Origin of the sequence: Oceanimonas smirnovii ATCC BAA-899, assembly GCF_000381965.1 — a bacterium.
GTDB classification, from domain to species: Bacteria; Pseudomonadota; Gammaproteobacteria; order Enterobacterales; family Aeromonadaceae; genus Oceanimonas; species Oceanimonas smirnovii.
In genome coordinates, this window is the sequence record NZ_KB908466.1 from 57,672 (window position 1) to 102,446 (window position 44,775).

Annotated in this window: 48 protein-coding genes and 1 other RNA gene (1 of these 49 cut by a window edge); 21 read left to right on the plus strand and 28 right to left on the minus strand. The window is 57.4% G+C overall.

All coding sequences use genetic code 11. The annotated features are described in order from the left end of the window. On the plus strand, nucleotides 1-321 hold the end of the coding sequence (gene acnA, locus G364_RS0112920) for an aconitate hydratase AcnA (RefSeq protein ID WP_019935567.1). The gene continues 2,373 nt to the left of window position 1, outside the view; 321 of the gene's 2,694 nt are visible here — the last part of the coding sequence; its start codon lies off the left edge, out of view; its stop codon occupies nucleotides 319-321. A 76-nt stretch (nucleotides 322-397) separates the two neighbouring features. Here the strand turns inward: acnA and G364_RS0112925 are convergent, their stop codons facing one another. Further along, nucleotides 398-1,171: a TOBE domain-containing protein gene (locus G364_RS0112925; RefSeq protein WP_019935568.1), complete on the minus strand. Its 774-nt coding sequence runs from the start codon at nucleotides 1,169-1,171 to the stop codon at nucleotides 398-400. Nucleotides 1,172-1,297: 126 nt separating this feature from the next. On the opposite strand from G364_RS0112925, the gene modA reads away from it, so the two are divergent. Genes modA through modC form a run of 3 tightly spaced genes read left to right on the plus strand, consistent with a single transcriptional unit; the run spans nucleotide 1,298 to nucleotide 3,793 of the window. Then, nucleotides 1,298-2,053: a molybdate ABC transporter substrate-binding protein gene (modA, locus tag G364_RS0112930; RefSeq protein WP_019935569.1), complete on the plus strand. Its 756-nt coding sequence runs from the start codon at nucleotides 1,298-1,300 to the stop codon at nucleotides 2,051-2,053. 1 nt (nucleotide 2,054) lies between these two features. Next, nucleotides 2,055-2,735: a molybdate ABC transporter permease subunit gene (gene modB, locus G364_RS0112935; protein WP_019935570.1), complete on the plus strand. Its 681-nt coding sequence runs from the start codon at nucleotides 2,055-2,057 to the stop codon at nucleotides 2,733-2,735. Further along, nucleotides 2,732-3,793 (plus strand): molybdenum ABC transporter ATP-binding protein, encoded by a 1,062-nt coding sequence (gene modC, locus G364_RS0112940; RefSeq protein ID WP_019935571.1) that lies wholly within the window; start codon nucleotides 2,732-2,734, stop codon nucleotides 3,791-3,793. The genes modB and modC overlap by 4 nt, the downstream gene beginning before the upstream one ends. 2 nt (nucleotides 3,794-3,795) lie before the next feature. Here modC and rpiA read toward each other — a convergent pair whose 3' ends face one another. The 5 genes from rpiA to G364_RS0112960 form a co-directional block, all read right to left on the minus strand. Further along, nucleotides 3,796-4,455: a ribose-5-phosphate isomerase RpiA gene (gene rpiA / locus G364_RS0112945; protein WP_026344903.1), complete on the minus strand. Its 660-nt coding sequence runs from the start codon at nucleotides 4,453-4,455 to the stop codon at nucleotides 3,796-3,798. Between the two features lie 67 nt (nucleotides 4,456-4,522). Beyond that, nucleotides 4,523-5,101 carry a 5-formyltetrahydrofolate cyclo-ligase gene (locus tag G364_RS0112950; protein ID WP_019935573.1) on the minus strand — a complete coding sequence of 193 codons (579 nt, stop codon included), beginning with the start codon at nucleotides 5,099-5,101 and terminating at the stop codon, nucleotides 4,523-4,525. Nucleotides 5,102-5,118: 17 nt separating this feature from the next. After that, complete coding sequence (locus G364_RS0112955; protein ID WP_026344905.1) at nucleotides 5,119-5,349, minus strand: VF530 family protein; 231 nt, start codon at nucleotides 5,347-5,349, stop codon at nucleotides 5,119-5,121. A gap of 57 nt (nucleotides 5,350-5,406) precedes the next feature. Continuing rightward, nucleotides 5,407-5,588, minus strand: a non-coding RNA gene (gene ssrS / locus G364_RS17080) — 6S RNA. Nucleotides 5,589-5,603: 15 nt separating this feature from the next. After that, a complete protein-coding gene (locus tag G364_RS0112960) occupies nucleotides 5,604-5,903 on the minus strand; it encodes a cell division protein ZapA (RefSeq protein ID WP_019935575.1) in 300 nt (99 codons plus the stop codon). Nucleotides 5,904-6,047: 144 nt separating this feature from the next. Between G364_RS0112960 and G364_RS0112965 the strand changes: the two genes are divergently transcribed. The 7 genes from G364_RS0112965 (at nucleotide 6,048) to G364_RS0112995 (ending at nucleotide 14,440) form a co-directional block, all read left to right on the plus strand. Continuing rightward, complete coding sequence (locus G364_RS0112965; RefSeq protein ID WP_019935576.1) at nucleotides 6,048-6,614, plus strand: UPF0149 family protein; 567 nt, start codon at nucleotides 6,048-6,050, stop codon at nucleotides 6,612-6,614. 21 nt (nucleotides 6,615-6,635) lie between these two features. Continuing rightward, on the plus strand, nucleotides 6,636-7,826 hold the full coding sequence (gene ubiH / locus G364_RS0112970; RefSeq protein ID WP_019935577.1) for a 2-octaprenyl-6-methoxyphenyl hydroxylase: 1,191 nt from the start codon (nucleotides 6,636-6,638) through the stop codon (nucleotides 7,824-7,826). 3 nt (nucleotides 7,827-7,829) lie between these two features. Continuing rightward, a complete protein-coding gene (locus tag G364_RS0112975; RefSeq protein WP_019935578.1) occupies nucleotides 7,830-9,044 on the plus strand; it encodes an FAD-dependent monooxygenase in 1,215 nt (404 codons plus the stop codon). A gap of 331 nt (nucleotides 9,045-9,375) precedes the next feature. After that, on the plus strand, nucleotides 9,376-10,479 hold the full coding sequence (gene gcvT, locus G364_RS0112980) for a glycine cleavage system aminomethyltransferase GcvT (RefSeq protein WP_019935579.1): 1,104 nt from the start codon (nucleotides 9,376-9,378) through the stop codon (nucleotides 10,477-10,479). Between the two features lie 20 nt (nucleotides 10,480-10,499). Further along, nucleotides 10,500-10,889: a glycine cleavage system protein GcvH gene (gcvH, locus tag G364_RS0112985; RefSeq protein ID WP_019935580.1), complete on the plus strand. Its 390-nt coding sequence runs from the start codon at nucleotides 10,500-10,502 to the stop codon at nucleotides 10,887-10,889. Between the two features lie 134 nt (nucleotides 10,890-11,023). Next, on the plus strand, nucleotides 11,024-13,906 hold the full coding sequence (gene gcvP, locus G364_RS0112990; protein WP_019935581.1) for an aminomethyl-transferring glycine dehydrogenase: 2,883 nt from the start codon (nucleotides 11,024-11,026) through the stop codon (nucleotides 13,904-13,906). Nucleotides 13,907-14,035: 129 nt separating this feature from the next. Continuing rightward, nucleotides 14,036-14,440, plus strand: a complete 405-nt coding sequence (locus G364_RS0112995) for a host attachment protein (RefSeq protein WP_019935582.1) — start codon at nucleotides 14,036-14,038, stop codon at nucleotides 14,438-14,440. Between the two features lie 53 nt (nucleotides 14,441-14,493). Here the strand turns inward: G364_RS0112995 and G364_RS0113000 are convergent, their stop codons facing one another. Beyond that, entirely contained in the window at nucleotides 14,494-15,066 is a 573-nt protein-coding gene (locus G364_RS0113000; protein ID WP_019935583.1) for a YceI family protein, read from the minus strand. Nucleotides 15,067-15,248: 182 nt separating this feature from the next. Between G364_RS0113000 and G364_RS0113005 the strand changes: the two genes are divergently transcribed. The 3 genes from G364_RS0113005 to G364_RS0113015 are packed head-to-tail and all read left to right on the plus strand — an operon-like array spanning nucleotide 15,249 to nucleotide 16,209. Then, nucleotides 15,249-15,563 carry an ElaB/YgaM/YqjD family protein gene (locus tag G364_RS0113005; protein WP_019935584.1) on the plus strand — a complete coding sequence of 105 codons (315 nt, stop codon included), beginning with the start codon at nucleotides 15,249-15,251 and terminating at the stop codon, nucleotides 15,561-15,563. A gap of 4 nt (nucleotides 15,564-15,567) precedes the next feature. Next, the gene (locus tag G364_RS0113010; RefSeq protein WP_019935585.1) at nucleotides 15,568-15,960 is read left to right on the plus strand and encodes a phage holin family protein; all 393 of its coding nucleotides are present in this window, start codon (nucleotides 15,568-15,570) and stop codon (nucleotides 15,958-15,960) included. 9 nt (nucleotides 15,961-15,969) lie between these two features. Further along, the gene (locus G364_RS0113015) at nucleotides 15,970-16,209 is read left to right on the plus strand and encodes a hypothetical protein (protein WP_019935586.1); all 240 of its coding nucleotides are present in this window, start codon (nucleotides 15,970-15,972) and stop codon (nucleotides 16,207-16,209) included. Here G364_RS0113015 and G364_RS0113020 read toward each other — a convergent pair. Together G364_RS0113020 and G364_RS0113025 are read right to left on the minus strand one after the other, a co-directional pair. Beyond that, entirely contained in the window at nucleotides 16,206-17,054 is an 849-nt protein-coding gene (locus G364_RS0113020; RefSeq protein ID WP_019935587.1) for a DnaA ATPase domain-containing protein, read from the minus strand. The genes G364_RS0113015 and G364_RS0113020 overlap by 4 nt on opposite strands. Next, nucleotides 17,038-17,721, minus strand: coding sequence for a DnaT-like ssDNA-binding domain-containing protein (locus G364_RS0113025; RefSeq protein ID WP_019935588.1), 684 nt, complete (start codon nucleotides 17,719-17,721; stop codon nucleotides 17,038-17,040). The genes G364_RS0113020 and G364_RS0113025 overlap by 17 nt, the downstream gene beginning before the upstream one ends. Nucleotides 17,722-17,847: 126 nt before the next feature. On the opposite strand from G364_RS0113025, the gene G364_RS0113035 reads away from it, so the two are divergent. After that, on the plus strand, nucleotides 17,848-18,828 hold the full coding sequence (locus G364_RS0113035) for a response regulator (RefSeq protein WP_019935589.1): 981 nt from the start codon (nucleotides 17,848-17,850) through the stop codon (nucleotides 18,826-18,828). Here the strand turns inward: G364_RS0113035 and galU are convergent, their stop codons facing one another. The 11 genes from galU to rbsD all read right to left on the minus strand — a co-directional run bounded on the left by galU (nucleotide 18,829) and on the right by rbsD (nucleotide 27,838). Next, a complete protein-coding gene (galU, locus tag G364_RS0113040) occupies nucleotides 18,829-19,731 on the minus strand; it encodes a UTP--glucose-1-phosphate uridylyltransferase GalU (protein WP_019935590.1) in 903 nt (300 codons plus the stop codon). It abuts the gene before it with no gap. Nucleotides 19,732-19,829: 98 nt separating this feature from the next. Further along, nucleotides 19,830-20,123: a ComEA family DNA-binding protein gene (locus G364_RS0113045; protein WP_019935591.1), complete on the minus strand. Its 294-nt coding sequence runs from the start codon at nucleotides 20,121-20,123 to the stop codon at nucleotides 19,830-19,832. A gap of 107 nt (nucleotides 20,124-20,230) precedes the next feature. Further along, on the minus strand, nucleotides 20,231-20,530 hold the full coding sequence (locus G364_RS0113050; RefSeq protein WP_019935592.1) for a YciI family protein: 300 nt from the start codon (nucleotides 20,528-20,530) through the stop codon (nucleotides 20,231-20,233). 21 nt (nucleotides 20,531-20,551) lie between these two features. Beyond that, nucleotides 20,552-21,091, minus strand: coding sequence for a septation protein A (locus tag G364_RS0113055; RefSeq protein WP_019935593.1), 540 nt, complete (start codon nucleotides 21,089-21,091; stop codon nucleotides 20,552-20,554). A gap of 70 nt (nucleotides 21,092-21,161) precedes the next feature. Beyond that, nucleotides 21,162-22,058 carry a DMT family transporter gene (locus G364_RS0113060; RefSeq protein ID WP_040614647.1) on the minus strand — a complete coding sequence of 299 codons (897 nt, stop codon included), beginning with the start codon at nucleotides 22,056-22,058 and terminating at the stop codon, nucleotides 21,162-21,164. Nucleotides 22,059-22,104: 46 nt separating this feature from the next. Then, nucleotides 22,105-23,109 (minus strand): substrate-binding domain-containing protein, encoded by a 1,005-nt coding sequence (locus G364_RS0113065; RefSeq protein WP_019935595.1) that lies wholly within the window; start codon nucleotides 23,107-23,109, stop codon nucleotides 22,105-22,107. Between the two features lie 3 nt (nucleotides 23,110-23,112). Further along, a complete protein-coding gene (gene rbsK, locus G364_RS0113070; protein WP_211212452.1) occupies nucleotides 23,113-24,024 on the minus strand; it encodes a ribokinase in 912 nt (303 codons plus the stop codon). Between the two features lie 13 nt (nucleotides 24,025-24,037). Then, the gene (gene rbsB / locus G364_RS0113075; protein ID WP_019935597.1) at nucleotides 24,038-24,919 is read right to left on the minus strand and encodes a ribose ABC transporter substrate-binding protein RbsB; all 882 of its coding nucleotides are present in this window, start codon (nucleotides 24,917-24,919) and stop codon (nucleotides 24,038-24,040) included. A gap of 26 nt (nucleotides 24,920-24,945) precedes the next feature. After that, nucleotides 24,946-25,911 carry a ribose ABC transporter permease gene (gene rbsC / locus G364_RS0113080; RefSeq protein WP_019935598.1) on the minus strand — a complete coding sequence of 322 codons (966 nt, stop codon included), beginning with the start codon at nucleotides 25,909-25,911 and terminating at the stop codon, nucleotides 24,946-24,948. After that, complete coding sequence (gene rbsA / locus G364_RS0113085) at nucleotides 25,908-27,410, minus strand: ribose ABC transporter ATP-binding protein RbsA (protein WP_019935599.1); 1,503 nt, start codon at nucleotides 27,408-27,410, stop codon at nucleotides 25,908-25,910. The genes rbsC and rbsA overlap by 4 nt, the downstream gene beginning before the upstream one ends. 8 nt (nucleotides 27,411-27,418) lie before the next feature. Further along, the gene (gene rbsD, locus G364_RS0113090) at nucleotides 27,419-27,838 is read right to left on the minus strand and encodes a D-ribose pyranase (protein WP_019935600.1); all 420 of its coding nucleotides are present in this window, start codon (nucleotides 27,836-27,838) and stop codon (nucleotides 27,419-27,421) included. 239 nt (nucleotides 27,839-28,077) lie between these two features. On the opposite strand from rbsD, the gene miaE reads away from it, so the two are divergent. Both miaE and G364_RS0113100 read left to right on the plus strand, forming a co-directional pair. After that, nucleotides 28,078-28,869, plus strand: a complete 792-nt coding sequence (gene miaE, locus G364_RS0113095; RefSeq protein WP_019935601.1) for a tRNA isopentenyl-2-thiomethyl-A-37 hydroxylase MiaE — start codon at nucleotides 28,078-28,080, stop codon at nucleotides 28,867-28,869. Nucleotides 28,870-29,077: 208 nt separating this feature from the next. Beyond that, entirely contained in the window at nucleotides 29,078-30,160 is a 1,083-nt protein-coding gene (locus tag G364_RS0113100; protein WP_019935602.1) for a YkvI family membrane protein, read from the plus strand. A 32-nt stretch (nucleotides 30,161-30,192) separates the two neighbouring features. Here G364_RS0113100 and fabG read toward each other — a convergent pair whose 3' ends face one another. Then, nucleotides 30,193-30,948: a 3-oxoacyl-ACP reductase FabG gene (gene fabG / locus G364_RS0113105; RefSeq protein WP_026344907.1), complete on the minus strand. Its 756-nt coding sequence runs from the start codon at nucleotides 30,946-30,948 to the stop codon at nucleotides 30,193-30,195. 144 nt (nucleotides 30,949-31,092) lie between these two features. On the opposite strand from fabG, the gene G364_RS0113110 reads away from it, so the two are divergent. Continuing rightward, nucleotides 31,093-31,584 (plus strand): nucleoside deaminase, encoded by a 492-nt coding sequence (locus G364_RS0113110; RefSeq protein WP_019935604.1) that lies wholly within the window; start codon nucleotides 31,093-31,095, stop codon nucleotides 31,582-31,584. Between the two features lie 175 nt (nucleotides 31,585-31,759). Here the strand turns inward: G364_RS0113110 and G364_RS0113115 are convergent, their stop codons facing one another. The 7 genes from G364_RS0113115 to G364_RS0113145 form a co-directional block, all read right to left on the minus strand. Further along, nucleotides 31,760-34,888 (minus strand): DEAD/DEAH box helicase, encoded by a 3,129-nt coding sequence (locus G364_RS0113115; RefSeq protein ID WP_019935605.1) that lies wholly within the window; start codon nucleotides 34,886-34,888, stop codon nucleotides 31,760-31,762. Nucleotides 34,889-35,101: 213 nt separating this feature from the next. Then, entirely contained in the window at nucleotides 35,102-35,908 is an 807-nt protein-coding gene (gene trpA / locus G364_RS0113120; protein WP_019935606.1) for a tryptophan synthase subunit alpha, read from the minus strand. Beyond that, a complete protein-coding gene (gene trpB / locus G364_RS0113125) occupies nucleotides 35,905-37,098 on the minus strand; it encodes a tryptophan synthase subunit beta (RefSeq protein WP_019935607.1) in 1,194 nt (397 codons plus the stop codon). The genes trpA and trpB overlap by 4 nt, the downstream gene beginning before the upstream one ends. Then, the gene (gene trpCF, locus G364_RS0113130) at nucleotides 37,095-38,480 is read right to left on the minus strand and encodes a bifunctional indole-3-glycerol-phosphate synthase TrpC/phosphoribosylanthranilate isomerase TrpF (protein ID WP_019935608.1); all 1,386 of its coding nucleotides are present in this window, start codon (nucleotides 38,478-38,480) and stop codon (nucleotides 37,095-37,097) included. Before trpCF ends, trpB begins: the two co-directional genes overlap by 4 nt. Next, the gene (gene trpD, locus G364_RS0113135) at nucleotides 38,474-39,481 is read right to left on the minus strand and encodes an anthranilate phosphoribosyltransferase (RefSeq protein ID WP_019935609.1); all 1,008 of its coding nucleotides are present in this window, start codon (nucleotides 39,479-39,481) and stop codon (nucleotides 38,474-38,476) included. The genes trpCF and trpD overlap by 7 nt, the downstream gene beginning before the upstream one ends. Further along, nucleotides 39,478-40,074 carry an aminodeoxychorismate/anthranilate synthase component II gene (locus G364_RS0113140; protein ID WP_019935610.1) on the minus strand — a complete coding sequence of 199 codons (597 nt, stop codon included), beginning with the start codon at nucleotides 40,072-40,074 and terminating at the stop codon, nucleotides 39,478-39,480. Before G364_RS0113140 ends, trpD begins: the two co-directional genes overlap by 4 nt. Further along, entirely contained in the window at nucleotides 40,071-41,618 is a 1,548-nt protein-coding gene (locus G364_RS0113145; protein WP_019935611.1) for an anthranilate synthase component 1, read from the minus strand. Before G364_RS0113145 ends, G364_RS0113140 begins: the two co-directional genes overlap by 4 nt. Before the next feature lie 383 nt (nucleotides 41,619-42,001). Between G364_RS0113145 and rnm the strand changes: the two genes are divergently transcribed. The 3 genes from rnm to rluB are packed head-to-tail and all read left to right on the plus strand — an operon-like array spanning nucleotide 42,002 to nucleotide 44,410. Further along, nucleotides 42,002-42,826, plus strand: a complete 825-nt coding sequence (rnm, locus tag G364_RS0113150; RefSeq protein ID WP_019935612.1) for an RNase RNM — start codon at nucleotides 42,002-42,004, stop codon at nucleotides 42,824-42,826. 18 nt (nucleotides 42,827-42,844) lie between these two features. Then, on the plus strand, nucleotides 42,845-43,465 hold the full coding sequence (locus G364_RS0113155; protein WP_019935613.1) for an L-threonylcarbamoyladenylate synthase: 621 nt from the start codon (nucleotides 42,845-42,847) through the stop codon (nucleotides 43,463-43,465). Between the two features lie 9 nt (nucleotides 43,466-43,474). Further along, on the plus strand, nucleotides 43,475-44,410 hold the full coding sequence (rluB, locus tag G364_RS16590) for a 23S rRNA pseudouridine(2605) synthase RluB (RefSeq protein WP_040614648.1): 936 nt from the start codon (nucleotides 43,475-43,477) through the stop codon (nucleotides 44,408-44,410). The last annotated feature ends 365 nt before the right edge of the window (nucleotides 44,411-44,775 follow it).

The window sequence follows — 44,775 nt, forward strand, 5'->3', positions numbered from 1 at the left end:
ACCCGGCTGCTGGGGGTACGGGCGGTCATTGCCCGCTCTTATGAGCGGATTCACCGCTCCAACCTGATCGGTATGGGGGTATTGCCGCTGGAGTTTACCGGCAACGACCATGCTGAAAGCCTGGGCCTGACCGGCGAAGAGCAATTGTCCATTCGTGGCCTGAGCCAGCTTGAGCCCGGTTGTACACTGACGGTGGCCATTACCGGTGCCGATGGCAAGGAGCGGGAAATAGAGGCGCTGTGCCGTATCGATACGCAGGACGAAATGACCTACTATCGCCACGGCGGCATACTGCACTATGTGATCCGCAATATGCTGTAGGCCCCAATTTATTGGGGCAATAGTGTCGCGTGTTTGCTGATTTGCCCGGCTGAAGCCGGGCCTACATCAAGTTAGTTCAGTTTTCCAGCGTGGCCAGAATAACCTGATCCGGACTGAAGCAAGCGGTGGCGTGCTCGCCTTCAGCAGGCAATGGCTCGTCAACAGGGCGCAGGGCGCAGATGTCGCCGCCCTGATCCAGAGTGAGTATTACTTCATTAAACCGGTCACCGGCAATCACCTGCTGCACTACACCCGACAGGCTGTTACTGCTGTGCACCGGATCCCTTTCAATGCTGACCCAGGGCGCCTTGATCAGCGCCAGCACCTCCTTGCCCGGCGCCAGCCCCAGACGCTGGCAACTGCGCTCGGTAATATCGGCCAGAATATGTGCACCGCCATTCAGCGTCAGGCTCACTTGATGGCTGAGGTCGTCTCGTCCCACCGACTGCACATAAGCAAAAAACTGGTTGCGGGCACTGGTTTGCAGGCCAAAGCGGGACACCACCGCCAGCAGGCTGTCGAGAGACGCATTTTCATCCTGCAGGGCATCCACCGCCATGCGTTCAATGCGGTTCAGCAGTCCGTAGATTTTCAGAACACGGTTGCCATAATCGGTTAACCGGGCACCACCGCCGCCCTTGCCGCCGGCCCCACTGGTTACCAGAGGCTGATCTGCCAGCTCGTTCATCTCTTTAACCGCATCCCAGGCGGTTTTATAGCTGATGCCAGCCGCTTTGGCCCCTTTGCTGATAGAGCCTTCCCGCTGAATTTCTTCCAGCAGGCGTACTCGTCTTGGAGTAATAAACAGGCGGCCCTGCTGTTGCAGGCTCAGCAATATATCCAGTTCCACGGTGCTCCTCGTGTTGTTCGGCTGACGAGTGGCCATGATACTCCAATACCGTTGTATTTTTGATTATATAGCGATACATTTATATCGCTGTATAACAAATTACATAACCCTGAAGGACCAAACCTTATGTCAACGCTTCGTACCGCATCTGTGCTGATGTGCACCCTGGGCGCGTCCATGCCGGCTCTGGCCGATGAAATCAAGGTAGCGGTGGCCGCCAACTTTCTCGATGCCATTACCACCCTGGGAGAGCAGTTTGAGCAAACGTCCGGTCACAAGGTGTTGATCTCGTCCGGCTCTACCGGCAAGCTGTATGCCCAGATCCAGAACGAAGCGCCCTTTGATGTGTTTTTTGCCGCCGACGACAAGCGTCCCGAGCTGCTGGAGCAGGAGAACGCCATTGTGCCCGGCTCGCGCTTTACCTATGCCATGGGCACCCTGGTGCTGTGGAGCCCCGATGACAAGCTGATCGATAATGATCTGACGGTGCTGAAAAACGGTGATTTCAGGTTTCTGGCGGTGGCCAACCCGGTGACCGCCCCTTATGGACGCGCCGCGCAGCAAGTGCTCACCGGTATGGGGCTGTGGCAAGACTTCAGCAAAAAAATGGTACGGGGCGAAAACATCGGTCAGACCTACCAGTATGTCTACAGCCGCAATGCCGATCTGGGCTTTGTGGCCAAGTCTCAGGTATTCAGCCAGGACGAATATGCCGACGGCTCCTGGTGGGAAGTGCCGGCAGAGCTGTATTCACCCATAGTACAGCAGGCGGTACAGCTGACCGACTCTGCCGCGGCCACCGAGCTGCTGGAGTTTGTGCGTTCCGAACAAGGCCTCAAGGTGATCCACGCCTACGGCTACGGCACCGAAGCGGCCAACTGAGATGCTGGCCCCTCAGGATATGGCAGCGTTGACTCTGACGCTGCGGCTGGCAGGCGTCACTGTGCTGGTGTTGCTGGCGCTGGGCACGCCGCTGGCCTGGTGGCTGAGCCAGACCCAAAGCCGGCTGAAAACCGCCATTGAGGCGGTGGTGGCACTGCCGCTGGTATTGCCGCCCACCGTGCTGGGGTTTTATCTGTTATTGTCACTCGGCCCCCATGGAGTGATTGGCGGTTTGTCCAAAGCCATGGGGGGCAGCAGTCTGGCCTTTACCTTTACCGGCCTGGTGATTGGCTCGGCGTTTTATTCACTGCCCTTTGTGGTGCAGCCGCTGCAGGGGGCTTTTGAGTCGTTGGGGCGGCGACCGCTGGAAGTGGCCGCCACCCTGGGTGCTTCGCCGCTCAATCGGTTTGTGACCGTGGCCATGCCGCTGGCCCGCCGTGGGTTTCTTACCGCCATTGTGCTGGGTTTTGCCCACACATTGGGGGAATTTGGCGTGGTGCTGATGTTGGGGGGCAATATTCCCGGTGCCACTCAGGTGATCTCCATCGCCATTTATGATCACGTTGAAATGCTGCAATACAGCCAGGCGCATTTGCTGTCGGGGCTGCTGCTGGTGCTGTCATTCAGTATTCTGATGGCGGTATATATGCTTAATCGTCGCTTTTCGGTGGTACACCCATGATCAAGGCGCAGTTTCAGCTTATGCGGCCAGGGTTTCGCCTGGATGCCGCCTTTGCACAGCCGGCCACTGGCGTGACTGCGCTGTTTGGCCCTTCTGGCTGCGGCAAAACCACGCTGCTGCGCTGCCTTGCCGGGCTGGAAAAAGCCGAGGGCGAGCTGTGGCTGGGGGAGCAGTGCATACAGCAAGGCAGGCGGTCGGTGCCGGTGCATCAGCGTCGTTTTGGCTATGTGTTTCAGGAGGCCAGCCTGTTTGCCCATCTGTCGGTGCGCAACAATCTGGCTTATGGCTGGCGGCGTTTACCCAAGGGACAGCCGCGACCGGACTTTGATGAAGTGGTGGGCTGGCTGGGACTGGAGCACTTGCTTGACCAGAGTGCCGCCTCGCTTTCTGGCGGTCAGCGTCAGCGGGTGGCCATTGGCCGGGCTTTGCTGACGGCACCGCGCTTGCTGCTGCTCGATGAGCCGCTGTCGGCGCTGGATACGCAGGCCAAGCGGGAGATACTGCCCTGGATTGAAGGTCTGGCAGAGCGCGCCGGTGTGCCGGTATTTTATGTCACTCATGCGCCGGAAGAGGTGGAGCGACTGGCTGACAGGGTGATTTTTATGCAGGACGGACGCACCACCCGCATGGAGTCATTGCAGCAGGCCATGGCACGGCCCGATTCACCGCTGTTTGTGGAGCAGGGCGCGGCCAGCATGATTGACGGCCATCTGAACGACGAGCTGGCCGATGGCCGTACGCCTTTTGTGTTCAACGATCAGACCCTGTGGCTGGTGCATGCACGCAAGCCCGGCGGCAAGGGGGCCAGAGTCAGGGTGCTGGCGTCGGATGTGAGCCTGGCGCTGGTGCCGGTAGCAGGTATTTCTGTGCTGAACCAGTTGCCGGTGACTTTGCGGGCACTGCACAGTGTGCAAGAGGGCAGGGTACTGGCCGACTGTGAGCTGAACGGCGGCCAGCGGCTGCTGGCCGAGGTATCTGCCTGGTCGGCAAATCAGCTGGGCCTGCATCAGGGCATGAGATGTTATGCCCTGATAAAAGCCGTGGCGCTGGTGAACTGATCTTAAGCGCTCTTGCGCACTACGCCGTCGGCGGTGCCGATCAGCAGCACATCGGCACCGCGCTCTGCAAACAGGCCGTTGGTGACCACACCCACAATGCCATTGATGCGGGTTTCGAGTTCACGGGGCGCGGTAATGCGCAGACCATGCACATCCAGAATATGGTTGCCGTTATCGGTTACTACGCCTTGCCGGTAAACCGGGGTGCCCCCGAGGCGGGCGAGTTCCCGGGCCACATATTCCCGGGCCATGGGGATCACTTCCACCGGCAGGGGGAATGTTCCCAGCACGTCCACGGTTTTGGTGCCGTCCACAATGCATACGAACTTGCCGGCCACAGCGGCCACAATTTTTTCCCGGGTCAGGGCCGCACCGCCGCCCTTGATCATGGCCATGGAGCCGTCGATTTCATCGGCACCATCCACATAGACGTCGAGCTCGCTGATGTCGTTGAGATCAAATACCGGAATGCCCAGATCTTTCAGGCGCAGGGTGGAAGCCTCTGAGCTGGAAACGGCACCCTTGATTTGATCCTTGATGGAGCCGAGGGCATCGATAAAGTGATTTACGGTAGAGCCGGTGCCCACACCAACAATGCTGCCCGGGGTTACGAACTCGAGTGCCGCCCAGCCGGCGGCTTTTTTCATTTCGTCTTGTGTCATGGCTGTGCTGTTCTCCTGCATAAGTGGCGCGCATTATAGCAAAGCCGGCCCCGCTTGCATGGGGCTTTTACCAGCGCCAGTGCCGGCCTGGAGTCAGCAGCTCGGGCAGGGGCACGTCCCAGTGGTCGACAGGAATGGCGGGCAACTGCTGGCAGTCGTGGGCCAGGCCCACCGGGCGCGGGCCTGTGCCCTGATGCCAGCCGGCCAGGGTGCGGTCATAAAAACCGCCGCCCATGCCAATGCGGTTGCCGGCAGCGTCAAAGGCCACCAGGGGGGTGTAAATCACATCAAGCTGCTGCTTGGGCAACAGCAGGCGAATATCGAGGCGGGGCTCGGGAATGCCAAAGCGATTGGCGATCAGCTGAGCGTCCGGATCGTAACGCAAAAACATCAGATGCCCGGGGCTGAAGTGATGCAGCACCGGCAGGTACACCTGAGCGCCCTGAGACCAGTACCAGTTGATTAAAGGATGAGGGTCGAGCTCACCGTCATTGGCCAGATACAGCGCCACCTTGCCGGCCTGTGCCAGGTGTGGCGTGGCGGCAACTCTGTCTTTGATGGCATGAGCAGCAGCTTGTTGTTCGGTGCGGCTCAGCCGGCGGCGGGCTTCCCGAATCTGCTGGCGAATATGGTGGCGTTCAGTCACTGGCTCACTCCAATATATCAACGGTTCCAGGGGCTGTTTTTAAGATGAAGATACAGGGTTTCCACCTGAGTGCGGGCCCAGGGCGTGCGGCGCAAAAATTTCAGGCTCGACTTGATGCTGGGATCGTTTTTAAAACAGTTGATATTGACCCGGCGGGCCAGCTCGTCCCAGCCGTATTTTTCTACCAGCTCTGTCAGCAGGCGTTCAAGGGTAATGCCGTGCAGGGGGTTGTTGGGTTGTTGGTTCATGGCCGCGGCCCTGTTGATAAACATAAACAAAAAGACCGGCAAGCCGGTCTTTTTAAATAGGGTCCCAGGGTGCCGTTGCGAGTGTTAGTCCTTGAACCCGTCGGTTCAAGGCGGAACTCCGGTATCCGCCGCAGGCGTCTCGGTCGGGCCGAGCATGCTCAATAGCGAATAACACGGCGTTCCTGTGCTGTTGATATCGGCTCAGGGACACCACTCACTGACGCACACCCCAGGGAAAACAAATTGTACGGACCTCAGCCAACCTTACTGGCCAGTGCCTCTTCAATAGTATGCTGAAGCATCTTGATGCGTTTGTCCATGGCGTCAGCATATTGGTGGTTTTTGTCTTTTTCAAGCTCAAGCTCGTGGCAGACATTCAGTGCCAGCATAATGGCAATTTGTTCATTGGATGCCGGCTTGCCGCTTTCACGGAATTTGCGAATACGCTCGTTGAGCATATCAGCTGCCCGGTGCAGTGAATCTTCCTGCCCGGCAGGACAGGCCACCTTATAAGGGCGCCCGAGAATAACGATGTCGATTGCCGCTGTGGTCATGTGGTCCTCAGGTGGCTTGCAATGAGCAAAATAATGTCCCGCGAATATATAGTGGCACACCAGAACTTTCAAGGGGTTGCTGGTCTGCATCCGGTGACGGTGCTAGGATCTGCATTAATTCTAGTACTTATGGTCGAGTAAACAATGAACAATAGCGCCCGCCTTAATTATGATGCCTTTACCACTCTGCTGGAGCAGCACAATATGGTGGTGACCGCCGCCGAAGTGCATGGCGTCATTTGCGGCCTTATCGGGGGAGGCATGGCACGGGACGATGTGCGCTGGCAACAGCATTTCAACGACCTGCTCAATGACGGCTTCGGCCTGCCCGCCGAGCTGAAAAAAGCCGTTAACCTGCTGTTTAACCGGGTTTATGATGATCTGCTTGATCAAACCCGCTTTGAACTGCTGCTGCCCGACGATGAAGAGCCGCTGGATGATCGCCTTGATGCCATGATGGAATGGGCCGGTGCCTTTCTGGCCGGTTTTGGCGTGGTGCAGCAGGAGCTGAACAAGGCTTCTGCCGAACTGCAGGAAATGATCCAGGATATCAGCAGCATTACTCAGGTATCCGGCGAATTTGAACAGGAAGATGAAGAAAGCGAGGCGGCTTTTGTGGTTCTGTATGAGCACCTCAAGCTGGGCGCTACGCTGGCCTTTGAAGAGTTTGGCAAAGGCAGCCCCAAGCCTGAGCAACCCACACTGCACTGATTTGTTCAATATGGCACACCCATGACTCATTATGATGTAGTAATCAATGGTGCCGGCATGGCCGGTGCTGTGCTGGCGTTAAGCCTGTCCGGGCTGCGCCGGCCCGATGGCCGCCGGCTCGATATTGCAATAGTTGAGGCACAGGTGCCTGACCATGGGCAGCATCCCGGCTTTGATGCCCGCAGCATAGCGCTGGCCTGGCACAGCTGTGAGCAGCTCGACCGGCTGGGGATCTGGCCGGCACTGGCACCCCTTGTTACTCCCATTACTCAGGTTCAGGTCTCCGATCAGGGGCATATTGGCCGGGTTGAAATGAACGCGGCCGAATATGGCGTGCCGGCCCTGGGCAATGTGCTAGAACTTCATCTGGCCGGCCGGGAGCTACATCGCCGTCTGGCAGAGTGCGACAATATACGGCTGTTTTGTCCCGATCAAATTGCAGACATTGAGCAGCAACTGTATCAGGTGATGGTAAAGCTGGACTCGGGCACAACACTGACGGCGGCTTTACTGGTGGCTGCCGATGGCAGCCGCTCTCCCGTCAGCCGGCAGCTTGGGCTGCCCCGTCAGCAGCTGGATTATGGCCAGAGCGCCATTATTACCAATATTGTCACTGCCATACCCCATGCCGGCCGGGCTTTTGAGCGTTTTACGCCTCAGGGGCCGCTGGCGCTGCTGCCCATGAGTGAAGGCCGCAGCTCGCTGGTGTGGTGTGTGACGCCAGCGCGGGCAGAAACATTAATGGCAATGGACGATACCGGCTTTCTGGCAGCACTGCAGCGGGAATTCGGCTACCGGCTGGGCAAAATGCAGCGCTGTGGTGAACGCTTTCGTTATCCGCTGGTGTTGGACCAGGTGTGTAAACCCTGGCATCACAGGGTGGTGTTACTGGGTAATGCGGCACACTTGCTGCATCCTATTGCCGGCCAGGGCTTTAATCTGGGGCTCAGGGATGTGGCAGCACTCACCCGGCACATTCAGGCGGCGCTGCTGGCTGAACAGGATATTGGCAGCCACAAGGTGCTCAGTGGTTATGGCCGCTCGCGGCAGCCGGATCAGAGTGGCATTGTTGGCCTGACCACGGCGCTGGCACTGCTGTTTTCCAATGATAACCCGGCGCTGGCAGCCGGGCGAAATCTGGGGCTGTCGGTAATGGCGGCCTGCGCGCCGCTGAAGAGTCAACTGGCCTGGCGGGCCATGGGCAAGAGGTAAGCAATGCAAGCAGCAGATGTGATTATTATTGGCGGCGGCATGGTGGGGCTGACCCTGGCACTGGCACTGAAGCCCAGCGGCCTGAAAGTGGCCGTGGTGGAAGGCAAGGTACCGGACGATACCTTTAATGAGGTGGCCGACAACCGGGTCAGTGCCATCAACCTGGCCTCTCAGACTTTGCTGGAGCGGCTGAATGCCTGGCCTGCGCACAGCAACCGGCTGGGGCCCTACACCAGCATGGAAGTATGGGAAGCCCAGAGCCGTGGGCGCATAGGCTTTTCTGCCGGGCTGATGCACCAGTCCCACTTGGGTCATATCGTGGAAAACCGCCTGCTGCAGCACCATCTGCTGGAGCAGGCGCGGCAATGTCCGCACATCAGTCTGCACATGCCGGTCCGGGCGGCGAGCGTGTCGGCCAGTGACAGCGGTGCTTTTGTGCTGCTGGATAACGGCACTCCCATTACCGGCCGGCTGCTGGTGGGCGCCGATGGTGCCCGCTCCTGGCTGCGCGGCCAGATGCAGCCGGGCATGGTTGAATGGGACTACGACCACAATGCGCTGGTGGCCACCATCGAAACCGATGAGCCCCATGAGCAGTGTGCCCGTCAGATATTCAGCGGCAATAATATTATCGCCTTTTTGCCCCTGGCCGGTGCGCACCGCTGCTCACTGGTCTGGTCCTGTACGCCGGAACGGGCTCAGGAGCTGCTGGCACTCAGTGACGACGACTTTAACAAGCAACTGGCCACTGCCTTTGATCTGCGCATGGGCCTGTGCCGGGTGCTGGGGCCGCGCATGGCTGTTCCGCTCAGGGCCCGCTACAGCCAGCAGTTCTGTGGTAAACGCTGGGCACTGATTGGCGATGCGGCTCATACCATACATCCGCTGGCAGGGCAGGGAGTAAACCTGGGCCTTCAGGATGCTGCCGCCCTGGCTGATACCCTGATGACCCGCCATGCCGAAGGTCAGGATATTGGCGAGCTGGCGGGGCTGCGTCGTTTTGAACGCTGGCGCAAGGCCGAAGCCACCACCATGCTGGCAGGCATGGAAGGGCTCAAGCGGCTGTTTGGCAGTGAGCTGGGGCCGGTTAAAGGCCTGCGTGCGTTTGGACTTGGGCTGACTGACCGGCTGACTCCGCTCAAGCGCCGGCTGGCCGCTCATGCCCTGGGCGTGGGTGGCTTGCAGCCGGCCTTGTCGCGCCTTCATGAAAATGAATGAGAAAAACTAATGCGATCAGGTTTTGTGATTAGTTTTTTTAAGTGATGCGAAAGAGGCTGAAAAGCCTCTTTTTTTCGCTTGTACTGAAATGAGCGCATATTATCGCAGCATTGTTTAAATTATTGTTAATTTTTGGTTTTAATTGCAGTGTTTGTTGCTTTCTTTACGTTGAAAAAGCTGTCGTGGTACAGCTCACATTTTGCACTGAAAGGTTTACGGATTAGTTTTTTTTAACAGCTGCGCTGTGTTATCCCAACACCGCATGAGTATAATCGAACGGCACTACCGGATTATCGCTCGCTGGCCGGGCTCGCAATATTAAGGAAGCGTCATGACTCAGCAAACAGTTTTGCATCCGCAGCACCTGGAAGCCGGTGCCAAAATGGTGGATTTTCACGGTTGGCATATGCCCATCAACTATGGCTCCCAGCTGGAGGAGCATCACGCCGTGCGTCAGGACGCCGGCATGTTCGATGTGTCGCACATGACCATTGTTGATGTGAAGGGTGCCGGGGCCAAGGCCTTTCTGCAGCGCCTGCTGGCCAACGACATTGCCCGTGTCACTCAGCCGGGCAAGGCCATCTACAGCGGCATGCTGAACGAGCAGGGCGGTGTGATTGACGATCTCATCACCTATTATTTTGCCGAAGACGATTACCGCATGATCGTCAACTCTGCTACCCGCGAAAAAGATCTGGCGTGGATGGCCAAACAATCCGCAGGGTTTGATGTGACCCTCACCGAACGCCCCGAGCTGGCCATGATCGCGGTACAGGGCCCCAACGCCAAGGCCAAAGCCGCTGCCGTATTTACTCCAGAGCAAAACGCTGCCGTGGAAGGCATGAAGCCCTTTTTTGGCGTGCAGTCAGGCGATTTGTTTATTGCCACCACCGGCTACACCGGTGAAGACGGCTATGAAATTGTGGTGCCAGCCGAGCAGGCGGCCGCCCTGTGGAATGCCCTGAAAGACGCCGGTGTGCGCCCTTGCGGCCTGGGTGCCCGTGACACCCTGCGCCTGGAAGCGGGCATGAACCTCTATAGCCAGGACATGGATGAAGACACCTCGCCGCTGGCCGCCAACATGGCCTGGACCATTGCCTGGGAGCCGGCAAATCGTGACTTTATCGGCCGTGCCGCCCTTGAAGCCCAGCGTGAAGCGGGCGATCAGCCCAAGCAGGTAGGACTGGTGATGAAGGCGAAAGGTGTGCTTCGCGCCGGTACCCCGGTACGTTTTACCGATGCCGATGGCAATGAGCAGCAGGGAGTGATCACATCCGGTACCTTCTCACCTACACTGGGCTTCAGCATTGCCCTGGCGCGGGTGCCGCGCTCCATTGGCGACAATGCCGAAGTGGAACTGCGCAAAAAATGGATGCCGGTGTCCGTGGTAAAACCGACTTTTGTACGTTTCGGCAAAGCGGTCGCCGAGTTTTAAGAACCAAGAGGAACAACAAAATGAGCAATATCCCCAGTGAACTGAAATATGCCCGTACTCACGAATGGGTCCGGATTGAAGAAAACGGTGAAGCGGTGATCGGTATTACCGAACATGCGCAGGATCTGTTGGGTGATATGGTGTTTGTTGAGCTGCCCGAAACCGGTCGCACCGTAGATGCCAATGAAGAGTGCTGTGTGGCCGAGTCGGTCAAGGCCGCTTCAGACATCTATGCCCCGGTCAGTGGTGAAATCATTGCGGTAAACGACGATCTGGAAGACAGCCCCGAGCTGGTGAACTCAGACCCTTACGGTGATGGCTGGCTGTTCCGCATCAAGCTGACCGATGAATCCGAACTGGATGAGTTGCTTGATGCCGAAGGCTATGAAAACAGCATCGACGAAGACTAAGTTCATCTGTGCCCCCTGCGGGGGGCATTGCCGTTGACGTGCCATTTCACCGCCAGACTTTAGCCGGCCAGTACCCCCCATTTGCCGGTCGTCTGTTCACCCTCGGGCCAGCCCCGAAGAAGGAAGTAAGAAAAATGACCCAGTCTTTGTTTGAACTTGAGCAGAATAACGCCTTTACCGGCCGTCATATCGGACCTTCCGAGCAGGAAGTGGCTGCCATGCTGGCAGCAGTCGGGGCCGAGAGCCTGGACGACCTGATTAAACAGACGGTACCGGCGAGCATTCTTAATGACCAGCCCCTTGGCATTGGCGCTCCGCGCACTGAGCAGGAAGCCCTTCGCTACCTGAAGTCGCTGGCCAGCCAGAACAAGGTGTGCAAGAGCTATATCGGCATGGGCTATCACGATACCCATGTGCCCCTGGTGATTCAGCGTAATGTGCTGGAAAACCCGGGCTGGTATACCGCCTATACCCCGTATCAGCCGGAGATCGCTCAGGGTCGTCTAGAAGCCCTGCTCAACTTTCAGCAAATGACCCAGGATCTGACCGGTCTGCCCCTGGCCAGCGCCTCGCTGCTGGATGAGGCTACCGCTGCTGCCGAGGCCATGGCCCTGGCCCGCCGCGTCAGCAAGAACAAAAAAGCCAATATTTTCTTTATTGCCGACGACGTGCACCCCCAGACCATCGACGTGGTGCGTGAGCGCGCCGAGCACTACGGCTTTGATATCAAGGTGGCTCCCGCCGAAGCAGTGGTGGAGCACGACGTCTTTGGTGCTCTGTTCCAGTATCCGTCCACCACCGGTCAAATTCGTGATCTCAAGGATTTGATTGCTCAGGTTCAAAGTGGCAAGGGCATTGCCTGTGTGGCCGCCGATATTCTTTCTCTGGTGTTGCTCAAGGCCCCGGGCGAGCTGGGCGCCGACGTGGTACTGGGCAACGCCCAGCGCTTTGGTGTGCCCATGGGCTACGGTGGCCCCCACGCTGCTTTCTTTGCTACCCGCGATGAGCATAAACGCTCCCTGCCGGGCCGCATTATTGGTGTGTCCAAAGACACCCGTGGCAAGCCGGCCCTGCGCATGGCCATGCAGACCCGCGAGCAACACATTCGCCGTGAAAAAGCCAACTCCAACATCTGTACCGCCCAGGTGCTGCTGGCCAACATGTCCAGCTTCTACGCCGTGTATCACGGCCCGGAAGGCCTGAAGCGCATTGCCGACCGGGTTCACCGCCTGACCGACATTCTGGCCCTGGGCCTCAAGAGCAAGGGTGTGGCACTCAAGCACGACACCTGGTTCGACACCCTCACCATTGAGACCGCCGACAAGGACGCCATTATCGCCCGCGCCCTGGCCAAAGGTGCCAACCTGCGCACCGATCTGGCCGGTGCCCTTGGGGTATCCTTGTCCGAAACCACCACCCGGGGTGACGTGGCCGAGCTGTTCGACATCTTCCTCGGTGACGGCCATGGCCTGACCGTGGACGCGCTGGATGCCAAGGCTGCCGCCGGCACCGATTCCATTCCCGCCGGGCTGGTGCGCGACAGCGCCATCCTCAGCCACGAGGTGTTCAACAGCTACCACTCGGAAACCGAGATGCTGCGCTACATCCACAAGCTGGAGATGAAGGATCTGGCCCTGAACTACGGCATGATTTCGCTGGGCTCCTGCACCATGAAGCTGAACGCCACCGCTGAAATGATGCCGGTGAGCTGGCCCGAGTTTGCACAAATTCACCCCTTTGCGCCGCTGGATCAGACTCAGGGCTATCAGGCCATGATTGGCGAGCTGGAAAACTGGCTGGTCAAGGTCACCGGTTACGACGCCGTGTGCATGCAGCCCAATTCCGGTGCGCAGGGGGAATACGCCGGTCTGCTGGCCATTAAAAAGTACCATGAGTCCCGCGGCGACGGTCATCGCGACATCTGTCTGATCCCAAGCTCCGCTCACGGCACCAACCCGGCCTCGGCCCAGATGGCCAACATGAAGGTGGTGGTAGTGGCCTGCGACAAGCAGGGCAACATCGACATGGCCGATCTCAAGGCCAAGGCCGAGGAAGCGGGTGAGAACCTGTCCTGCATCATGGTGACTTATCCGTCCACCCATGGCGTGTATGAAGAGAATATTCGCGAAGTATGCGAAATCGTGCACAGCGTTGGCGGTCAGGTTTATATGGACGGTGCCAACATGAACGCTCAGGTGGGCATTACCTCACCGGGCTTTATCGGCTCCGACGTGTCGCACCTTAACTTGCACAAGACCTTTGCCATTCCTCATGGCGGCGGCGGTCCGGGCATGGGGCCCATTGGCGTAAAAGCGCACCTGGCACCTTTTGTGGCCGGCCACAGTGTGGTGAAAACCGACAAGGAAAGCCGTAACAACGGCGCCGTGTCGGCCGCTCCGTTCGGCTCAGCCAGCATTCTGCCGATCAGCTGGATGTACATTGCCATGCTGGGCGACGAAGGCCTCAAGCGTTCCACCCAGCTGGCCATTCTGAATGCCAACTACCTGATGCGCAGCCTGGCAGAGGATTATCCCATTCTCTACACCGGCCGTAACGACCGGGTAGCCCATGAGTGCATTGTGGATATTCGCCCGCTGAAAGAGTCCAGCGGCATCAGCGAAATGGACGTGGCCAAGCGTCTGAATGACTTTGGCTTCCATGCGCCGACCATGAGCTTTCCGGTAGCGGGTACCCTGATGATTGAACCCACAGAGTCCGAGTCCAAGGCCGAGATCGACCGCTTTATTCACGCCATGAAGCAAATTCGTGCCGAAATGCGCAAGGTAGAAAGTGGCGAGTGGACCCTGGAGGACAACCCGCTGGTGCATGCGCCCCACACTCAGGACGACATCATGGATGCCGAGTGGAACCGCGCCTACAGCCGCGAGCTGGCGGTGTTCCCGTCGAGCGAGGTACGCCGCAGCAAGTTCTGGCCTACCGTCAACCGCATCGACGATGTTTACGGTGACCGCAACCTGTTCTGCAGCTGCCTGCCCACCGAAGCCTACGGCGAGTAACGTAAAAGCCCTGCTGAAAAGCGGGGCTTTTTTGTGGTGCCATTCAGCCCCATGCAAATTGTCAGAAATCGACAATACTTAGACTATTCACCAACTTGTTTGGCCTTTCACCATCAAAGGAGGTTTGCTATGCCATTGCCAGACTGGATTGTGGTTGCCGATGCCGCCAAGGCGGTTGTATACAAGCAGGACTGGGTAGAAAACACAGGAGAGGAAGTGCTGGATCTTGCTCACCCGGAAGCAAGGCTGAAGGCCAGTGATCTGACAACGGATGTTTCAGCCATGCCCGAGAGAACCGAGCCCGGCCACACTGAAAATCAGCGCTTTGCCCGCGATATCATGGCAAGAGTGCGTCATGCCCTGGATCATAATGAAATTGGCGGTTTTTATATGGCGGCCCCGCCCCAGTTTCTTGGCCTGCTGCGTGAGGCCATGGATGACAGGCTGCGCAAGGCACTGCAAAAGGATCTGGATAAAAACCTCAGTGGCGCATCTCACAGCGAGGTGCTGGCAGCCTTTAAAAATGGCAAATAAGCCCGCTGAGTCAATGAAAACCAGCAGCCGCAGTTTATCACTGCGGCTTTTTACTATTGCTTGTTCAGACTCAGCACAAAGTTCACCGGCACGGCGCGGGTAATGGAAGGCAGCCCCGCCAATTCCTGCAGTTTGTCGATGCCTGCTGTCAGGGCAAAGTCCTGCTGATGCACTATGACCGGATCCCAGCTGGATACCAGCAAATCGCCATTGCTTTTGCGACTGACCAATACAGTAACCGGCATGACTTTGTCCTGGCCGTGCAGGCTGAGGGTGGCGCTGGTTTCAACCAGGCTGTCGTTGCTGCTGTTAATGGTATCCAGGTGTTCAGACAAGTCGGCGCTTAACCTCAGCTCGGGATAGGTTCCGGTTTCAAACAAAAACTCACCCAAACGTTCATTACGAATGGGAATACCGGTTTCCACACTGGCCAGATCTATGCTCAGCGTAAACTGGCCATCGTCGGTCAGATTGCCGGATACTCGCTGAAAATGGTTGGGCTCACCCACACTTTCATTTTTAATCGTGACAAAGCTGACCCGGCTGAGCTCGTTGTTCAGCTGCCAGTCGGCCAGCGCCGAGGTGCTGGCAACGCAGAGTGAGGTGAGTAACAGTTTCTTTATCATGGCGTTCTCCTTTATTCATGAATAAAACGAGTATAGAGCAGCAGTCTGCGTGATAAATACGACAGTTCCGTTCGCAACTGTTTATTTAATGCATAGGATCACTGGCCAATGACCATGCAAGGGAATAAGGTAGTAAAGCAAGTGTTGAGTTTTATTCTTATTAAATGAAACAAGGAGGCACTATGGCCGCTAAATATGAAGCAGAACGCGCAGCCCTGATGAAGGATGTAAAACAACTGCTGAAAGACGCAGAGGCCCTTTATCATGCTGCTGCTGATGACGGCACTAAAGAAGGCAAGGCGTTAAAAGAAAAACTGAAATCCCAGCTCGACAAGGCTCAGCAGCAATACGCCGAGATGGAAGACTCGGTGATTGAGCGTACTCGCCAGGCTGCCAGCCAGACCAATGATCTGGTGCACAGCAAACCTTATCATGCCATGGGGGTGGCGGCGGTAGTGGGTCTGCTGCTGGGTGCCCTGCTGTGCCGGGGCCGTTAATTCCATGAGCGGCAAACCACCCCTGAGAGACGTGCTCGATACTATTATTGAACTCTTGTTTGTGCGCTTCAGGCTGGCGCGCATTGAATTCATTGCCCAGAAAGAACGTATGGTGCGCCTGGGTGTGCTGGCGCTGGCCATGGTGGCGCTGTTCTTTATGGCCTTTATCAGCCTGTTGTTTGGCCTGAATGAAGTGCTGTCGCCGGCGGCCAGAATATGGGTGTTCTTCGGGCTGGGGGTGGTCTTGCTGGTGTTAATGGCAGTGGCGTGTGTGGCCATGGTACGCAACCTGGCCGGACAACGCCGCTTTCTGGAGCAGACCCTGAAAGATGTGCAGGAAGACGTGGCCTATCTGCGTGGCCGGCGCGATATGGACGACTGGTCCAACAAAGGCTGAGGAGAACAAATGCACAGAAACCTGCAGGAAGAGCAGCAGATGCTGCAACTCAAGGCCGAAGCACTGCGGCTGAAACTGTTAACCCAGCAGGCCCAGCGCCGTCAGCACAGCCAGGTAGACTGGCTGGCACTGGCCGAGCAGGTGCCTAAAGTAAGCCTGGCCTGGCGACTGGCCAGCAGCCCGAAGCGCTTGCGCAACAAGTTGCTGCTGGGAGCGGGATTACTGGCGCTGGTGTGGTGGCGGCTTTAACTGTGATAGTCACCAATGTCCGGCCGGCGGCTGGGGCCGCGCAGGGCAATGTCTACCGGATGAAATGCCTTAATGGCCTCAAAGCAGAAATCACCCACCGCTCTGTGCAGTGACTGGGGATCATGATTACTGATAATAACAATGCTTTTTGACAGGTTGCGCCGGCGACGCAGCAGGTGCCCAAGAAAACTGGACTGGCTTTCTGCCAGCCGGCTGCGGTTGGCAGCCACTTCATCCAGCACCAGCAAGTCCACTTCTTCCAGGGCGCGGCGATACTGATTGCGGCTGTCCTGATCTTCTATTACGCCAAAAAACAGCCGGTCTACCACTGACGCCCACTGCTGAAAGATCACTGACTTCTGGTGCTTGTGGATCAGCTCATGGGCAATGGCACCGGCCAGGGTGGATTTGCCAGTACCAAAATCGCCATACAGCAAAATACCGGTCCCCCCTTTTTGCTCCCAGTGATCAAACGCATTAATAAAATGGTGGGCGGTTTCAATATGATGAGCCAGCGCCGGATCATTGACGTCCATCTTGTCAAAGGTCCAGTCGGCGTTTAAGTCCGCCTGGGCCAGCAGTTTTTCGGTGCGATGTATTTTGGCTTCCTGCTGCAGCTGCTTTACATCGGCATTGGCCTGCTGCTCATACTGACGGCGTAGTGTTTCGTAGTCGTAGTGGGGCAGTTTGCCGCCGGCCCGCAATTGCTGCAGTTGCTGCAACACATGCTGTACATCACCTTTGGCGGCGGCCGGGCTGGTATCTTTTTGCGGGCGCTGCTGCTGACGACGACGGCGGGCAATATCAGCCATGTCGGCGGCAATTTCTTCAGGTGTTTTCTTCATCATGGCTCTCCTGTTGCTTGTCGCGCAGGCGGCGCGCCTCTTCCATCATTTCCTGTGCCCGTTTGCTGGGGCTGCCATCGGCTTTGGCCGGCGCCGCCGCTTGCTGATAACCGGTTACCGGCGCCGTTGGATCGCGGCGCAGGGCACGGCGATTTTTCAGCTGGCGCACAAAACGCAGCATCCACTGATGCTGATTTTCAAATACTTCCGGCCGGCCCAGCCAGTAGGCAATGAACTCGCCCAATTCGGTTTCATCAAAATGGCTGTCGAGCAGACCACACAAGCGGGCCAGGCTGTCCAGCTGTTCATCGGGCCGCCATTCGGGATACATGGCAAACTGACGGGCAGGCAGGGGAGCCAGCCCTTGCAGATTTTTTAATGCCAGCCTAAAGCGGGCACCATGATAATTCTGCGGATGAGTGCGCTCCGTCAGACTCAGCAGTCCGGCTTGCTGCAGCTCGTCTATCAGGGCGGTCAGTTCAGCGGGAGTAACCCGGTAGCGGTAGTCACCTTTTCCCTGCACAGCCAGTGCCCGGCCCAGCTCAGGGTAATCCAGCGGTTGGGTCAAGTCGGCTCTGGCCTGATATCTGAGGTACAACAGATAAAGGCTGCGGGCGGGGTGCGACAGTTTTGAAGAGGTCAGCGCCTGATATTCTGCGGGAGTCATGGTGCCTGAATGCTGAAATGGTGTGGGCATTATCCAATAAAGTGCCGGCAGAATACAGCCATGCCCTGCTGCCGGGTGAAAATCAGCTAGGCTCAATTTAAGTATGACTATCCTGCGGAACCATCCATGTATATTAGACACTCAAACATTTTGCTAATAGATGACGACAGCCTGTTCCGCCGGCAATTACTGGCATGGCTGGAGTTGTGGGGGGCTCAGGTTCAGGAAACTGACAGTGCTGACGAAGCCCTGCTGCTGGCAGCGAAAAAACCGCCTGATCTGGTGCTGGGTAACCTGATGATGCAAACCGCCCGGTCTGTTGCTGTACTGAGCGTTTTTCGCCGGCAGTTTCCTGCTTTGCCTTTTGTGGTGACATCCAGTGCCAGCAATATGGCCGAGGTGGCAGCGGCATTGCGTGCCGGGGCTGTGGATTACCTGATAAAGCCGGTTAGTGACTGGATTGGTCTTAAACACCGGCTGGCAGCCAGTTTGCTGCCTTCCGGTTATCGCACTCAGCAGGAGCTGGCGGAGTTTCACTCCCACCTGGCTTTTTTCCGGCGTCAGGACATGGCCGCCTCTCGTCTGTTGCGGGATCTGGTCATGTCAGGAGACAGGCAGCTGGGCAGCTGGCGGCTTAGTCTGAAACACAGCACCCCCTGGGTGCTGACCCAGTCGGTGCGACTTGAGCAGGATTTGCTGTTACTGGTGGCCGAGTTTGATCCGCTGCACCCGGATACCCCCATGTTGATGGTGCTGGTGGCGTTTTTGCTGAATGAGCCATTGCGGCGCTTCAGGCAAGGACAAGACAGTCTGTTGAACCATCCTGCGCGTACTCTCGAATATATCAATCAGCAGCTCTATGAAGCCGGACTTAACGCCAGAGTAAGCCTGATGTTGCTGCGGCTGAACGCTGACAACAACATGGTGGAGGTGGCCAATGGTGGCATGACGGGATGCGACTGGCTATGCAGCTGTAATGCCGGGCCTCTGGGGCAAGCCCTGTTCAGAGCCAGCCCCAGGCGGCAACCCTGTCGTTTTCCATTACAGCTGCAGCTTTGCGGCAGCCATGGCGGGCGCATTGAACTGACCGCCAGCCGCGAAGCATGATCAGGGCTTTAGTTGTTTCAGGTAGCGGCTAAAGTCATTACCCAGCTCACTGTGGCGCAGGCCATATTCCACGTTGGCCATCAAATAACCCAGCTTGCTGCCGCAGTCGTGGCTTTTGCCGGTAATATGGTGCGCATCTACCGGCTCCCGCTCCATCAGCATGGCAATGGTATCGGTCAGCTGAACCTCATCGCCTTTGCCCAGCGGGGTTTTTTGCAGCAGTGGCCAGATGCTGGCGGGCAGCACATAGCGGCCCACCACCGATAAATTGGACGGCGCTTCATTCCGGGCCGGCTTTTCCACCATGGCAGTAATGGGAGCAGACTCGCCCTGAGCCAGGCTGTTGTCACCCAGATCTACAATCCCGAACTGGTCCACCAGCTCCTGTGCCACCGGCTCTACCAGGATCTGGCTGTGGCCGGTTTCGGCAAAGGCGCTGATCATGGCGGCCAGGTTGTCTTTGCCCAGGTCACAGGCAGCGTCGTCAATCAGCACATCGGGCAGCAAAATGGCAAAGGGGGCATCGCCTACCAGTGGTCTGGCGCATAAAATCGCGTGTCCCAGACCGCGGGCTTCACCCTGACGCACATGCATAATGGTGACATCGGGCGGACAGATTTTCTGAACTTCATTCAGTAGCTGGCGCTTGACCCGCTTCTCCAGCGTCGCCTCCAGTTCAAAACTGGTATCAAAGTGGTTTTCAATCGAGTTTTTACTGGCATGAGTGACCAGCACAATTTCCTTGATGCCTGCCTGCACGGCCTCATTCACTACATACTGAATAAGCGGCTTGTCGACCACAGGCAGCATTTCTTTGGGAATGGCCTTGGTGGCGGGCAGCATGCGGGTGCCCAGACCGGCAACGGGGATCACGGCTTTACGAATGGAGGCTTGATGTGACATTAAAAAACCAGTGGCTTGTAAAAAGGAGGATTATCATAACCAAAGCTGCCCCGAACGACCATGGGCCAAACGGGGCAGAAGAGGATACAGAGTGCGCATTAATTGCTTAGCAAGTGACGGTTTTTTTCTACCGTTGCCTCACCAATCCCCCTTACCTGCATCAGATCGTCAACGGATTTAAAGGGGCCGTTTTCATTCCGATACTGCACGATGGCATCTGCCTTTGCCGGCCCGACGCCAGACAATTGGGCCAGTTGATCGGCATTGGCAGTATTGATGTTAATGCTGGTAACCACCGCACTTTGTGCTTCTGCGTTTTCCTCGTTGGCAAACGCCGGTGCACCGGTGGCTATCAGCAATGACAGCAAAACAGGGGTAAGCAGTTTTTTCATGCCGTGTCTCCTTCTTTACATTGATATTCAGATAACTCCCGCACTGCAGGGGCATCTAAAGGGTTGGCCAGGAGACCGGTTAAAGCAAATTTTTGATGAAAAATTAATCAGGGAAGCACTTTCTTGAAAGGTTTAACAATCACATTGGCATAGACACCAGCAGCCACGTAAGGATCGGCATCAGCCCAGGTTTGTGCTGCCTCCAGTGAGTCGAACTCGGCAATCACGGTACTGCCGGTAAAGCCGGCATCGGCCGGGTCATCTGCATCGATAGCCGGGTTGGGACCGGCCACCAGCAGGCGGCCTTCGTCTGCCAGTGCCTGCAGGCGGGCCAGGTGGGCGGGGCGGGCTTCCTTGCGCAGGGGCAGGCTGTTGGCGTTATCTTCACTAAAAATTACATACCACATTTTGTTTTTCCTTAATCGGTATTATTTGGTGGATTGTGCCGGTTGCTGGCGATAAAGATAAAGTACGGTGGCCAGAGTAAACAGCAGGGTCATGCCAAGCAGGCCAAACACCTTGAAATTCACCCACCAGGCTTCGGGCAGACTGAACGCCACATACACATTGAGCGCACCACAAAAGGCAAAAAAACCGGCCCAGGCGAGATTTGCCTTGTCCCAGACGGCATCGGGCAGCGTCAGCTCCTTGCCCAGCATCTGCTGAATGAGATTTTTGCCAAAGCCGTAGCGGCTGACCAGCAGGCCCAGGGCAAACAAACCGTTCACTGCCGTAACCTTCCATTTGATAAAGGCATCGTCATGAAAAAACAACGTCATGCCGCCAAAACCCAGCACCAGCACCAGAGTAACAAGGTGCATTTTTTCCAGGGTTTTATGGCGAACCCACTGCACCAGCATCTGCACACAGGTAGCGGCCATCAGAGCACCGGTAGCGGCATAGATATCTACGGTTTTGTACACCACAAAAAAAATGATGAGGGGAATAAACTCGGCAAATTGCTTCATCGTTGTTACCTGTTGGGGCTAGTGTTGCAAGTTTACCCGCCATGCCGGCAGCGGGTAAAGTAAAGGGCGCTCAGCAGGACGTTTCCGGTGTCTGAAACTGCCGCACTTGCTGCCGCTGTTTACGGCGATCAATAGCACTTTTCACTACCATGGCCAGCAGCACAATGGCTCCGCCCAGCAAGCCCAGGTTGCCTGGCCGCTCGCTTAAGAATAGCCACACCAGCAGGGTACCGAACACGGTTTCCAGCAGCATCAGCAGGCTCACTTCCGCCGAGGGCAGATAGAGCGGCCCGCGTTGTATCAGCGTAAAGCCAATGGGCAGTAATATCAGGCACAGTAATATCAGCCAGCCCATGTCAACGGCTCCGGGTAGCATGACCCGGCCGCTCCAGGCAAAGGTCAGTAAAAAGGTGAACAGGCCGCTGAGCGCCAGCATGGGACTCATGTCTGTGCCGGGTTTACTGCGGGCCAGAGTCAGGTTGCCGGCCAGCCCGACGGCGGCCATCAGTGCCAGCAGGTTGCCGGTGGTGGAGCCGGATCCGGCATCGTCCAGCACAATCAGACTGATGCCAAACAGGCAGGCGATAATGGCCAGCCAGGTGTGCAGCGGCAGTCGTTCACCTAAAAATACCCGGCTCAGCAGGGCAGCAATCAGCGGTGAGCTGGCCAGGATCACCAGCACATTGCCGGCCTTGGTAAAATGATTGCCCAGCACAAAGCCCAGGGTACTGAAGGTAAACAGCAAGGCGCAGCCCAGGCCGGTCTTGCCACAGGCCAGATAGGCGCGAAACCAGTGGCGGCGGTAGCGTGCCACTACAATCAGCCAGAAGCCGATGATATTCAGCAGCCCCCGCCACAACACCAGCTGCTCCGGCGGTATATCAATCAGCCGCAGCAGCAGGGCATCGGGAGAGATAATTAACACGCCAAGGGCGGTGAGCAAAAATCCTTTCTGTCGTGCGTCCATCGTTCACCAGTTTAACGGCAAAACCCAGAGGCTAACGCTACGGGGATTAAATGGCCAGTCTGGCAGTACTTTCCCGTGCAACCAGAGCTGGTGCCAGGGGCAGTACCCGTCTGGGCACCTCGGGATGATGAATGCGTTCCAGCAGTGTATCTACCGCCAGTGCACCAAGGGCAGCTTTGGGCTGCTCTATGCTGCTGAGCCGGGGTACCAGAAAGCCGGCCAGTTCAATATTGTCATAACCGATCACCGACATGTGTTCCGGCACCCTGATACCGGCATCGGCCAGCGCCCGCAGGGCACCGGCAGCCATCATGTCGTTGCAGGCAAAAATGGCGCTGGGGCGGTTGGCTTGCTGCAGAATACGTCCCATGGCCTGCTCACCGCCTTCCAGCTCAAAACCACCCTGCTGAACCCAGTCGGGGTTAACAGCCAGGCCGGCTGCGGCCATGGCGGCATAAAAGCCGGCCAGTCGTTCATCACTGGCACGCTGACCGGACGGGCCAGTGATGCAGCCAATGTGGCGATGGCCCAGTGCCAGCAAGTGTTCGGTAGCCAGCCGGCCGCCTTCGTGACCCGAGTCTTTGATTAAGTCGGCATTCAGTTGTGCCGGCCCCCAGTCTGCCATCACCATGGGCATGCCGGCGCGATGTTCAAAGGCGCTCTCATCCGGGCTTGCCTGAGTACACATCACTATTATGCCGTCTACCCGTTTTTGCTGCAGCATATCGAGGCCGGCCTGCAGGCGGCTGACATCACCGCCAGTGTTGCACAGCACCAGACTGTAGCCCAGCTCATAGCAGCGCTGCTCCACACCCTGTACCACTTCGGCGAAAAACGGGTTGGTGCTGGACGTGACCAGCATGCCCAGTGTGCGGGTATGATTGACTTTAAGACTGCGCGCCAGTGCCGAAGGCGTATAGTGCAGCTCATGAATGGCCTGCTGCACCCGCTGCGTGATTTCTGTACTGACAAAACGGGTTTTATTCAGCACGTGGCTGACAGTGGAAGTAGACACCTGTGCCCGTTTGGCCACGTCCTTGATGGTGGCCATTAATTACTGCTCCAGCATGGCGTCGATGTCGGCCTTGTAAGGAATGGAGGTCTGAGCGCCGGGGCGGGTCACGGAAATGGCCGCGGCGGCCTGGGCAAAGCGGACTGCCTCGGGCAGCGGCAGCCGCTGCTGCAGCGCGGCCATCAGGGCACCATTAAAGGTATCGCCGGCGGCAGTGGTATCCACAGCCTTGACGGCAAAACCGGGAATGCGCCGGCCATGGCCCTGCTCACTCAGCCAGACGCCGCGGGCCCCCAGCGTAATCATCACGGTGGCAATGCCCCGGTCGTGCAGCGCCCTGGCGGCGGCCCCGGCACCTGCCTCGTCGCTGACCGCTATGCCAGTGAGGCGCTCGGCTTCGGTTTCGTTGGGGGTAATGATGTCTACCAGGTTCAGCAGCTCGTCAGGCAGTGCCTGAGCGGGGGCAGGGTTAAGAATCACCTGCGCACCCTGGTCGCGGGCGGTTTTGGCTGCGGCCAGATTGGTTTCCAGCGGAATTTCCAGCTGCAACAATAGTTGCCGGCAGTGCAGGGCGCTGCTGTGGCGTTGCAGCTGTGCTGGAGTCAGTCCGGCATTGGCACCGGGAGCCAGGGCAATGGTATTTTCACCATTGTTGTTAACCTGAATAAGGGCAACGCCTGTGTTGACACCCGTTATGGTATCTATGGCCGTTATGTCTATGCCATCCTCAGCAAAGCCCTGTATCAGGCTGGCAGCGAGGGCATCCTCGCCCACACAGGCCACCAGCCGGGTGCGGGCACCCGCTCTGGCGGCAGCAACCGCCTGGTTGGCTCCTTTGCCGCCGGGCACAATGCGATAGTCACTGCCGGTGAGCGTTTCCCCGGGGCGGGGAAACTCGGGCAGGCGGATCACATGATCGATATTAATACTGCCGGTTACGGTTAACGTCATGATATCAGTTCCTGAATTACTTGCTGATCACCTGCAGTGGCACCGGAATATGGTCGGCCACGGTATCGCCTTTCAGTATTTTGTCGGCGGTTTCAATTGCAATGGCACCAATTTCACCAGGCTGCTGAGCAATGGTCGCTGCCAGCCGGCCGCCCTGCACGGCCTTGATGCCGTCTTCGGTGCCGTCAAAGCCTACAATCAGCACGTCTTGCTTGTTGGCGGCCTGCAGCGCACGCAGAGCACCCAAAGCCATTTCGTCATTCTGGGCGAATACCGCCTGTACATTCGGGTTACCGGTCAGCAGGTTTTCCATCACGTTCAGACCTTTGGTGCGGTCAAAGTCGGCAGGCTGGCTGGCCAGCAGCTGAAAGTTGTGCTCGCTGACGGCCTGAGCAAAGCCAGCCCCGCGTTCCCGGGCGGCACTGGTGCCGGCAATGCCTTCCAGCTGAATGATTCTGGCGCTATCGCCGATTTGCCCGGCAATAAAGTCACCGGCCATTTTGCCGCCGGCCACGTTGTCGGAAGCAATATGAGAGACCACATCCCCCCGGTTGGCGGCGCGGTCCAGCGTCAGCACCGGCAGGCTGGCGCGGTTGGCCAGACGAATGGCGTTGGCCACGGCATCGGAGTCGGTGGGGTTGATCAGCAGCACTTTGGCACCGCGCACATTGAGATCTTCCACATTGGCCAGCTCTTTGGCCGGATCGTTCTGGGAGTCGAGCACAATCAGGTTATAACCCAGCTCGGCTGCCTTCTTTTCCGCCCCTTCCTTCATGGTCACAAAAAAGGGATTATTAAGAGTGGAGATCACCAGCGCCAGGGTATCCTGGGCGTAGGCACCGGCGGTCATGGTGGCGCTTACCAGGGCGGCGGACAGCAGTGTGGTCAGTTTTTTCATGATGACGTTCCTTTTCAGTGTGTGAGTTACTTGTTTTTGGTGTCGACCAGTACCGCCAGCAGGATCACCGATGCCTTGGCGATCATCTGATAGTAGGAGGAGACATCAAGCAGGTTCAGCGCATTGTTAAGAAAACCGATAATGAGTGCACCAATCAGGGTGCCCATAATGGCACCCCGGCCACCGGCCAGACTGGTGCCGCCCAGCACCACGGCAGCAATGGCGTCCAGCTCATAGGAGGTGCCGGCAGTAGGCTGAGCCGATGACAGCCGGCTGGTGACGATAATGGCAGCCAGCGCCGACAGCATGCCGCAGATGGCATAAACCCCCATTTTGACTCTGTCCACATTAATGCCCGACAGCCGGGCTGCCGCTTCATTACCGCCTACGGCATAAATATAGCGACCAAAGCGGGTGTGATTAAGCAGGTACCAGGCACCCAGAAACGTGATGGCCATCAGCCATACCGGCACCGGAATACCAAATACATAACCGGTGCCAAACCAGGCAAAGAGATCGCCGGCATCAGTGAAGCCGGTGGAAATGGGGCGGCCGTCGGTATACACCATGGTTATGCCGCGCAACAGGGTCATGGTGACCAGGGTAGCAATAAAAGCCTGAACCCGGCCCTTGGCAACAATGACACCACTTACGCCCCCCAGGGCAAAACCTGCCAGCAGCACGGCCGGCAGCGTCACAAAAACAGGCAGTTCCATGGCCACCATACTGGCAGCAAATGCACCGCACAGGGCCAGCACCGAGCCCACACTGAGATCGATGCCGGCGGTCAGGATGACCAGGGTCATGCCCACGGCAATAATGGCGTTCACCGAGGTCTGGCGCAAAATATTAAGCATATTGTCCAGGGTGAAAAAATGCGGATTGATCAGTGATACCACCCCAATCAGCAGGATCAGGGCAATCAGCGACTTCTGGGCAATCAGCCATTCCTTGCTGAACCAGCGACGGCCGGGGTTGAGAGTGGAGTTCATGCCTTTTCCTCTTGTTGCGTCTGGCCCACGGCGGCGGCCAGCAGTTGTTCCTGAGTGGCCTCGGCGGCCTTGAATTCACCGGTGACACGGCCTTCGTGCATCACCAGAATGCGATCACTGATGCCCAGTACTTCCGGCATGTCGGACGACAGCAGCAAAATGGCCATGCCCTGTTGCTTGAAGCGATTGATAAGCTGATAAATTTCTTTTTTGGCACCCACATCCACTCCTCGGGTGGGTTCGTCCAGGATCAGTACGCGGGGATGGGTCATCAGCCCCTTGGCAATGGCTACTTTTTGCTGGTTACCTCCGGAAAGATGACCAATCAGCTGCTCCCGGCCCGGTGTTTTGATATTGAACAGACCGATAAACTCGTCTACTGCCTCGCGCTCGGCTCCGTGCAGCAGCTGTGGTCCCTTACTGAACTCTCCCAGCGCCGACAGGCTCATATTGGCCAGTACCGACAAACCCAGCACCAGGCCATCGCCCTTGCGGTCTTCGGAAATATAGGCAATACCGGCATTCAGGCCCTGATGGGGCGTGCCGGCCCGATAGGGCTGGCCGGCCAGTTGGGTCCGGCCGCCGGTGCGGGGCACAGCACCATAAAGAATGCGGGCAAGCTCGGTACGGCCGGCACCCATCAGGCCGGAAAAGCCGACAATTTCACCTTCATGCAGCGTAAAACTCACGTCACTGACGCCGGGGCCGCTGAGTTTTTCCACTCGCAGTACTTCCTTGCCGGCCGGCTGCACCAGACGCGGATATTGCTCGTCAAGGCGGCGGCCCACCATCATTTCAATCAAGGTATCTTCATCGATTTCGGCCACCGCTTTTTCACCAATCCATTTGCCGTCACGCAGCACGGTAATGCGATCGCAGATTTCAAAGATTTCAGCCAGCCGGTGAGAGATGTAAACAATGCCACAGCCATCCTGACGCAGCTCTTCAATCACTCGAAACAGAGCGCGGGTTTCCGTGTCGGTGAGAGCGTCAGTTGGCTCGTCCATAATGATGACATCGGCGTTAAACGACAGTGCTTTGGCAATTTCCACCATTTGCTGGGCTCCGATGCTCAGATCGCCAACCCGGGTTTTGGGGGAGTGTTTTATTTGCAGCCGGTCCAGCAGGGCCTGAGCATCGGCATACAGTTTGCGCCAGTTAATTCGACCCAACGCTGCTGTGGGCTCGCGCCCCAGAAAGATATTTTCGGCAATGGTGAGGTGAGGCAGCAGGTTCAGCTCCTGATGAATAATGCCGATGCCTGCTTCCTGAGACTCACGAGGCCCCTTGAAATGACAGTGCTGGCCCCGGTATTCAATGGTGCCGGCGTCGGCCTGATAAATACCGGTCAGCACCTTCATCAGGGTGGACTTGCCGGCGCCGTTTTCTCCCATCAGCGCCATGACCTGACCGGAATAAACATTTAAACCGGCCTGATCCAGTGCCTTGACGCCGGGAAAGGCTTTATCAATGCCGGAAAGGGACAATATCGGATTCATAATTTTCCTCAGAAGGGGACACCGGCGCACAAAATAAGGTTAGCGTAGGGGGTGCACTCGCCGGTGCGAACCACTGCCCGGCTATGGCCGGTGCGCTGCTTGAATTCAGTATGGCTGATGTAGCTCACAGTAATATCGCGACCCTGCGCAGAGGCGGCGGTGGCAATGTGAGCTAACAGACGCTGATGCAACTCGGGGCTGACGGATTTTATTTCTGTGGCCAGCACCACGGCTTCCAGCTGCAGCTCGGTGAGCAGGGCCGTCAGAGTGTCTTCAATACCCGGCAGGCCGGGGCAGATAGCCAGATCAATGCGTGGCACATCGGCAGGCACCGGCAGGCCGGCATCGCCCAGCGTTACTTCATCGGTATGGCCAAGGCTGGCCACCAGGGCAGAGAGCTGACTATTCAGCAGAGTGGTCTTTTTCACGACTGGGCCTTTTCTGGGAAATTATTCGGCGAATCGGTTACGCAAACGATTCGATGGCTGAATTTTAGGTAAAACCCAAAATAATGTTAGGCGAAAAATCATGTTTCGCTAAAAAATGTGATCAAGATCAAATTTTTTTGGCTGTGCCGGAAGACTAAAAAATCCGGTATCGGGCTGCCTTGAGAAAAGTGAATTGGTACACTGCGGGCCGCCGTGTATTGCACTTAACAGGTAACATAGTGAACGCCAGATCAGTTAATGCCGAATACAGCCAGTTACTGGCCCCCATTGATGACTTTCTGCATTGCGCCACCCCCAAAGCCTGGCTGGATGAAGCCCGAAAGCCGGAACGGTTACCGGTGTTGCTGGTGGATCATGCCAACTGTGAAATGAAAGCGGCCATGAGTGCCCACAGCCTGGTGAGACGCTATTGTCTGCCCAGGGAGCAGCGCAAGTTATTGCCTAACCTGGATTTTTATAAGTCACTGGATGCGCTGCCGGAAAAGGGAGAGGTGCTGGGCAAACAAACTCAAACAGCGGATAACCGCCGGGTGTTTGACGAGCTGGCCAAAAACGACCTGCTGGTAAAAATGGTGCGGTTAATTCAGGAAGAACTACACCATTTTGAGCAGGTACTGGAGATAATGGAGTCTCGTCATGTGCCTTACAGTACGCTGTCAGCGTCTCGCTATGCCAGGGGTATGCTGGCGCATGTGCGAACCTTTGAGCCGGCAGCGATTGTAGACCGCCTGATCATAGGCGCTTATATAGAAGCGCGCTCCTGTGAGCGTTTTGCCCGGCTGGCACCTTTTCTGGATGAAGAGCTGAGCCGCTTTTATGTGTCATTGCTGCGCTCTGAAGCTCGCCACTATCAGGACTATCTCACACTGGCCCGGGACTATGCCGGAGCATGCATAGCGGATCGAATCGCCTTTTTTGGCGAGCAGGAAGCGGCGCTGATTCAATCGCCTGATCCCCTGTTTCGTTTTCACAGTGGTGTGCCAGGTTCAAGCGCACAGGGCCGCCGCTGATCGAATGTTAAAGACTATCGTCTGCACACTCTGAATCATGCCGGCAAACCAGTACCTGAATAACGCCTTGTATCCGACCAAGGTTTAATACTGTTGGCAGATGTCTTCTGATAAGGTCGCCCGCTTTGCTGTGCGGCGAAATCATGTTTTACTCTTTTGCCCATTAGTGTTGTTGTATTTTGGTTAAAGAAGGGACAGGCAGACGATCATGTGGAATATCATCAAAATCGCCAGTGCATTTATTGGCATCATTGTGGGAGCAGGGTTTGCTTCCGGGCAGGAAGTGCTGCAGTACTTCACCAGCTTCGGTTACCTGGGAACAGCCGCGGCCGTGGTAGCCACTGCTCTGTTTGCCTATCTTGGCATGATGCTCACCTGGCTGGGCAGCCGCACTCAAACCCGCTCTCATAAAACCGTGGTATATCAGATTAGTGGCCGCTATCTGGGCGTGATTGTGGATGGCGTTATCATCTTTACCCTGTTTGGAGTGGGTGTGGTCATGATTGCCGGTGCCGGCTCCACACTCAATCAGCAATTTGGCTTGTCACCTGTGGTGGGCAGTGTGCTGATGACACTGATGATGGGGGCTACCCTGATGCTGAATGTAAAACGGGTAGTGGGTCTGATTGGCAGCATTACGCCGTTTTTGGTGCTGGCGCTGATCCTTATCTGTATTTACAGCCTGTTTACCATGGAGCGCAGCTTTGAAGAGCTGGCCCCCATTGCCGAAGGCATTGAGTCGACTCTGCCGCACTGGCTGGTGTCGGCGGTGAACTATGTGTCGTTCAATATTGCCGTGGGTGCAGCCATGTCACTGGTTATGGGCGGTGCCGAGCCCAATGCCCGTATCGCCCGCTGGGGCGGTCTGCTGGGGGGAGCCGGTGTGGGCGTGATGATCATGATCAGCCATTTGGCCATGTTCTCGCAAATTGATGTGGTGGCAGGCTATCCGTTACCGCTGCTCAAAATTATAGACGGCATTTCACCCTGGCTGGCCAAGGCCATGGCCTTTGTACTGTTTGGCATGATTTTCAGTACGGGTGCCAGCATGTTCTATGCCTTTGTTGCCCGTTTTGTAGAAATGCGTACGCCGGCGGCAAACCGTTTCAGCATGGTAACCATGGTGGTGGGCTTTGTGGCCAGTTTTGCCGGCTTTACTCAGCTGGTGGCGTTTTTCTATCCGCTAATCGGCTATCTTGGCCTCTTTCTGGTGGGCGCACTTATCTATGCGCCACTGCGACTGAAGCGTGCCGGTGACAAAATATTGCAGCCGGTCTCCGACACCCAATAAGCAGATAAAAGGCCCGGTTTTACCGGGCCTTTTTATTGTATTGCTTCCGGTGACTCGGGGAGTATCTGTCCACCATCCACAATCAGGGTTTGACCGGTAATATACCGAGCTTCTCTTGATGCCAGAAAACAGGCGGCATGGCCAATGTCGTCAGGCGTGCCCAGAGTATGAGAGGGAATGGCCGCCCTCATTTGCGCTAGGTAGTCCTCACCCTGGGCCTGCAGTCCTTCGGTGAGAATATTACCGGGCATCACAGCATTGATGGTAATACCGTCACGGGCACACTCCAGCGCCGCGCTGCGCATAAAACCCAGCTGGCCGGCCTTGCTGGCGGCATAATGACTCCAGCCGGGAAAGCCGGTTACCGGTCCGGTAATGGAAGAGGTGATCACAATGCGGCCGTAGCCCCGGGTACGCATCACCTCCAGTGCTGCCTGCACCATAAAGAAAGTACCCTTGAGGTTGATATTGTGCATTTCATCCCAGTGCTGCTCTGTCATGGTGGCCAGGTCGCACTGAGGAAAGATCCCGGTGTTGGAGCACAGAATATCAAGTTGCCCAAAGTCCCGCTTAACCGCAGCAACAACCTGTTTGCAGCTTTCCTGGTTGGATACATCCAGATAAAAATAATGCGCACCCAGCTTCTTGGCGCTGGTCTTGCCGGCGGCCTCATCAATATCGGCGATCACCACGGTGGCACCAGCGTTGACCAGTACTTGTGCAATCCCCCTGCCTATACCTTTAGCTCCGCCCGTGACCAGGGCGACCTGTCCGGTTAAATCAAACATTTGCTCTCCTTGATTTGTTTGAAACATAAACAGCCATGCAAGCATAAACCGAAAATAAAAGGGGTGAGGCTGATCGACTTTTAAATTTTTAATTTCTTCAGTACCTTGAATAGCAGACTCATAAATTACTGCGAGGAGGTAAGCATGACCATATTCGAACAGGATCTGCGCCATTTGCGTCGTTGTGTGGAGCTGGCCAAAGAGGCCCTGAGTGAAGGTGATATGGCCTTTGGCTCTGTGCTGGTATCCGCCGAGGGGAAAGTACTGGCGGAAGACCGCAATCGCATTCATACCTGTGAGCCCACCTGGCACCCCGAAATTGCCCTGGCCCGCTGGGCTGCGGAAAACCTGAGCGAAACCGAACGAGCCCGCGCTACGCTTTATACCTCAGGGGAGCACTGCCCCATGTGCTCCGCCGCTCATGCCTGGGCAGGTCTTGGGCGCATTGTATTTGCCAGCTCCGCCGGCCAGTTTGCAGCCTGGTGCGAGCAATGGGGCCAGGGTGCCTCACCGGTAAAGGCGCTGACCATTAACGACGTGGCCCCCGACATTCCCGTGGCCGGTCCGGTACCCGAGCTGGCCGAACAAATCCGCGAGCTGCACCGGCAGTATTTTGGGATTGAGAGCAAGGACTGAACACGATCGTAATGCGAAGCAGCAGCGCGGTTGTACTCCGCCGACACGCTTCAAGCACCTCCCTGTGCCGGTCGGCTGCGGCAATCCCCGCTGCTGCTTCGTGATGTGACGGTGTTGCTTGAACAGTGGAGCGGCAGGCTGCCAGCCTGCATCAGCGGCCGTCAGGGCGCTTTTTTTACCCCTTCAATACACTAAATTCCCTGAACAACCGCACCGGCAGCGGGTGCTCCAGTTGCCAGTAAATGTTCATCGGTTTGCTGCCGTGGTAGCGCAAAAAACGTACCGGGCCGCAGGCACGATAGGGTGATTGTTTATTGGTGCGCACAAACAGCTGAAAGCGCCAGCCGTTCTCATTGCTTTCGAGGTAGCGCCTGCCGCCGGGAGTATCCGGGCCGGCGCTGTTCTGGGATTGCCAGTGAAACTCATGCTGGCTAATGGCGTAGTCGTGATAGGCCACGCCTTCATGTTGCGCCGTGCTTTTATCGAGAGTGACAAATAAAAGTTCGGTTTTTAGTTCCCTTAACGCCAGCACGCCGGCCTGAAAAGGTGTGCGCTTCTGCTCGGTTAGAAAGCCAACCGCTGTAAGAATTTCCCGACTTTGGTAGGCGGCATGCAGCTTTAGTGGCGTATGTTCCAGGCCTGGCAGGGGAGAATAGGCATAGCGAGTGCGGGCATCCAGATAATCGCTGAGCTCGGCCAGCTCAGTGCAGGCGGCCGGGGTTTGTGCCAGGCGGTCGAGAAAGGCTTGCGCCGAGCCGGTTTGCTTATGTTCGCCGTCTATCTGATAGGCCAGCATTTGTAGCCGTTGCCGTTCGCTGTTATTGGAGATCGAGTAGCGGGCATTTTGCTCGGCTACCTCTCGGGTCAGCTGCAATTGCTCGGCATCATCGATATGCAGCAGGCTGCCCATACGACGACTGAAATATCGCTCTTGCTCGTCGGGCTCGCCATCCAGCAGTCCTGCATCCCTTTTTAAGTTGGCCCAGCCGCTGTTTTGACCGGAGCGGTAAATATCTTCCAGCTCCAGTTGCTGCTCGTTTAGAAACTCGCTGAGGGTCACTTGCTGATTATTGGTGAGGCTGACATAGGCATGCAGCTCTTGTTGCAGACGACGCCAGTTCTGATTAATGGCCTGGCGTAGGCTGTCAAGAATATGCTCGCGGGCCTGCTTTTGTAGCTGAAGGTGGCAACCGCTGGGCAGACGACCAAAGCCCTTATCAACGCTTTCCACCACTTCTCGGCGAGTGAGCCCGGTAATGGCGCTGTAGAGCAGGTCGAAGCGAAAGCCTTGTTTATGTTGGCCGACAAAATCTAGGATCAGGCAGCTTTCCTTGCCCTCATGCAGTCGCAATCCACGACCGATTTGTTGCTGAAACAGAGTGGCACTTTGAGTCGGGCGCAGCAGCAACAGGGTATCAACAAAGGGCAAATCGACGCCCTCGTTATAGAGATCGACGGTGATCAGGGCATGAATATCGCCGTTCTTGAGCTGTTTGGGTAGTTCGTGTCGCTCTTGTGACGAGCTATTGCCGGTAATTATACGGGCAATAATGCCTGCTCTTTCAAACTGATCCGCCATAAAATCAGCATGGGGAATGCTGACGCAAAACACCAGGGTCTTGCACTGACGTGGGTCATTCACCAGCTGCTGCCAGGCACGAATAACGGCGGCGGCCCGCACATGATTGCCGGTCAGCAGCGTGTTCAGCTCCTTTCGCTCGTTAGCCTGCTGCCAGGGAATGCTGCGGTAGTCGGTATCATCGTCGCAGGCGTAATATTCAAAGGGTGCCAGCAGTTGCAGATCCAATGCCTGCCACAGGCGTAACTGGGCCGCTGGAGAGCCATCGGGCCGATTATCGAAATGGCGCAGAATGTTCTTGCCGTCGGTGCGTTCCGGAGTGGCGGTCAGCCCCAGCAAACAGGCGGGTTTTAAGATGGTTAGCAGTTGTTCAAAGCTGTTGGCTTCAATATGGTGGCATTCGTCAATGATCACCATATGCCAATGGTCTGCCTTGGCCTGTGAAACTAATTTGCGCGCGTTCAGACTTTGAATAGTGGCGAACAGGTGGTTATCTTGCGGCGGTTGATGCTCACTGGTAAAGAGATCGCCAAATTCTGGCTCGCGTAACACCAGCCGAAAGGTGCGCATGGCCTGTATCAGTAGTTCCTTGCGGTGTGCGACAAACAACAATCGGGGCAGGCCACCTTGCTGGCGGGCCAGATTACGATAATCAAAGGCCGCCATCACGGTTTTGCCGGTGCCGGTGGCCGCCACCAGCAAATTACGCATGCGGCCATGGGCTCGCTCGTTGGCCAGCTGCTCCAGAATATCCTGCTGAAAGGGCTTGGGCTCAATATCGAAAAAGGTAGGGGTGGCAATAAAATCCCGACCCGACTCGCGCTTGATGGCTCTGGCGAGCTCTTGGCGGTGGGTGTGATCATTCGGGTTATAAGGCTGAAACTCTCCATCATTCCAAAGGGTTTCAAAATGGGCCTGGGCCCGTTGATACAGCTGATTTTGGCCCTTTTCGGTGAATTTTACGGTCCACTCCAGGCCGCCCATCAGCGCGGAGCTGGATAAATTGGCACTGCCGACATAGGCGGAGCCAAAGCCGCTGTGGCGCTCAAAAATCCAGGCTTTGGCATGCAGGCGAGTACGTCGGCCATCCAGGGATACACGCACGGCGCAGTTGGGCAGTTGAGCCAGCATATCCAATGCTTTTTGTTCTGTGGCACCAATGTAAGTGGTGGTGATAATGCGCACTCTGGCCTGGCTTTGACCCTGAGCATTGGTACTGGTGATGTGTTTGAGTACATCTATGATTTTGCGTACACCGGAGACGGTAATAAAGCTCATCAAAATATCGACGCCGTTGCACGAAGCCAGCTCGGCTTGTAACTCGTGAAACAGGGCGGGAGAGTCTTTACCGGCGGTAAATAACCAGGGCTGGGATAACCCAATGACCGGCATGTCTGGGACCTTGGTGGAATACAGAGCCCTTACTACTTGAGGTGGGGTGGCAAGCAGCTCAGCTTCGTCGTTTTTTTCAAGCCGGCGGCGGGAATAGCGCAGAATATCATTAACCAGGTGGGCTTGTGCCTCGATCTTGTCTTTGCCTTTGATACCGGCCAGCAATTGAGAAAGCTGCTCCGCCAGCGCATCAGCCAGCCGCTCATGACTGAACTCCGGATTGAGTTCCTCGGCATGAATGGTTAATCCGGCTTGTGCTAATGCCTCGGCTGTGTCGGTAAAGTCCTGAGTGGTAAGCAGATCATATAGCCCTTGCAGCAATGGCGTTGTCATCCCGTGTCCTTGTTATTTTTGATTTTTATCGGACCAGGTTAGCACGTTGGGAATGATGAGGAGAGTGGATAAATGTTTGCTTTGTGGCTGAATTTGTTGGGATTCGCTTCGCTCATCACAACCTTCGAGCGGGATTAAAAAACGGCGCCAAGAGTGAACTCTGGCACCGTTTTTATGGCCCCCCTGCCTTCGCGGGGGTGACGGAAGCGTGGCTTACTTCCTGGTCGCGGCCTTCATCTCTTTTACAAAGGCGGTAAGGGCGTCTGTCATGGCCTGGGGCTGGTCCAGGTGCTGCTCAATGATCTTCACCACGGCGGAGCCGGAGATGGCACCGGCAGCACCGGCGGCAATGGCGTCGCGCACCTGCTCGGGGCTGGAGATCCCAAAGCCGAGCAGCGACGGCGGCGCGTCGTACTTGGCCAGGGTGGCCAACAGGGTGTTCACCGGCGCGCCGGCCCTGGTTTCGGTGCCGGTGACACCGGCGCGGCTCAGCAGATAGGTATAGCCGGAGCCAGCCTGTGCAATCGCCTTGAGAGTAGCTTCACTGCCGTTGGGCGGGGCGATATAAATACTTTCAATACCGGCCTTGTCGGCGGCAGCCTTGAAGGGGCCGGCCATTTCCAGTGGCACGTCGGCCACCAGCACAGAGTCTACCCCGGCGTCGGCGGCGCGGGAGTAGAAGCTGTCCATGCCCGGTGCGTATACCAGGTTGGCATACACCAGCAGGCCAATAGGCAGCTCGGGGTATTTTTCCCGCACCTGTCTGAGCATGTCAAAGCAGGTTTGTGTGCGGGTGCCGGCTTCCCGGGCGCGCAGGGTGGCAGCCTGAATGGTGGGGCCGTCGGCCACCGGATCGGAGAAGGGAATGCCCAGCTCCAGCGCATCGGCACCGCCGGCCACCAGGGCGTCAATCACCTTGAGCGACTGCTCAGGCGTGGGGTCACCCAGGGTTACGAAGGGCACAAAGGCCCCTTCATTGGCGGTGTTCAGGCGCTGGAACAGTTGCTGGTAGCGGCTCATTTCATTTCTCCTTTTTGCTCCAGAATATCGGCCACGGTAAAGATGTCCTTGTCGCCACGGCCGGACAGGTTAACCACCAGGACTTGTTCTTTTTCCGGCTCGGCTTCGGCCAGTTTCAATGCATAGGCCAGGGCGTGGGACGACTCCAGCGCCGGAATAATACCTTCGTTACGGGCCAGGGCCTGAAAAGCATCCAGAGCTTCATCATCGGTCACCGACACATACTGAGCCCGGCCGGTAGTGGCCAGGTAGGCATGTTGCGGGCCAACCGAGGGAAAATCGAGGCCGGCAGAGACGGAGTAGGACTCTTCCACCTGACCGTCGGTGTCGTGCATCATCAGGGAGAGCATGCCAAAGAACACGCCCTTGGTGCCTTCACCCAAAGTGGCACCGTGTTCGCCGGTTTCAATACCCTTGCCCGCCGGCTCCACGCCAATGAGTTTGACGTTTTCTTCTTCAATAAAGTCGGCAAACATGCCAATGGCGTTGGAGCCGCCGCCCACGCAGGCGATGACTGCATCGGGCAGGCGCGCTTCGTGCTCTACAATTTGCACCTTGGCTTCTTCGCCAATCATGCGCTGAAATTCCCGCACTATGGTGGGGAAGGGATGGGGGCCGGCGGCGGTGCCCAGCATATAGTGGGTGGTGTCATAGTTGGCGGTCCAGTCGCGCAGCGCCTCGTTACAGGCGTCTTTCAGGGTAGCGGAGCCGGCATGCACCGGTATTACCTTGGCACCCATCAGCTGCATACGAAAGACGTTGGGCTTTTGCCGCTCGCAGTCTTTGGCACCCATATAGACGATGCATTCCATGTCCATCAGCGCGCAGGCCAGCGCCGTGGCCACGCCGTGCTGGCCGGCACCGGTTTCGGCAATAATGCGTTTTTTGCCCATGCGCTTGGCCAGCAGCGCCTGGCCCAGTACCTGATTGGTTTTGTGGGCACCGCCGTGCAGCAAATCTTCCCGCTTGAGATAGATGCGGGTCTTGGTGTTGCTGGCTAGATTACGCACCCGGGTGAGCGGGGTAGGGCGGCCGGCATATTCCGCCAGCAGCTCGCGAAACTCGCGGTCAAATTCCGGATCCTGCTGGGCATCCACAAAGGCCTGCTCCAGTTGCAGCAGCGCCGGCATCAGGATCTGCGGCACATACATGCCGCCAAAATCACCAAAAAAGGGGTTAAGTAAGCTCATTTTTGTGTCCTGTGTCCGTAATGTCTGATGGTGGCAAAGGCCGCCTTGAGTTTGGTAGCGTCTTTTTGGCCGGGGGCGCTTTCTACGCCGGAGTTAAAGTCCAGGCCAAGGTAGCCCTGGCTTGCTGCGGTGGCGGCGTTGTCGGGGGTGAGGCCCCCGGCCAGCATGGCAGTGGCCTTGTCGATGTCGTTCAAAAGCGCCCAGTCAAAGGCCAGGCCGGTGCCGCCGCTTTGGTTGCCGACTTTGGTGTCGAACAGCAGCCGGTCGGCGTGCTCGGGCAGAGCCGGCAGCGCATCGCTGACTGCCACCGCTTTCCAGATGGCCACGCCGGGTAGCCGGGCTTTCAGCGCATCTATAATGGCGTCGTTCTCATCGCCGTGCAGTTGCACCGCAGAAAGGTTCAGCTCCTGCGCGGTAGCAACCACCTCGTCTATGGGATGATTCTGAAATACGCCCACATAGTGAAGCGGGGCACCGGCCATTACGCGGCGGGCCTGATCAAGGCTTACGCAGCGGGGGCTTTTGGCCACAAAAATCAGGCCGCCATACACGGCACCGGCATCAAACGCGGCGGCGGCGTCTTCGGGCTGAGTCAGGCCGCAGACCTTGTTGTCACCCAGGATCAGCCGGCGCACCGCCAGTTCCAGATCGTCTTCGGCCATCAGCGAGCTGCCCACCAGAAAGCCGTCGGCATGGGCCGACAGGGCCTTGGTCTGGCCGTGGTGATAAATGCCCGATTCGGAAATCACGATACGGTCGTCGGGGATCAGTGCCGCCAGCCGTTTGGTGCGGTCGAGATCGATGCTGAGGTCCCGCAGATCCCGGTTGTTGATGCCAATGACCCTGGCGCCCAACTTCAGGGCGCGGGCCACTTCATCTTCGTCGATCACTTCGGTGAGCACACCCATGTTGAGGGACTCGGCCACGGCGGCAAGGGATGCATATTCTTCGTCATTCAGTACCGACAACATCAGCAGAATGGCGTCGGCCTGGTAATGTCGGGCCAGCTTGATCTGGTAAGGGTCGATAATAAAGTCCTTGCAGATCACCGGCTGGGTGACCTGGTTGCGCACTTGCGTGACAAACTCAAAACGACCCTGAAAGTATTTCTCGTCGGTGAGCACCGAAATGGCCGAGGCGTAGCGGCCATAGACGCCGGCAATGGCGTCCAGGTCGAACACTTCGCGAATCAGGCCTTTGGACGGCGAGGCTTTTTTGCACTCCAGAATAAAGGCCGGCTTGCCGGCGGCCAGGGCCTCGGCAAAGGGGCGATCACTGGGGGTGAGGCCGGCTTCAAAGCTTGCCAGCGGCTGGCTTTGCTTGCGCGCTTCCACCCAGATTTTTTTGTCGGCAACGATTTTGCCGAGCACTGTATTCAGCATTGACTCAACTCCGCCAGTTGTTTGGCTACATCCATGGCACGGCCGGATCTTAACACGGACAGCGCCCGCTCCACGCCCTGCTTGAGGTTTTCCACCTGACCGCTCATTACCAGCAGCGGTGCTACGTTCATGGCAATCACGCTCTGCTGCGCCAGGGTGCCTTCGCCGGCCAGCAGTGCCTCGGTGATCAGGCGGTTTTCTGCCGGTTCACCGCCTTCAATGGCGCTGATATCATGACGCTCCAGCCCCAGCGCTTCCGGGGTGATGTCATATTCGGTGATGTCACCCTTATTGATCTCGGCAATGTGAGTGCTGCCGTGAATGGCAATTTCATCCAGACCACTGCCGTGCACCACCATGCCGCGCTCAAGGCCCATGGCCACCAGGGTGTCGGCAATGGGGCGCACCAGTGCCGGGCTGTAGACGCCAAGCAGCATAAAGCCGGGGCGGGCCGGGTTAATGAGCGGGCCCAGCACGTTAAAGATGGTGCGGGTTTTCAGGGCCTGGCGCACCGGCATGGCATGGCGAATGCCGCCGTGGTAGTGAGGCGCAAACAAAAAGCACACATTGGTGTCGTCCAGGCAGCGACGGGCCTGTTCCGGATTTAAGTCCAGGCGAATGCCGAGCTGCTCCAGCAGATCGGACGAGCCGGATTTGGACGACACGCCCCGGTTGCCGTGCTTGGCCACCTTGATGCCGCAGGCGGCGGCCACCAGCGCCGAGGTAGTGGAGACGTTAATGGTGTTCATGCCGTCGCCGCCGGTGCCCACTATGTCACAAAAGGCATAGTCGGGGCGCGGAAAGGGTTTGGCAGCGGCCAGCAGAGCGCTGGCGGCACCGGCGATCTCGTCGGAGGTTTCACCTTTCATTTTTAATGCGGTCAGCAGGGAAGACAGCACTATCGGATCCATATCGCCGCTCATCACTTGCTCAAACAGGGCGTGGGCCTGTTCCCGGCTGATGTTTTCGCCCCGGTAAAGTTGCTCCATGGCCTGGCTCATGCGGCATTCTCCTTGTTGCTGATAAATGTCAGGCTCTGGGCCAGCAGGCGAGCCCCGTCCGTGGTCATAATGGATTCGGGATGAAACTGAAAGCCCAGCACCCGGTTGGCCTTGTCCTGTACCGCCATGGTCATGCCGTGAAAGTCGGCAATCACTTCCAGGCCGGCGGGAATATCGGTGCCCACCAAAGAGTGGTAACGGGCCACCGGCAGCGGATTGGCAAGGCCGGCAAAGGCACCGTCACCGCTGTGGCTGATCATGGAGCTTTTGCCATGTTTGATTTCACCTGCGCTGGTTACTTTGCCGCCGTAATGCTCTACCAGCGCCTGATGGCCAAGGCAGATGCCGAGAATGGGAACATGACCCAGACATTCCTTGATGAGTATCGGCATATTGCCGGCGTCACTGGGCTTGCCCGGACCGGGGGAGAGCACCAGCACCGGGTTGTCGGCCTGCTCCATGGCGGTCAGCAGCTGGGCCACCGGCACTGTGTTGCGGTAAATGTTGACGGTGGCACCCAGCGAGCGGAACTGATCCACCAGGTTGTAGGTAAAGGAGTCGTAGTTGTCGAGCAGGAAAATGGTCTGGCTCATGGGCTCACCTCCGCCAGTGTGGTGCCGTGGGAAAGAGCGATGGCATTGAGCACTGCCGCCGCCTTGTTGCGGGTTTCGTCGGCTTCTGCCTGCGGATCCGAGTCATACACCACGCCGGCACCGGCCTGCACGTGGGCCTGACCAGCGCTTACAAAGGCGGAGCGAATAACAATACAGGTGTCCATGTCGCCCAGGCCGTTGACATAACCCACGGCACCGCCGTAGCTGCCCCGGCGCTGGCCTTCTACCTCGCGAATAAGCTCACTGGCGCGAATTTTGGGCGCGCCGGTCAGGGTGCCCATGTTCATACAGGCCTGATAGCCGTGCAGGGCGTCGAGATCGGCACGCAGAGTCCCTACTACCCGGGACACCAGATGCATCACATGGCTGTAGCGATCCACGCTCAGCAGATCTTTTACATAGCGGCTGCCGGGCTCGCTGATGCGGGCAATGTCGTTGCGGGCCAGATCCACCAGCATCAGATGCTCGGCGGTTTCCTTTGCGTCCTGGCGCAGGTCCAGCTCAATGCGGCCGTCCAGATCCAGGTTGATGCTGCCATCGGGGTTGAAGCCCCGGCGGCGGGTGCCGGCAATGGGATACATTTCCACCTGACGGCTGGCATGGTCAAACTTTACCGAGCTTTCGGGGCTGGCACCAAACAGAATAAAGTCTTCATCGTTCACATAGAACATGTAGGGGCTGGGGTTGGTCTGCTTGAGCGTGCCGTAGGCCGCCAGCGGGCTGGGGCAGGGCAGGGTAAAGCAGCGCGAGGGCACTACCTGAAAAATGTCGCCGGCCACTATATTGCCCTTGAGCCGCTCCACATCGGCGCGGAATTCGGCGTCGCTTTTGCTGGCTTTCACCTTGCCGGTTAAGGTTGTATTGGCTGCAGGGCGGCTGTGGCGCTCGGCGCAGGCAGCAGCCAGTTTGTTCAGACGTTCCTGCAGGCGCGTTTGTTCGCCGGCATCAAAGGCGCAGGCGGCCAGATGGCATTGCTCGTTGACGTGATCCAGGGTGATCAGGGTTTCCGCCAGATAAAAACAAAAGTCGGGGCAGTGGTTAATGCCCTCGGTCACGTCGGGCAGACGCTCGGTGGCGGCAATCAGATCGTAGGCAAAGGTGCCGGCCATAAACAGATGCTGCTGGCCGCGGTCGGCGTCAAAGCGGGTAAGAATAAGACGTATGGTTTCCAGCACTGAAGGCGCTTTCAGGCGGCTGTCTTCGTCCAGGTTGGCATCGGCTTGTGTCAGGGGCACGGTAAGCCGGGTGTCGCTGCGTTCGCCGCCCAGTTCGCTGTGAACCAGCGCCAGTGCCGGCAGGCCGTTGGCATTCAGGGCAGTGAGCGTGACGGTGCGGCCGTGGCATACCAGACGCACACAGGCGTCGAGCATCAGTAAACTTTGGGTGCCGGCCTTGGTGTCAATTTCGGCAGACTCAAACAGCAGGCTGTTATCGCCGGGCTGGCTGAGGGCGGCGTATAACGCCAGAGGATCATCGGTATAGGGTGCATCGTGCAATAAAACGTGGAGCTGACCTTGCGCCATTGGGTGTTCCTTTTTAGTTAATGCTGATCATCAGGAATCTGTCTGATGACCTGGCTGGCAATGTCGTCGTCGGTAACAGACGCGAATGCCGGTAGTGGTTCAGACCGGTTGTCGGATTGCCATCGCCAAAAATTCATAAAGGTCGGTTTCATCGCGTTACCTTTTGCTGGATAATAAAAAAGCCCGCATAGTTGCGGGCTTTCATGTTTCGCTGAGACTGTTAAGCGCACACAGCAAATCACACCCGCGTCAGGGAGTGTGCCACCACCAAATGGTAATAGTGGAAATTTGCTGAAACATGCCGCTCATCTCGCTAATCGAAAAACTGGATATAGTTAAACGATTTTTGCGGGTTCAAGTCAAGTCTGAACACAGGATTTTTTATGCGTATCGATCTGCACAGCCATTCTACTGCCTCTGACGGCAGCCTCACGCCGGCTGCACTACTGGCCCGGGCTGCCGAAAAAGAGGTGAATGTGCTGGCGCTGACCGACCACGACAGTACCGCCGGGCTGGCGGAGGCGCAGGCCGCGGCCAACGAGCACGGCATACGCCTGATAACCGGGGTGGAAATCTCGGCGCTGTGGGAGCACAAGGAAATTCATGTGGTAGGTCTGAACCTGGATCCGGGCCATGCCGGTCTGGTGCGATTGCTGGGCGAACAGGCAGCACGCCGTGATGCCCGGGCCCGGTTAATGGGGGAACGGCTGGAAAAGGCCCGCTATCCGGGTGCCTATGAGGGGGCCAAAGCCCTGGCCGGTGACGCCGCCATTACTCGCACCCACATGGCACGCTGGCTGCTGGAGCAGGGCGCGGCCGACTCCATGGCCAAGGTGTTTAAGAAATTTATCAGCCGGGGTAACACCGGCTATGCGCCACCGGACTGGTGCTCATTGCATGAAGCCATCGGTGCCATTCAGGCGGCGGGGGGCGTGGCGGTGCTGGCCCATCCCACCCGTTACGACTTGTCCAACAAGTGGATAAGAAAAATGTTAACCGCCTTTGCCGAGGCCGGCGGTGATGCCATGGAAGTGTCTATGGCGCAGCAAAGTCCGCACGAACGTGCCACGCTGGGTAAGTGGAGCCGGGAATATGGCCTGGATGCATCCGTGGGCTCCGACTTTCATTTTCCCAGTCAGTGGCGGGAGCTGGGCCGCCAGTTGTGGCTGCCCAAAGAAGCCACTCCTGTATGGGAACGCTTTTTATAAATCATTCCGGGAGGAATCATGAGTCAGTTTTTTGAAATTCATCCAGAAAATCCTCAGCCACGGCTGATCAATCAGGCGGTGGCCATAGTGCGCCAGGGCGGTGTGCTGGTGTATCCCACCGACTCGGGCTATGCCATCGGTTGTCTGGTAGGCGACAAGAACGCCATGGAGCGTATCTGCCGCATTCGCCAGATCGACAAGGATCATAATTTCACCCTGGTGTGCCGCGATTTGTCCGAGCTGTCGGCCTACGCCCGGGTAGACAATACTGCATTCCGGCTGATGAAAAATAACACGCCGGGTGCCTACACCTTTATTTTGCGGGCCACCAAGGAAGTGCCCAAGCGGCTGCAGAATCCCAAGCGCAAAACCATAGGTCTGCGGGTGCCGAATCATGCTATCAGCCTGGCCCTGCTGGAGGCGCTGGGTGAGCCACTGATGTCCTGCAGCCTGATATTGCCCGGTGAAAGCGAGGCAGAATATGATCCCTTTGAAATCCGTAACCGGCTGGAAAAGGTAGTAGATTTGATTATTGATGGCGGTGTGATCGATTCACGGCCCACCACAGTGGTGGATCTTTACGATGACACTCCGGTGATCGTGCGCGAAGGTGCCGGCGATATCACCCCTTTTGAATAAGTGAACAAAATGACTGAAAAATTGCAAAAAGTGCTGGCCCGCGCCGGCAAGGGCTCGCGCCGGGAAATTGAAGCCATGATCAGCCAAGGCCGGGTGAGCGTGGACGGCAAGATAGCGGTGCTGGGCGACCGGGTCACCGGCAGCGAGAACATTCGTCTGGACGGTCATGTGGTGGAAACCCAGGCCGAAAGCGATATCGTGTGCCGGGTGCTGGCCTACCACAAGCCGGAAGGTGAGGTAAGCACGCGCAAGGATCCGGAAGGCCGCCCTACTGTATTTGATCGTCTGCCGCGGCTGCAGGGCGCCCGCTGGGTGGCGGTGGGCCGGCTGGATGTGAACACCTCCGGTTTGTTGCTGTTCACCACAGACGGCGAGCTGGCCAACCGGCTGATGCACCCGCGCCATGAAATTGACCGTGAATACGCGGTGCGGGTGTTTGGTGAAGTGGACGAAGCCATGCTGCAGCGGCTGCGCAAGGGCGTGATGCTGGAAGACGGCGAGGCCCGCTTTGACACTCTGAAATACACCGGCGGCGAGGGCATGAACCTCTGGTTCCACGTTACCCTGAAGGAAGGCCGCAACCGGGAAGTGCGCCGGCTGTGGGAGTCTCAGGGCATGCAGGTAAGCCGGCTGATGCGGGTACGTTACGGCAAGATTGAAATGCCCAAAAACCTGCCCCGGGGCGGCTGGGCCGAGCTGGCGCTGGATCAGGTGAACTACCTGCGCAAGGAAGTGGGACTGCCGCCGGAGCAGGAAAGCAAGGTGGATGTCAACGCGCCAGACCGTTTCAAGCAGGTAGCCCGCATTCGCAAGGCGGTGCGCAAGCACAACACCCGTGTTAAAGGGGCCGGCACCGGCGCAGCCCCTAAAAAACCGGCTCCCACCGGTGCCCGTGGCCCCAAGCCGGGCCAGCGGCAAAAGCAGAAGCGCAAAACGCGGATGTAATCTTCGAACCCCACCCTGACCCTCCCCTTGCCAAGGGGAGGGAACCTGGCCGCGGTTGTGATTCGCTACGCTCATCGCCAACCTTGTATGTTGAACGCACAGGAATTGATAGAGTTAAAACCAGTTACCGGGGAGGCCGTCCCAACCTGGAGGCAGTGTTTACTGACCTCGTGCGTAGATTGGCCCCCCGCCTCATTGCCTATCTCGAAGAGTATCAGGAAGCCATCAAGATGGACTTCGCATCACAAGGTTGAGACTGCATGAAGTGCGAGGTCGGGGAACCGGTGATAATTGTGAACCATAGCGAGGCGAGAGGAAAGGGAATGAGTGTATTTGTCGGCATTGATATTGCTGCTCAAACGTTT

What these genes read in the sequence shown, in the direction of transcription:
- G364_RS0113035 (WP_019935589.1), top strand. Translation starts at nt 17,848, where the DNA reads ATGTATATTAGACACTCAAACATTTTGCTAATAGATGACGACAGCCTG.
- rbsA (WP_019935599.1), bottom strand. Translation starts at nt 27,410, where the DNA reads ATGAATCCGATATTGTCCCTTTCCGGCATTGATAAAGCCTTTCCCGGC.
- G364_RS0113060 (WP_040614647.1), bottom strand. Translation starts at nt 22,058, where the DNA reads ATGGACGCACGACAGAAAGGATTTTTGCTCACCGCCCTTGGCGTGTTA.
- trpA (WP_019935606.1), bottom strand. Translation starts at nt 35,908, where the DNA reads ATGAGCCGCTACCAGCAACTGTTCCAGCGCCTGAACACCGCCAATGAA.
- G364_RS0113055 (WP_019935593.1), bottom strand. Translation starts at nt 21,091, where the DNA reads ATGAAGCAATTTGCCGAGTTTATTCCCCTCATCATTTTTTTTGTGGTG.
- rbsC (WP_019935598.1), bottom strand. Translation starts at nt 25,911, where the DNA reads ATGAACTCCACTCTCAACCCCGGCCGTCGCTGGTTCAGCAAGGAATGG.
- G364_RS0113050 (WP_019935592.1), bottom strand. Translation starts at nt 20,530, where the DNA reads ATGTGGTATGTAATTTTTAGTGAAGATAACGCCAACAGCCTGCCCCTG.
- G364_RS0113155 (WP_019935613.1), top strand. Translation starts at nt 42,845, where the DNA reads ATGAGTCAGTTTTTTGAAATTCATCCAGAAAATCCTCAGCCACGGCTG.
- modB (WP_019935570.1), top strand. Translation starts at nt 2,055, where the DNA reads ATGCTGGCCCCTCAGGATATGGCAGCGTTGACTCTGACGCTGCGGCTG.
- galU (WP_019935590.1), bottom strand. Translation starts at nt 19,731, where the DNA reads ATGTCACATCAAGCCTCCATTCGTAAAGCCGTGATCCCCGTTGCCGGT.
- G364_RS0113065 (WP_019935595.1), bottom strand. Translation starts at nt 23,109, where the DNA reads ATGGCCACCATCAAGGACGTGGCCAAACGGGCACAGGTGTCTACTTCC.
- trpCF (WP_019935608.1), bottom strand. Translation starts at nt 38,480, where the DNA reads ATGCTGAATACAGTGCTCGGCAAAATCGTTGCCGACAAAAAAATCTGG.
- G364_RS0112965 (WP_019935576.1), top strand. Translation starts at nt 6,048, where the DNA reads ATGAACAATAGCGCCCGCCTTAATTATGATGCCTTTACCACTCTGCTG.
- G364_RS0113045 (WP_019935591.1), bottom strand. Translation starts at nt 20,123, where the DNA reads ATGAAAAAACTGCTTACCCCTGTTTTGCTGTCATTGCTGATAGCCACC.
- rbsB (WP_019935597.1), bottom strand. Translation starts at nt 24,919, where the DNA reads ATGAAAAAACTGACCACACTGCTGTCCGCCGCCCTGGTAAGCGCCACC.
- rnm (WP_019935612.1), top strand. Translation starts at nt 42,002, where the DNA reads ATGCGTATCGATCTGCACAGCCATTCTACTGCCTCTGACGGCAGCCTC.
- G364_RS0113140 (WP_019935610.1), bottom strand. Translation starts at nt 40,074, where the DNA reads ATGAGCCAGACCATTTTCCTGCTCGACAACTACGACTCCTTTACCTAC.
- fabG (WP_026344907.1), bottom strand. Translation starts at nt 30,948, where the DNA reads ATGTTTGATTTAACCGGACAGGTCGCCCTGGTCACGGGCGGAGCTAAA.
- G364_RS0113015 (WP_019935586.1), top strand. Translation starts at nt 15,970, where the DNA reads ATGCACAGAAACCTGCAGGAAGAGCAGCAGATGCTGCAACTCAAGGCC.
- G364_RS0113000 (WP_019935583.1), bottom strand. Translation starts at nt 15,066, where the DNA reads ATGATAAAGAAACTGTTACTCACCTCACTCTGCGTTGCCAGCACCTCG.
- G364_RS0112960 (WP_019935575.1), bottom strand. Translation starts at nt 5,903, where the DNA reads ATGACCACAGCGGCAATCGACATCGTTATTCTCGGGCGCCCTTATAAG.
- gcvP (WP_019935581.1), top strand. Translation starts at nt 11,024, where the DNA reads ATGACCCAGTCTTTGTTTGAACTTGAGCAGAATAACGCCTTTACCGGC.
- gcvH (WP_019935580.1), top strand. Translation starts at nt 10,500, where the DNA reads ATGAGCAATATCCCCAGTGAACTGAAATATGCCCGTACTCACGAATGG.
- rluB (WP_040614648.1), top strand. Translation starts at nt 43,475, where the DNA reads ATGACTGAAAAATTGCAAAAAGTGCTGGCCCGCGCCGGCAAGGGCTCG.
- G364_RS0113145 (WP_019935611.1), bottom strand. Translation starts at nt 41,618, where the DNA reads ATGGCGCAAGGTCAGCTCCACGTTTTATTGCACGATGCACCCTATACC.
- G364_RS0113115 (WP_019935605.1), bottom strand. Translation starts at nt 34,888, where the DNA reads ATGACAACGCCATTGCTGCAAGGGCTATATGATCTGCTTACCACTCAG.
- modA (WP_019935569.1), top strand. Translation starts at nt 1,298, where the DNA reads ATGTCAACGCTTCGTACCGCATCTGTGCTGATGTGCACCCTGGGCGCG.
- G364_RS0113020 (WP_019935587.1), bottom strand. Translation starts at nt 17,054, where the DNA reads ATGAAGAAAACACCTGAAGAAATTGCCGCCGACATGGCTGATATTGCC.
- G364_RS0112975 (WP_019935578.1), top strand. Translation starts at nt 7,830, where the DNA reads ATGCAAGCAGCAGATGTGATTATTATTGGCGGCGGCATGGTGGGGCTG.
- trpB (WP_019935607.1), bottom strand. Translation starts at nt 37,098, where the DNA reads ATGAGCTTACTTAACCCCTTTTTTGGTGATTTTGGCGGCATGTATGTG.
- G364_RS0113100 (WP_019935602.1), top strand. Translation starts at nt 29,078, where the DNA reads ATGTGGAATATCATCAAAATCGCCAGTGCATTTATTGGCATCATTGTG.
- G364_RS0113025 (WP_019935588.1), bottom strand. Translation starts at nt 17,721, where the DNA reads ATGACTCCCGCAGAATATCAGGCGCTGACCTCTTCAAAACTGTCGCAC.
- G364_RS0112995 (WP_019935582.1), top strand. Translation starts at nt 14,036, where the DNA reads ATGCCATTGCCAGACTGGATTGTGGTTGCCGATGCCGCCAAGGCGGTT.
- trpD (WP_019935609.1), bottom strand. Translation starts at nt 39,481, where the DNA reads ATGAGCCAGGCCATGGAGCAACTTTACCGGGGCGAAAACATCAGCCGG.
- G364_RS0113005 (WP_019935584.1), top strand. Translation starts at nt 15,249, where the DNA reads ATGGCCGCTAAATATGAAGCAGAACGCGCAGCCCTGATGAAGGATGTA.
- G364_RS0113010 (WP_019935585.1), top strand. Translation starts at nt 15,568, where the DNA reads ATGAGCGGCAAACCACCCCTGAGAGACGTGCTCGATACTATTATTGAA.
- rpiA (WP_026344903.1), bottom strand. Translation starts at nt 4,455, where the DNA reads ATGACACAAGACGAAATGAAAAAAGCCGCCGGCTGGGCGGCACTCGAG.
- modC (WP_019935571.1), top strand. Translation starts at nt 2,732, where the DNA reads ATGATCAAGGCGCAGTTTCAGCTTATGCGGCCAGGGTTTCGCCTGGAT.
- G364_RS0112955 (WP_026344905.1), bottom strand. Translation starts at nt 5,349, where the DNA reads ATGAACCAACAACCCAACAACCCCCTGCACGGCATTACCCTTGAACGC.
- gcvT (WP_019935579.1), top strand. Translation starts at nt 9,376, where the DNA reads ATGACTCAGCAAACAGTTTTGCATCCGCAGCACCTGGAAGCCGGTGCC.
- G364_RS0113110 (WP_019935604.1), top strand. Translation starts at nt 31,093, where the DNA reads ATGACCATATTCGAACAGGATCTGCGCCATTTGCGTCGTTGTGTGGAG.
- ubiH (WP_019935577.1), top strand. Translation starts at nt 6,636, where the DNA reads ATGACTCATTATGATGTAGTAATCAATGGTGCCGGCATGGCCGGTGCT.